The following is a 53,870-nucleotide window of genomic DNA, read 5'->3' on the forward strand; positions in this document are numbered from 1 at the left end:
TACCCATCCCGAACACGACCGTTAAGCCTTCCAGCGCCGATGGTACTTGGACCGAAGGGTCCCGGGAGAGTAGGACGCCGCCAAGCGAACAACCGAAAAAAACGATGATGGATTATCCATCATCGTTTTTTTATATTATTAAGAAAATAACTCTACCAAAACAACATGTGTCCACTCATGAAGGACAACCATCTCTCTATGATTACTTTGAAAGCGCGCTCAAATGCACCCTTGAAAAAGGAAAGTTTCATGCCTTGACAGCCTATATACCCTTTGCTAAGATGGCAATAATATATTTTTGCAAAATTCATGAAAATGACGTCCAGAAGGACTCGGATAGAATATGAAGTCCGCAGGTAGACGACAAAAGGAGGAATAACCCGAGTGTGGGAAGATAAATTCAGTAAAGAGGGCTTTACATTTGACGATGTATTGTTGGTTCCCAGAAAGTCGGCTGTCCTGCCGAAGGAAGTGGATGTATCCACGAAACTGAGCGATACGGTGACTTTGAACATTCCACTGATTAGTGCAGGTATGGATACCGTTACCGAAGCACCATTGGCGATTGCCATTGCCAGAGAAGGCGGAATTGGCATTATTCATAAGAATATGAGTGTGGATCAGCAAGCAGAAGAAGTAGACCGTGTGAAACGTTCCGAGAGCGGCGTAATTACAAATCCTTTTTCACTGAAGGCCCACCATCTGGTTTCGGATGCGGAGTCGGTGATGTCCAAATTCCGTATTTCCGGGGTTCCCATTGTTGATGAGGAGAATAAGCTGATCGGAATCCTGACTAACCGGGATTTGCGTTTTGTTCATGACTACTCTATCCCGATCAGTGATGTCATGACCAGTGAGAATCTGGTCACGGCTCCGGTAGGAACTACATTGAATGATGCGGAATCGATCCTGCAGAAACATAAAATTGAGAAACTTCCTCTCGTGGATGATCACAATGTTCTCAAAGGTTTGATCACGATCAAGGATATCGAGAAGGCGATCCAGTTCCCTAATGCAGCCAAAGATCCACAAGGTCGTCTGCTGGTTGGGGCAGCCATCGGTATTTCCAAAGACACGTTTGATCGAGCTGAAGCACTCGTTAAAGCGGGAGTAGATGTCATTACCGTTGACTCCGCCCACGGTCATCACATTAATATTATTGAAGCTGTAAGCAAGCTGCGCAAGCTATATCCGGATCTGACCATTATTGCAGGTAACGTGGCAACAGGTGAAGCTACACGTGATCTGATTGAAGCTGGTGCGTCGGTCGTTAAAGTCGGCATTGGACCTGGCTCGATTTGTACAACCCGTGTAATCGCAGGTATCGGTGTGCCTCAGGTAACTGCAGTTTATGATTGTGCCAGCGTTGCACGTGAATATAATGTACCCATCATCGCTGATGGCGGTATCAAGTACTCTGGCGAGATTACTAAAGCTATAGCTGCAGGAGCCAGTGCGGTTATGCTGGGAAGTATGTTTGCTGGTACGGAGGAAAGCCCAGGGGAATCCGAAATCTATCAAGGACGCCGGTTTAAGGCATACCGTGGTATGGGATCCATGTCAGCCATGAAGCAGGGCAGTAAAGATCGTTATTTCCAGGATGATGATAAAAAGCTGGTTCCTGAAGGTATCGAAGGCCGTGTAGCCTATAAAGGACCGCTTGCCGATACCATTCATCAATTGATTGGTGGTTTGCGTTCAGGTATGGGGTACTGCGGGGCTGAGAATTTGGATCAGCTTCGGAATGATACCCAGTTTATCCGCATCACGGGTGCAGGACTGCGGGAGAGCCATCCGCATGATATTCAGATTACCAAGGAAGCACCTAACTATTCATTATAAGAGACCATACGGTTATTGTTTAATAGAATATGAACACAAAAGGACAAGCTGGATGAAATCTATCCGGCTTGTCTTTTTTTGTGATAGAATAGAACGAGCAAACGAGTTAGAGAGGAGTATTTCAGTTGAACGAGATGAAAGACAAGCCTAAACGTAAAAATAAACGTCCTATTGTACAAAGAACACTAGCATCGGTGATGCTGATGAATATATTATGTTTTTCTGCCCTGCCTGCGGCAGCGGCGCTGGCAGAACCAGCAGCAGCAACAACTTCATCGGAAACAGAAAAGCCTGCGGCCGAAACGCCGAAACCGGACAAGCTGGACAAGGTGCCAGGTGTGGAGTCCTTAGGTCTCCAGGTGAGATCCGCCGTTTTGATGGAGCCGACAACTGGCCAGGTTTTGCTGTCTATGAACTCTGATAATGCGCTGCCGCCGGCAAGCATGACCAAGATGATGACAGAATACATCGTGCAGCATGAAATTAAACAAGGTAATCTGACTTGGGATACCGTGGTTACGGTGCAGGAAAATGCCTCCAAGAATCAGGGGTCCCGGATATTTCTGGCGCAAGGTGATCAGCATACTGTAGAGGAGCTTTATATCGCCATGGCAGTGGGTTCAGCCAATGATGCGGCTGTGGCACTGGCAGAGTATATCGCCGGCTCTGAGCAGGAATTTGTGAAAATGATGAATGACTACGCTAAAAAAATGGGGATGGAAACCGCACATTTTGTTAATGCTACTGGTTTGAGTATAGCGGATATGCCTGAAAAATTCCGTCCGGAAGGAACCGATGAAACCGTCATGTCAGCGATGGATACGGCCAAGCTGGTGAAATTCATCGTACAGGAGCATCCGGATTTCTCCAAATATACAACGATTCAATCTTATAAATTCCGCGAACGTGACCGCGATCCCATTATCAACTTGAACTGGATGCTGGAGGCCAATAAAGACGTGCCTAATTTCCGTTCTTTTGCCTATGAAGGATTGGACGGGATGAAGACCGGATTTACGGAAGAAGCGCTTAACACATTCGCCGGTACAGCCGAGCGTGACGGGATGAGGCTTATCAGTGTAGTCATGGGCGCAGAAACCAAAGCTTCACGTTTCACGGAAACACGTAAAGTGCTGGATTATGGATTTAACAATTTTGAAACCAAACAGGTGGTTGATACCGGTTCAACTGTGGAAGGTTTTGAGACGGCTCCGGTTACCAAGGGCAAGGAAAAATCGGTGAAGCTTGCAACCAATAAACCGGTTTCGTTTATGGTTCCTAAAGGCTCTGAAGGAAAAAGCTTTACGGTAGAAGCCAAACTGGATCAAGCATCCATTACCGCACCCGTGAAAAAAGGAACCAAAGTCGGTACGGTAACTTACAGTTATCACATTGATGGTGTAAAGAATGTTCAAAAAGCAACAGTAGACCTGATTACCGCCGAAGAAACGGAAAAAGCGGGCTGGTTTAAGCTGTTTATGCGTGCGATTCAGCAGTTTTTTGCCGATTTGTTTGATTCCATTAAGAATCTTTTCTAAACCTTGATAAATCCCGAGTAAATGGGTTGTATATTTGCTGCACGTGGAGTAAAATTTGAAGTTAGATCATACGTAAATTTCTTACGAATTAACATATTTTCGGGAGGCAAAGGGACATGGAAACAGGAACATCTAGAGTTAAAAGAGGTATGGCAGAAATGCAAAAAGGCGGCGTCATCATGGACGTTATGAACGCAGAACAAGCTAAAATCGCCGAAGCATCTGGAGCAACGGCTGTTATGGCGCTGGAACGCGTACCTTCCGACATCCGGGCAGCTGGGGGAGTAGCCCGCATGGCAGATCCAACGATCGTTGAGGAAGTCATGAAGGTGGTTTCCATTCCGGTTATGGCGAAAGCTCGTATCGGTCATTACGTTGAAGCCAAAGTGCTGGAGTCACTGGGTGTGGATTATCTGGATGAGAGTGAAGTGCTTACACCGGCTGATGAAGTATTCCATATCGACAAGTGGGATTTCACGGTACCGTTCGTATGCGGTGCTAAAGATCTGGGTGAAGCGCTCCGTCGTATTGGAGAAGGGGCTTCCATGCTTCGTACCAAAGGTGAGCCGGGAACAGGCAATATCGTAGAAGCAGTACGTCATATGCGTCTGATTAACAGCCAGATCCGTAAAGTGCAAAGCCTTTCCAAAGATGAGCTGTACGCAGAAGCTAAAAACCTGGGCGTTTCTTACGACCTGCTGAAAGGTGTTCAGGAGAACGGCAAGCTTCCTGTCGTTAACTTTGCTGCAGGCGGTATCGCAACTCCTGCAGATGCAGCGCTGATGATGCATCTGGGTGCGGATGGCGTATTCGTGGGTTCCGGTATTTTTAAATCGGACAACCCGGAGAAGTTTGCACGCGCGATCGTGGAAGCGACAACGCACTATGATGATTATAAATTGATTGCCGAAGTGTCTAAGAACCTGGGCACACCGATGAAGGGCATCGAAATCTCCAAGCTGAGTCCATCCGAGCGCATGTCGGATCGCGGCTGGTAAGAGAGAAGGACATCTCTTATGAAAATCGGAGTATTGGCACTTCAGGGCGCTGTGGCCGAGCATATCCGCAGCATCAACCAGACCGGAGCAGAAGGTGTACCGATCAAGAAGGTGGAACAGCTCTCGGATATTGATGGCCTCATTATTCCCGGTGGTGAAAGCACAACCATCGGCAAGCTGATGAGAAAGTACAATTTCCTGGAGCCGATCCGCTCCTTTTCAGAGCAGGGCAAACCGGTTTTCGGCACATGTGCAGGTCTCATTGTACTTGCTAAACAGATTGCAGGTGGAGAAGAGTCTCATCTGGGATTGATGGACATTCAGGTTGCTCGTAATGCGTTTGGCAGACAGCGTGAGAGCTTCGAAACAGATTTGCCTGTCAAAGGTATTGAGGAGACGGTTCGGGCCGTATTTATCCGCGCTCCATTAATTCTTACGGTCGGTGAAGAGGTAGAGGTCCTCTCAACCTATAAAGACGAGATTGTCACAGCCCGTCAAGGACATCTGTTAGCGGCTTCCTACCATCCGGAATTGACGGATGATTATCGGCTGCATCAGTATTTTGCCGACATGATCAAGGAAGCTAAGGCAGCTGTACAATTATAAATGGTGGTAAACAGAAACATGCTTGACTCTTTTAAGGGTCAAGTTTGTTTTTTTAATGATTATTCAATAAAATAAGTAGAATGACGTTGTGAGGATGTTTTACTTAGGAGGGTTACCTGTGTTAGACGTAAAAATATTACGCAGTGATTTTGCACGTGTAGAAGAAGCCTTGAAGCAGCGGGGGAAGTCACTTGATTTGATCGCTGAGTTCCCGCAGCTGGATACACGCCGCAGAGAGCTGCTGCAAGAAAGCGAAACCTTGAAAAACCGCCGCAATACCGTGTCGGGCGAAGTGGCGAAATTAAAGAAAAACCGCGAGAACGCAGACGATTTAATTCTGGAAATGCGTGAAGTGTCCGATCGGATCAAGAGTCTGGATGAGGAAGTACGAGTGGTAGAGTCGCAAATCTCTGATTTGACGCTTGCCATCCCGAACATTCCTCATGAAAGTGTGCCGGTAGGCGCTTCGGAAGAGGATAATGTCGAGCTTCGCCGCTGGTCGGAACCTAAAGACTTTGATTTTGAACCGAAGGCACATTGGGATATTGCCCAGGGACTTGGTATTCTGGATTTTGAAGCCGGAGCAAAAGTAACGGGATCCCGTTTTACCTTCTACAAAGGCCTGGGAGCAAGACTGGAACGGGCTCTGATCAATTTTATGATGGATCTGCACAGTGATCACGGTTACGAAGAGATGCTGCCCCCTTATATTGTCAACCGGGACAGTCTCTATGGTACTGGACAGCTCCCTAAGTTTGAAGAGGACCTCTTTAAAATTAGCGATTCGGAGTATTATTTGATTCCAACCGCCGAAGTTCCTGTGACCAATTACCATCGGGACGAGATTTTAAATGGTGATCAACTGCCGAAACGATATGTTGCATACAGCTCTTGTTTCCGTTCTGAGGCAGGTGCAGCGGGTCGTGATACCCGAGGTCTCATTCGTCAGCATCAGTTTAATAAGGTCGAAATGGTCAAGGTAGTTCACCCTGATGCTTCCTTCGAAGAACTGGAAAGCATGACCGCAGATGCCGAACGGGTGCTGCAGCTGCTGAATTTACCATACCGTGTGATGACTTTGTGCACAGGAGATATGGGCTTTGGTTCGATGAAAACTTACGATCTGGAGGTCTGGCTGCCGGAAAGCGGAATGTATCGTGAAATTTCTTCCTGCTCCAACATTGGCGATTTTCAGGCACGCCGTGCCAACATTCGCTACCGTCCGGAAGCAAAGGCCAAGCCGGAATTCGTGCACACGCTCAATGGATCAGGACTTGCAGTAGGCAGAACTGTTGCAGCGATTCTGGAGAACTATCAGCAGGAAGATGGTACGGTGATTGTTCCAGAGGTATTGAGACCTTATATGAGGGATGTCAGCGTCATTGACAAGAAGTAGTTGCTTTATTGTTTGTTATTATGGTACAATAATTATTGCACGTGATTAATTATTGTGCTTTTGGAGAGGTACCGAAGCGGTCATAACGGGGCGGTCTTGAAAACCGTTAGGGGGCAACTCCACATGGGTTCGAATCCCATCCTCTCCGCCATACATAACCAATGCGAACGCTCCCTGACGGGGAGCGTTTTTTTGTATATTTTGCAAAGTATAAAAGCTGCAGAGACTCCGCACTTTATAGACAAGGGGAGGTGTAGAAAATGAATTCAGAGCTGAATGTCAATCAGAATGATCTGGTGAATGCCTGGCAGGAGCGTCTTCCAACCATTCTAAAGCCTGGAGACCATGCAGAGGTGGCAGCGGATATGGCGAATCCTCAAGCCCTGCGCATCCATATTGCATCGGCAGGAAGACAGGAGTATTCGTTTGATTTCGAATGCCGCTATGTCGATTCCCGTGAGGTGGAAGTCAAGCTGGTCGATGTAGAGCGCGCAGGTGCCGTAATTGATGAGCGGAACGAGAACGTCCAGGGGATGGCCGGTGACTACACCCGTCATATCCATGAATGCGCTCAAGCGCTTCAGCAGATTACGCACCAGTAGTCTTGATTTGATAAGGGAGGAATATACGCATGAGCAAGCCCAAATCCGTTCCGGTACCGGAAGCGCAAGCGCCCCAAAGAAGACGTAAGAACAACGGAGCCGGTGGCAATCAGGAGCCGATGACAGGTTCGCACCGTGCCAAAATCGCGAAGCAGTCCGGCAACTTTAACCCAGAAGGCTCCTAGCTGGTTTCTTCAATTATTTCCAGGTTTTTATGAGAGCTTCCGCATTGGCGGGAGCTTTTTTCATTGAAACGAAGCGGAATCATTGTACATAGATCAATTTTTTTTCATAAAATTTGCATAAAGATGAAACTTATTAAGGAGCTGTCTCGTATATAACATGAAGTGAGCCTGACCCGGGCACGCTGCTGTTAACCTTCTTGGAAATGTTTCTGTGAAAGGAAAGGTATGGAAATATTTTTTGCGAAAATGGTATTAAGTGTTTCTCAATTTCACGAAATGGTTTATGATGAGAAGGTCGGTTATTTTTGGGTACATTGATTTTCGATTTTGAGGGGAGAGAAAACATAATGAACAAAAAGTTCGGAACGATTATGCTGTCAATTATGTTAGTGCTGACAGTAGTGCTTTCAGGATGTGCTGCGAAGAAGGAAGAGCCAAAAACAGCGATGACGAATGCTGCACAGAAAGCGATGACGATGGAGTCATACGAGATGAAGAGCAGCTTTGTCATTGAAGATCTGCAAGTGAGCATGGCTGGTGATGATCCATCCGTAAACCAAGCCGTGACGATGATGAAGAACGCGGAACTTACGCTGACAGGTATTCACCAGGCTGAACCACAGCAAACGGAAATGCAGATGGGGATTAACCTGAAGGGCGACATGGCGATGTCCTTTAACATCGACATGGTGATGACTGCTGAAAAACTATACGTAAAAGTGCCTAATATCGCATTTTTCCCTTTTCCTGAGAACGTTGTAGGCAAGTACGTAGAACTGGATCTGAAAGAACTGGCTGCTGAAGCTGGTGAAGAATTCAATCCAGAAATGATGGACGCTGAGAAAAGCCAGAAGTTTGCTACTGAAGTTTTGAACGCTCTGATGAGCGAGTACGATCAAGAGAAGTACTTCAAGCAGATCGAAACAAAGGATGCTAACCTTCCAGAAGGTGTAGACGCTAAGCAGGTCGTACAGTTCTATATAACCAATGAGAACGTAAAGGACGCGCTGGACATCCTGGTAAATAAAGCCGCTCCTAAGATTGTAGATATTGCAGCCAAGGAAGAGTATCGTGAAATGCTCGGCCTGACGCAAGAAGATATCGACATGGCGAAAGAAGAAGTAAACAATGTGGATCAGGGTGAGTTCAAGGAAGCTATGGCTGACCTTGAGAAATATCTGAAGATCAACACATTTAACATCAATACCGCTGTAAACAAAGATGATTTCCCTGTCTATCAAGATGCTGTGATGAATATGGAATTCACAGATCCGGATACAGACGAAGTCGTTAAGCTTGCTGTAAAAGGAAGCACACAGTACAGCAAAATCAATGAGGAACAATCCTTCAAGATTGGAATTCCTGCAGGTGACGATGTGATTACCATGGAAGAGTTTGAAGAGTCCATGAATCAAATGAGCGCGTATTAATTTTCAATATTACCGACACTTTTCCAAAAAGACCCGGCCGTATAGAAACGGCCGGGTCTTTTTTATCGCAATATGAGTAAACAGTCGAGACAAACGTACAGATACCGTTAAGCCTTACCCCGAAGTCGCCGGAAGAACTGGGTGAGCATAGAAGCGCACTCGTGCTGGAGCACGCCGGAAACAACCTCGGTACGATGGTTGAAGCGGGGTTCCTGCAGCAGATTCATTAGAGTGCCTGCACAGCCGGCCTTGGGGTCTGTCGTGCCATATATGACTTGGGGGACCCTGGACTGTACAATGGCTCCTGCACACATCGGACAAGGTTCCAGCGTGACGTAGAGACGGCAATCCAGGAGCCGCCAAGCCTGAAGGTATTGGCTGGCCTCCCGGATCGCAACCATCTCGGCATGAGCGGTACCATCGAAGGTGGTTTCACGCAGATTATATCCGCGTCCGATGATGTGATCACCGCGTACGATGACGGCACCAATCGGAACTTCACCTAAAGCTTCAGCCTTGGCAGCTTCCAGCATGGCTTCACGCATCCAATACTCATGATTCTCTTTATCCACAATGGTGGAAAGATCGATATTTGAAATCAACATGATTCTCCTTTCAACGACCTAAAAACACATATTATCCTGCGAACATTCATTCGGTTGTTAACACCTTGTGGACATGATTGTGCACAACTTAAAAGTTATGCACATATTTATACACATAATCCACAGGTTTCTTGTGTGTTTGTTAGCAATCTGTGGACAATGAATCTCACATCTATCATCTTTATAGACTCTCTTTATTCTAGTGAAAGCTGAAGCCATTAGCAATATAGCGAACATATTGTAATATTCTTAATTGGAAAAGCAGACGGATTAAACGTCTTTCCAAACAGGCACACAAAAGTTATCATAAAATATGACAAGATATGCTATATTTATGCTTATTCATATTGTGTGTGACTAGAGAGAAGGTGCTGATACCTTTGTCCATTAAAACAAAGCTATCCTTAATTATTTCGCTTTCCGTTTTGTTTATTCTGCTGCTGAATATCGCGCTGAATTTTTATACAACCCAGGAAAATCTGCGAAAAGACAGTGAAGCCAAGATGGTTATAGCAGCTTCACAAATTGCGATCACAGTAGAGCAGACAGAGTACAGCACAAGATATGTTGATGGAATATTCAGCGATCTGCTGCGGACTGCGGCGATAAATACTGCAGATCGGCTGGACTCCGATATTGATAACATCACGAACGATGAACTGATCCAGCTTGCGTCGGAGGTTGGGGTGAATCATATCTCCCTGCTAGTTCAAACCAATGATGATATTGTCGTTGCACGATCATCAGACCCTAAGGAGATCGGACTATCAACCAAGTACTGGGGCTATTGGTATACCGCGTTTCAAGAGCTTTTTGAACATAAGGAGGTTCGTTCTGTTGAGCAAGGGCAGCAGGCCAAATATTTTTGGTCAGGACCCTTTGAGTTCTCTACATCCAGTCCGGAATTCATCGACAAGTGGGGCTACTATTACGATGGTGAGCGCAATTATATGATTGATCCTTTCATCCGGAGTACAGACATTAAGGATTTTGGCAAAATTGCAAGTCCGGAAACCGTGGTGGAACGAACGATATTGGCCAATCCGCGTATTTTGGAGGTCACTGGCATCCATCCTGAAACATTCGGCGGGCCATTTATGGAAGATGACGGCTCTGACCGGGTCCATTATAAGCTGGATAACCGTCCCATCAAATTTGGGAGTTATCAGTTTGGGAGCCCAGAGAAGGACAAATCCGCTGTTGAGGAAGCGGTAAGCACGGGTGAAAGCGTCGTATTTGTGAGTACGGTGAAAGATAAAAAGGTAATGAAGAGCTTTATTCCGATTCAAATTGAGGACAATCCAACTTATGTGATAAGCGTGGTTATGGATTACGAGGCCATTTCTTCGATTTTAAGAGAGCAAATAACAAGTCTGGTCGCGATCTCGCTCGTGCTGCTTGAGATTGTGATTTTTGGCAGTTATGTCGTTGCTGGCTATTTCACCAGACCGATTCAAGCGGTTTTGCGGACAGTGAATGAAGTGGCGGACGGTAACTTTGATCGGCGTCTGGAGGTTACAAGCCGGGATGAACTGGGCCAGCTGTCGGGAAGAATTAATACGATGACCCGCAACCTGGGACATTATACGAACCAGCTGAGACAGATGATCGATGAAAACCAGTCCGTTAAAGAATATTTGGAATCCGTCATTAATCAGACAGCGGATGCGATTCATACAACAGATACCGAAGGCAGAATTATTAGTGTCAATCGGGCATTTGAACGACTGTACGGCTGGGAGGCTCCTGAGGCCGTAGGACGTCAGCTTGCTATGGTGCCGGAAAAGCTCCAAGAGGAAGAGAGAGGACGTCTGCAGCGTCTTTTAGAGGGTAACACGCTGGCGCCTGTAGAAACGACGAGAATCCGTAAGGATGGCAGCCGGATAGAGGTGAGTATCAGTACTTCACCGATCCGCGATGAGGCAGGACACATAACGTCCCTGGTCAGTGTGTCGCGTGATATCACAGAGCGCAACCGCATGGAGGAATTGCTGCGGCGCTCCGAGAAGCTGACGACAGTCGGACAGCTTGCAGCAGGGGTTGCCCATGAGATCAGAAATCCGTTAACAACGTTACGAGGCTTCTTACAGCTGCAAAAACAGACACAGCGGGCAGAGCCGAATCATATCGAACTGATGCTGTCCGAGCTTGACAGGATTAACCTGATCGTCAGCGAATTTTTGATATTGGCTAAACCCCAGGCTGTACATTATCAAAAGAAGGATTTGCGTTATATAATGAAAGATGTGCTGTCACTGCTCGACACCCAGGCACATTTGTATGGCGTCGAATTTGACCTTACTCACATGGATGGCCCGGCCTATGTTCATTGTGAAGAAAATCAACTGAAGCAGGTATTTATCAATGTACTTAAAAATGCAGTGGAGTCCATGCCTGAAGGCGGGAGTGTCCAGATCCATATTGCGATGCAAGCTGGAGATCAAATTGCAGTGAATATCACGGATTTTGGTGTTGGCATACCGGAGAAGCTTCTTCCACATATCGGCGAGCCCTTTATTACGAATAAAGATGCGGGTACCGGGCTTGGTCTTATGGTGAGTCAGCGTATTATCCAATCTCATCAGGGAACGATTGAAATTGAGAGTGAAGAAGGCAAGGGAACTACGGTAACTATTCTTCTTCCTGCTGCGGAGGAAAAGGATTTATCTTAGATAAGAAACCAAGCTGAAGATGGAGAGGATACAGTTTTGAGAATCAATAAATTTATAAGTGAAACCGGTTTTTGTTCCCGCCGAGAGGCGGACAAGCTGGTTGAGAGCGGGCAGGTTACGATCAATGGGGAGAAGGCTGTGCTCGGCAGTCAGGCTGAAGAGGGTGATGATGTCCGAGTGAACGGACGAAGACTTCATGAGAGGAAACAGCAGCATGTATACATCGCCTTGAACAAACCGGTTGGCGTGACGAGCACGACGGAGAGACATATCAAGGAGAATATCGTTGATTTTGTGGGACATTCCGAGCGAATTTTTCCGATTGGCCGGCTGGATAAAGATTCTGAGGGCCTGATTCTGCTGACTAGTGATGGTGATATTGTTAACAAAATTTTACGGTCAGAGGGAAGGCATGAGAAAGAGTACGTAGTTACCGTCAATCGGCCGATTACGGAGTCTTTCATAAGGGGAATGTCCAGCGGAGTGAAAATTCTCGGCGAGATGACGCTTCCCTGTACGGTCACACGGATGTCAGAGCGAACGTTTCGCATCATTCTCACAGAGGGAAAAAATCGGCAAATCCGGCGTATGTGCAGTGCATTCGGTTATGAGGTAAGGAAGCTGCAGCGGATCCGGATTATGAATATCCGGCTGGGGAGTCAAAGGACAGGAACCTGGCGGGATTTATCCTCGGAGGAGAAGGCGGAGCTTGGGCGACTGCTGGATTACAAGCTGACCTAATAGGGGATTCACCGATCTCAAAGCAGGTATCATGGACATTACACAAAAAAGGCGGTGTCAGGGAAAGTATCCTGGCACCGCCTTGTCTTTTGCAATCTGTACAATAAGATGTGCTACTTCTCATCCTTCGTATTGGTTGCATTAATAAAAGCGTTATTGTCCTGGTATTTACGAATGATGGATACTTCAACCCGGCGGTTCTTTGCTCGGCCTGCGGTTGTTGCGTTCGTGGCAATAGGATGATATTCTCCATAGCCAATCGGCATAAACCGTTTCGGATCCAGGGACTCGTTCAGCAGAAGAATCTTCATAAACTGCAGTGCACGATCAGAACTGAGATCCCAGTTGGATGGATACTTGACACTGTTCATCGGTACATTGTCCGTATGGCCTGATACGATAATATCGTAAGCCGGTACCTGCTGCAGCATTTGGGAGATGGCCTTGGCCAGCTTTCGTGCATCATCCTTGACTGTGGCTTCACCGGAGGCAAAGAGAGCATTATCCCGAATCGTAATCATCAGCTGGGAATGATTCAGCTTCGTACTGAGCTCCGTCGAAAGGCCGTTGTCTTTAATATATTTATCCAGCTTTTTCTTCAGGTTTTCCAGCTCTTGCTGTTCCTGTTTCATTAGAGCATCCCGAGCCGTCTTGTCATCTTTCTTGGGAACAGAGACGGGAGCGGCACTAATGGCTTTGTTTACCCCTTCGTCAGCGGGTTGCTTGCTGGGCTGAGTGTTGCTGTAGTCCAGTACGCTGACACCACCGCTGAGCACGGTATTGAATGCCTCACTCATCTCTTGAAACTTCTTGGCATCTGTGGCGCTCATCGCATAAAGGACCAAGAACAGGGCGAGCAGGAGCGTTAAAAGATCAGCATAAGGCAGCAGCCAGGATTCGTCGGCATGCTCTTCATGGGGCTCGTGCCTAGTCTTTTTGCTCAACGGCCCCCGCCTCCCTTTCACTCATATTCAGGCGCTCTGTCGGTGTAAGGAATACAGACAGCTTCTGACTGATTGCAATCGTCGATACACCGGATTGGATAGAGAGCAGGCCCTCCACCATCATCAGGCGGATCTCCACCTCGCGTTTGGATAAACGCTTCAGTTTATTGGCAAGCGGGTGACAAATCACGTACCCGGTAAATATACCGAGCAGGGTCGCAACAAAAGCAGCAGCAATAGCATGGGAAAGTGCATTCATATCACTCATATCGGAGAGCGCAGCGATCAAGCCGATAACTGCACCCAACACCCCGAGGGAAGGAGCGTACATCCCGGCCTGTGAGAAGATCAAGGCCCCCGACCGGTGACGTTCCTCTGTAGCGTTAATATCCTCCATCAGAACATCACTGACAAATTCCTGGTCGTTACCATCAATAATCATACGCATGCCATTACGCAAAAAGGCATCATCGATCTCTTCGACTTTCGCTTCGAGCGCAAGCAGACCCTCACGCCGGGTGATGGATGCCCATTCCATAAACATGGCAATCAAATCGGTTTTATCCATCAAATTTTGCTTGATGAACGTCATTTTGATAAGCTTGGGAACTTTCTTGAGCTCGGCCATCGGAAAGCCGATGAAAATGGTTGCAGCGGTACCCCCAAGAATGATAAGGTAGGCTGCCGGGTTAATTAAAGCAGTAATGGACGCTCCTTTAATGACCATGCCGACCAATACTGACACTAGACCTAGAATCAATCCTATAATTGTTGCGATTTCCATAGCACACCTCATCCATGAGAAAATAAGTAACGAATCCATTCGTTTTACGGCTACACGTGGACGAAAGCCGCCAAGTATAACGCACTACCCTATTTATCGTCAGATTGGCCTTTTTTTTTTAGCTGTAATTTCCGGTATAATAGAAACAGGGGAAACGAGAGTAGAAGGACAGGGCCAAAAAAGGAGTGAAATGGTATGGGTGTCAAGCACGGAAGGGATTATGGTGAAATTTTGACTGACTTTACGGAAGCGGTCGGACGAATTCCAGACAGCTATGTGTTTTTTGAAATGGATGCCGAGGATTGGCAGAACTTAGGCGAGAAGGAGAAGAATGAGGTGCATGAGGCCCTGGCTGAGGATTTGTTTTATGCGCTCGGCACAGAGCCGCTAATTGCGGTGGGCAGCGGAGTTGTCATTCATGATCAGAAGCAGCATCGGATCAATGTGCTGATTGGAGATGAGGAACTGGCTTTCGTAGCTTTGATATAATAGGATGAACGGATAGGCTTATGGGGGAGGAAGATAGACATGCTGTATACACAGCAGGAAGTTGAAGTCCATCTGGAAAAGCTGGAAGGATGGGAGCTGGAACAGGGGCGGTGGATTATCCGCAAATATACATTTCCTGCCTTCATGAAAGGCATTGCGTTTGTAGATGAGGTGGCGGCGATTTCGGAAGCTTTCGGACACCATCCATACATTACGATCGATTTTAAAACGGTGACCCTCCGCTTAACCTCCTGGGATGAAGGCGGAATTACAGCCGTCGATATTAAAGAAGCGCAGCAGTTTAACGAGGTTTATGAAAAAGGCCGCGATTATGACAGTGGAGAGCCGTCCTAAGCACGTACACAATCAAGAATTCACAACAGAATAACCATGAAAAAACACGCTTGGATCTGTCCTCAGACCAAGCGTGTTTCGTCATGCGTTAAATATATTATTTCTTCTCGGCCAAAAACATGGCGACATTAGCAATTTCTTCAGGGGAAAGCTGGTCTTTGAATGCCGGCATTCCGCCGCTACGACCCTTTGTAATTACGCTAAAAATACCATCTACATCCATATGTCCACCTACCTGATTAAGGGCCGGACCTGCTCCGCCTTGAAGCTGATCACCGTGACAGCTGATGCAGCTGGCTTTCAAAGTAGCCTCCGCAGCGGCCGCATCCATCGTAACTTCAGGCATCGTCGGCTTCGCGTCTTCAGCTACTTCTTCTTTTCCTGGAAGCGTAAACAGCAGCACGAGGGCGAGCGTGCAGGCAAAGAAGAAAATGCCGCTCATGATCCATTTTTGCATCGTCATATCGTCCTTTCCTATGTATGTTGCATTAGCTACTATTATAAACGATCATTACAGGACAGGATAGGAGTTGTGACAAAAAAAGCAACGATCCCGCCGTTTCTCTACCCAAATTACACAAATTTGTGACAAATTAGATGATGGTTCCATCATCGGTATGCCGTACATACTAAGTGAGCGTTGGCGTATACACCATACAATAGAACATCTCGGGTCCAGACGGAGTTAACTTCTCATAGCAATCGGAAATACAGAAACCTACCTTGCGATACGTGCGGATTGCCCGTTCATTCCAGCTCAGCACCTCAAGATCAATTGTTTGATCCGGATACCGTCTCAGCGCTTCTTCCATAATCGCTGTCATAAATCGCTTACCCATTCCATGTCCACACCAATCAGGACGCATCCCGAGCCCGAGCCGAATAACATTCTCCATTGGAAACAGCTGAGCAAATCCCCACAGGCGGTCTCGTTCATCCACAATGGAAATATACTGCTGTTCCCGAATATGTGTGTCTCCGAACTCAACACCAAGCTGGACCATCTGTTCCCAGGGAAGCCAGCCATAAATATTATAGGGTTCCGGATAGCGCCAGCTGCAAATATCTGCAGCGTGTTCAAATTTCATGTCTGCGGCACGAAGCCGGGGCAGAGAGTAGGACATTGACATTGTATACACCTCATCATGTCCAGGTCGGATCAACCTATAATTTTGTGATCCAGGCTGTGGTAAATGGCAGCCATTTAGAATCGTCGATTATTCTAACAGAAGGAGTAAGAGATCGCAAATGGCAGCGGCCACGAACACAGCAATACGTTTTTTTTTATTGTTACATGATGTTTTTTGGAAATATACGTTTCAATTTATGAAGACAGGGTATAAAAACAGTAAGACGCAGATCGGACAAGAAGATGTGAAATTTTTCAATTTTCTTTTGAAAAAGAGCAAACTTTTTGACCGGTTTATGCGTTTATAGAAATAGAGACAAAACAAAAGCCCCGAAGAGATGGTGGGCATCTCATCGAGGCGACGGAATTGAAAACTGGTTAAGTTATGATTTAGTTGTAATCTACGGCGACGGCCTTGTACTTGCTGGCACTCATAACGCGTTTGGCTCCGACATATCGCTTAGCGAAATAGCTGGAGTTCAGAGCAGTAATGGTGACTCCTTTGGATGATGAGGAATGGGCAAACTTGCCGCCGCCTACATAAATCCCAACATGGGATACACCCCGGCCTGATGTGTTGAAGAACACGAGATCTCCGGCCTTCAGGTTGCTCTTGGAAACCGCGGTGCCTACTTTATATTGAGCAGAGGACACACGTGGAAGGCTGACGCCGAGCTTCTTGAACACATACCCTGTAAAACCTGAACAATCAAAACCCTTCGTAGACGTACCGCCCATTTTATAGCTGACGCCAATCACAGGTTTAATGGCACTGTCGAGTTTGGAATCCGCGAAAGCGCTTCCTGCACTGATGCTCAAAGCGAGTGTAAGACCGAGAGATATTGCTGTTAACTTCTTTTTCAATGGAAAAGCTCCTTCCAAGCCTGCGAGGTTAGCTTAAGGGTTCGGTTGAAGGTTTGCCTATGGCCCCTCTGTTGCGAGGCCAATTCACCCAAGACGGATCCCCCGTTTTCCGGACACCCGGAAATTCGGCTCTTACAAATAATATGATGATGAAAATATAAGACCAACGACATGCAGTAAGCGTTTAATTATGACATGCAGATGACAAATTTGTTACTATCACTTTCGTCATTTTAGCAGAGTATTAACTTTTTGGCAAACAAAGGAATGGATTTTTCGTAAAAAAATTCCCGTATCCTGTAAAGGATCGGGAATTTTTTTACTTTACAAGGGTTAAATCCTTGTTAATGCTGCCGGGAACCGGCTTTCCATACCTGATATTGAGACGTAATTCCCCAAAGCTGGAACAGACTTTGCACGAAATAGGAAGCCTGGTGAAGGATCAATCCGGCTAGTCCGGCCCACCATAGTGACAGTCCGCTCAGAAGCAGAAGCATCAGTGCACCAGAACCGCCGATGAGAAGAGACAAGGACATCGCTTTGCCAAAATGACGGAGGCACAACAGAACAGCTTGTAAAATACCATTTCCCGAAGTGCGGCTAAACTGCATATAAAGCAGGATGAGGCGAATCAGCCAAGCATAGAACACCCATGCCGCCAGCCATAGGGCAGGCTCAAGAAGCGCTGCCGGATCACGAACGGCCAACATCAAAGGCTGAAGCATCTTAGGCAGCAGCCATCCTGCTGGAGCTAGGAGCAGTATGAGCTCAAGGAGGTAAAACAGGGTTACCGGCTTCCAGAACCGGCGCATGCCCTGAAACCAGAACAATCCTCGCTCGCCTTCCGCTTCCCTGTGAAGATTATAATAAATGCCTGCCCGGATCAATGGAGTCAGCATCATCCGGAGGACCAGCAAGCCCAGCAGCACCCAGACATAATGATTCAGTATTCCGCCCCCTTCAAGTGCCATCTCGCCTTCAAAAAAGTAGAGGAGCCTGCTGAGCTCACTGGGAGCAGGATCAGGAAATCGCATCAGCAAGGGAATGACGACGGATTTTACCAGGCGGTAGAGGCAGTAGCCCCATAGAAGCCGGTAGATAAACAGCAGGATGATGACATAGAACTGATCTTTTAAACTGGCCCATCCTTGACCTGCAAATGTTCTCATGTTCTTCCCCCTACCATGACAGGGTGCCGAACAGCGTCTCCACCAGCTTGGTGATGCTTAAATTCCAGCGTGTGACGACCTTCGGATCCATACCCGCCTTCAAATAGTTGTTTATATGCTTGTTCTCCAGAACCAAAGTGTACTCAGGGTCGGTCATGGCCCAGATCAGTGGAGAACCGGAAGTGATCTTGAATGTGGTCTTTTCGCTGCTGCCGTCCCACACCTTCTCTACCTTGGCCCCATCTTCAAAAGCAAAGGTAACAGGGATATCTGTCACGGGTCCTCCCTGGTTGACTAAAGTGACGGTAGAAGTATAGGAAGGCTTTTCTTCGGTGCCCGTATTTTTGACCTCAATATGCTGCACGGCGACGTCAGCCATATCATCTCCATACACATAGTGATCAAAATAGTCCTGCCAGGACTGCCCCGTCACCTGCTCCACTACAGATTGAAAATCCGATGTTGCAGGGTGTTTAAAACGGTATGCTTTCGCGTACGTGAGCATGATTTTGTGCATCACGGATTCTCCCACCTGGCGCTCAATGTCCTGCAGCAGAAGCTTGCCGCGGGTATACACGTTCCGAGCGTACTGCTCATGCGAGCCGTATTTCCAGGATTCCTGTGCCAGTGGAGCCGGCTTGGTGATCGAGGCCGCCTGCGCAGCTGTATTCGAGGTCAGTCCATACTCCAGCTCCATCACTTTCTCCTCGGCATATGAGGTAAAGGCTTCGTCCAGCCAAGCTTCCTCAAATTCGTTATTCGCGATCATGCCGTAGAAATATTGATGGCCAATTTCGTGAATGACCGTTCGCTCCAGCTCGTATCCGGGAGAGTCGCTGCTGGCGCCAAAAGCCGTGACCAGTGTCGGGTATTCCATACCCCCTGCACCGTTACCCGCTTCCGGCGGTACGACAATGGACAGGGTGGAGTATGGGTAAGACCCGAACCATTTGCTGTATGCTTTCAGCGATGCCTTGGCAGCATCGAAATAACGGTCTTTCAAATGCTGATGCAGGGGATCGAGATACAGCTTGATGCGAACCCCCGGCACTCCGGGCGCAGAGAAAGCTTCTTCAGCGGCAATGAAATCCGGCGAAGCGGCCCAGGCAAAATCATGCACATCATCGGCATAAAAGTGGTAAATTTTCTCCCCGTTTGATTTCGCAGCCGCTTTGGTCGGGAATCCGGTTGCCGCTACAATATAATCTTCGGGCACCCGAATTCGTACACTGTAGATGCCAAAATCCGAATAGAACTCCGAGTTCCCGTGGTATTGATGCAGGTTCCAGCCCTCTTCCTTCTGCCCGCGGGTTCCTGCCGGTTCGTATACACTCACTTTAGGAAACCACTGGCCGGCCATGACGAAATCCCCTGCTGTCCCCATGCGTGCGAATATTTTGGGCATATCCACTTCAAACTCCATGATCAGTGTGATGCTTTCGCCGCCTTTGACCGGGCGGGGCAGACGGAGCTTCACCAGGGTCTGGTCATGGATATTGCCGTCATCGGGCTGAACGTACTGCAGCCGGTGAATTAGTGAAAGTCCTTCGGTCGTCTTGATTCCCGTGATGGTCATGGCGCCGAATCCATCTTCCGGCATGATATCCGAGCGGAGCTTTCCGCCGGATTCCTTCATAAAGGTCGTATTCTTGGAGGCGAATGCATTCGGGTATAAATGAAAATAAAGCTCAGTGACTGCTTTTTTTCCCGGATGAGTCCAAGTGAGGGTCTGCTTTCCTTTCAGCTTGTTCTCCTCCGGCTCCAATCGCACATCCATATGATATTCAACAAGTCTTGTGCTCAGCGCGGGAGCAGGCATATCATGCTGGGCTTTGGGCGGTGACAGCGGCGCCTTCGCTGCAGCGGGGGGCTTGCCCGATTCTGGGCCAAAGACAGGCCCGGAGGCATGCTGATTCTGCAGCAGTATCATGGATCCTGCCAAGGTAAGCAGGGCAAGAAGAGATGAAAGATAAATTTTGGCACGTGTTGGGACCATATTGAATAACCTCCCGTTGACAAGCATCTACAGCATGTATATGTTTGCAATCGGGTGATTATTAGTTAAAATAAAATTACGGGCTGGGCTTTGATCCAAACGCCCAAAATCAGTGTTTTCCGCTGTTATATACAGGAGGTTTTCATACATGGACAATCAGGAACCGCAGGGCAAGAAACAAATTGCTCTGAATATCATAAACAGCAAGAGCAAGCATAAAGGGTTTGGAGCCGGCTCCATCGACTTGAACAGCGTATCGCCAGTGGTGATTGACCGCGGGGAGGCCAAGATTGAAATCGGGGCTATGCATGCCAAGAGCAAGGTGGAGCGGGGCATCAAATTTTCCGCAAACCGTGAGGACGTGCCGAATGGCCGTCAGGTGTGGATCGTATGGGTCGCAGTGGACCGTACCGCAGAGGGTCAGCATTATGGCGGCATGACCGCCTGTGAGATGCTCATTGATGAAGAGAACAAACGCGGATGGAAGATCCTTGCCGATCATGTGAACAAGCTCGATGCAGCCCTGAAACGCAAAATTATAGTGGACGGACTGGGAGCTGCAGAGAAGACAGCGCTGAAAGAGCTGCTGATCGCCAAGAATGAAGAATGGTGGAATGACTCGCCGGAAGAGATCAAGCAGGCATTGGAAGTATAAAAATTAACAAGGGGCCGCCCATAAGATCCAGGATCTTGTGGGCGGCCCCTTTATGCTGTGTATTAAGGACGGTTTCGCTGATCTTCACGTTGGTGTTGAAGCAAATCCCGGATTTCTGTAAGTAATAACTCCTCATTGGTAGGCTCCGGTACAGCAGGTGCTGCGGCTTCCTTCTCTTCTTCTTTGCGTTTCAGCAGACTGAGTCCTTTAATGAACATGAAAATAGAAAACGCCACGATCACAAAATCCAGCACCGTCTGCAAAAACGCTCCATACTTTAATTCCACGCCATTAAAAGTATACTGCAGTGCCGAAAGATCGAGTCCTCCGAGCAGCAGCCCCAGTACGGGCATCAGCAGGTCATTTACAAGAGATGTGACGATCTTGCCGAAAGCTGCTCCGATAATTACACCAATCGCAAGCTCCAGGATGTTTCCTTTAAGCGCAAATGCTTTGAAATCTTTGATCCATTGTTTCAACGTTCATGCCTCCAGCCTTTTTCTTGGTATTCCTTGATGCTTCTTTCCCCATAAAATGGTCAGTCCCAGCAGTGTAACGAGGATCGTTGCCCCCATGTCGGACAGAATAGCAATCCATAGGGTCAGCCAGCCGGGAATGGTGAGCAGCAGCGCGATTCCTTTCAGTGATAAGGAGATGGCAATATTCCAGCGAATAACCGTATTCACTCTTTTTCCAATAGAGATCGCAGCCGGCAGCCGGCCCAAATGATCCTGCATAAGGACCACATCAGCGGTTTCAATGGCACTGTCTGTCCCTTTGCCCATGGCGATGCCAAGATCAGCGGCTGCGAGTGCAGGAGCATCGTTAATGCCGTCACCGACCATCGCGGTTCGGCCTGAACGAGACAGAGAGCGGATATGCTCTACCTTCTGTTCGGGCAATAGAGATGCGTAATAGCTGCGGACGCCGGACTGTTCCGCAATGGCGGCAGCGGATTGGGCGTGATCGCCTGTCAGCATCACGGTGTTCACGATCCCTTCCCGGTGCAGAGCTGTTACAACATCCCCTGCTTCCTGACGAATCTCATCCGCCAAACCGAACAGGCCGAGGACCCGATCACGGCTTGCTGCGGCGATCAACGTATATCCCTGACGTTTCAGTCGGTCAATGTCGGCCGCCACCGTTTTCTGTTCCGACGGAGAAAGCTGGACATGACGCAATACGGCATCACTTCCCACCCAGTACTCTCTTCCGTTCAGTTCAGCCGTGATCCCTTCTCCGGGCAGTACGGCAGGCTGATGAGGATCCATATACTGAAGATCGGGGCGTTTAACGGCTAAATATCTCATCACCGCGGAAGCTAACGGATGAAGAGAGGATTGTTCCATCGAGCCAGCTACGGCATAAAACTGCGGATCGTAGACAATCTCTGTGATGACAGCCGGCTCTCCCCGGGTCAGGGTTCCTGTTTTGTCAAAAGCGATACTCTCCAAGCGTCCCAGCTGCTCCATGTGTATCCCGCCTTTCACAAGGATACCGAGCCGGGCAGCCCGGGTCATGCCGCTGACGAGCGCGATGGGCGAAGAGAGTACAAGGGAGCAGGGACAGCCCACGATGAGAATAGATAACCCCTGATACAGCCATGTCGTCCATGATTGCCCGAAGAGCAGAGGTGGCAGTATGGCGGCAGCCAGGGCGATCAGCATGATTCCCGGCGTGTAATATTTGGCAAACTTGTCGATGAACAGTTCTGTCGGCGTCTTGCTGTCTTGTGCCTCCTGCACCAGATGCATGATTTTGGCCAGGGAGGAATCCTGATACGCTTTTGAAATTTCGATATCCAGCAGACCATCGGTGCTGATGCTGCCGCCGAACACCTCCGCTCCGGTTTCTTTGGACGACGGGACAGACTCGCCGGTGATGGCTGCTTCATTGATGGCACCGGCACCTTTCACGATGATGCCGTCTGAAGGGATTTTCTCACCTGGGCGTACACGTACAATGTCTCCGGGAGACAGGCTGTCTATCGGGACACGTACCGTGACGCCATCACGAAGGAGTTCAGCTTCTTTCGGAGCTGCATCAAGCAGCGCAGAAAGCGACTGGCGCGCCCGGTTCATGCCGTAGCCTTCCAGCATTTCGTTGACTCCGAACAGAATGGCAACCAGCGCAGCCTCCCGCCACTCTCCGATCGCGATGGCACCGATCAAAGCGACCGTCATCAAGGTGTCCATATTAAACTTGAACCGGCCCAGGTTCCGCAGTCCGCGGATAAACGTTGTATGTCCGCTCAGCACCATAACTGCCGCGTAGGCCGACACTAGCACGGCACCGGGCACCTTGTCCTCCAGGAAAAAGGCAGCCAAATACAGCAGTGCGGAGATGGACAGCAGCCATTTCATCAGCCTGCCTTCTCCATGACCGTGTTCATGGCCATGAGCATGGGATGATCCTGTACCAGAGCTGTACGGATCGTTTTCTGCGTCCGATTGCGGGCCCAATTGCATCACGAGGCGGGCACCGTCGCTTTTCAGAATACGTTCCACAGAGCCAAGGTCAATCTCGCCTGAAACCCGCAGCCTGCTGCTGTTGTAGCTTAACTGTGCGCCTTGGCCATGCTGCAGCTTCTGAATATCCTCCTGCATTTCACGGGTACAGTTGGGGCAGGAGAGGCCCTGCACACGGTATTCTGTGAAGCCTGTTTCTTTGGCATATCCTGACGTGTCTGATGAGGATTCATGATGACTATTGTGATGATTGTCGTGATGGTGATGTCTGCTCACAGGATCACCTTCTCCCTATGATGCTCCATCGTCATATGAAGCAGGGTCCGGATATGATCATCCTTAAGAGAATAATATACATTCTTGCCTTCTTTCCGGGAAGAGGCAATGTTTTTCTGTTTCAGGGTCCGTAAATGATGGGAGGCCGTTGCTGTAGAGCTGCCCAGCACCTCCGCCACATCACAGACACACAGCTCCCCGCCGAGGTCCAGCATATAAGCAACCTTGACCCGTGTCGGGTCCGCCAGAGCCTTGAATATGTCGCTCATGCCCACAATATCGTCTTCTAAAATCTGTTCCTTTAAACGGGAAACCGCCTCCGATGAAGGACAGAACGCGTCGCACACCTCTGCGGAGCTGCCAGCTCCCGCAGGTCCAAGCTTCATATCTGCTGCCGTCATGGTTTCAACCTCCTTGATGTGTTCCTGCGATATGATGATCTGAAACTTCTCACCATTATATTCAAACAAAGCTTTGAATGTTAATTCCAATATACTCCCATTTTGCACAACATTCAAATCATGATTTGAATGTTGTGCAGGGGATTACATGGGAATAGGGAAGTCAGCAGCCTTTTTATCGTGGATGGACACGTAAGGATGGCGCGGTATATAAAACCGCCACGGTTTATCGGCATATTCTTCGGCGTAGGGGATGTTAATCCGCGACGCTTGAACGATGGACAGCCGGGTGAGATCGTCTCCATGTTCGAGAAACAACGGACTATCCTGCCGCTTCAGCTCACATCCGTTCAGACTTTTGTCAATGCGAAGTGCGAGGCATAATTTACCCGGCCCATTGCTCATATTAATCGGTTTACCCCCTGGAAGCTTGCCCCGGTACCGGATCATCAGCTCCGCGTCATGAGAGGTGAGCGGCTCCACGGCACGAATAAGTACAGCCTGAGGGTCATCAGCGGCTCCCGTGACGACATTAACGCAGTGATACATGCCATAGATTAGATACACATACGCTTTTCCGCCGGAATGGAACATCGTTTCTGTTCTGTTCGTACGTCTCCCGCCGTATGCATGAGAACCTTTATCCTCAAGTCCCCCATAGCTTTCCGTCTCCACAATTCTGCAGCGGATCTCTCCGTCTTCCGTTCGGCGCACCAGGGTCTGTCCCAGCAGCCGGGGGGCTGCTTCCAGAGCAGTTAGGGCATAAAGCCAGTCTGGCAGCGGTTGAGCATCACGGTGACGCGTGCCAAGTTGATCATCATTCATAAGCTACACCTTCCTTCTATATAGTATAAACAAAATAATTAGCAGGGCACATTAGTCTCCGGCAGTTTGAAAAAATCCTTTCATTCCCTAAAAAGCGCATATATACTAATACCTAAAATAGTTCCAGACTCACACTTTTATCACGATACGATCTCAAAGAAACAGGACCGCCTGTCTTAGGGCGACCCATTCCTGTAATCTGTGTGGTCTGACAAGGAGGAAAACGATGATTTGTTCCATTTGCGGACATGAGAATGTCAGCGGCAAGTTTTGTGAGAAATGCGGAAACCGTCTGGTGGCGGAACCGGAGAAAGACACGACGCCGGAGGCTGAAGAAGCAGCAGCCAGCGCAGAACGTGTAGAAAGTGTAGAAAGTCCGGAACATACAGCTGCTGGTACTGCAGACAATGCACGACATGATCAGGAGGCGTCTGCTGGGCAGACCTATTATTCCCCCCCTGCATCAGTGAACACAAAGACCGTACATACATCAGCATCAGAGCCAGGAACAGGACCTTCACAAACGAATGCATATCTGGAGAGCGCCAAAAAGAATTCGAAAATGTATTTTCAGTATTTCGTGAATGTGTTGAAAAACCCGCTTGCTGCGGCTCAGCGCACCGGAAGTGAGCAGCTCATAAACGGCATCATTACGATGGTCATCTTTGCACTGCTGATTCCTTTAATGACTTATTTATCGCTTGGGGAAGCTCGCGATTATTTGGATCGTTATGGTAGTCCCTTTGTAGATGTCGTTCTTAAACCATGGCTGTGGCTGATGCTTCTGCTGGGCCTGACGGCTGTTTATACGACCGGGGCAGTAAAGCTTGCGACCAATACAAAAGTGGACATCAAGGAAATCTTCGCCCGGTTCGGTACGCTGCTGGTTCCGTTTATTGCTATCGTGATTGTCGGCTTTCTGCTGGCTTTCATGGAAATCGGTTTGGGCGGCAATTTGCTGGCCATCGGAGTTATAGGAGCATTCTTTACGATCCCTGTCCTAATTGCCGTAGACTATAAAAGAGTTCCTGGTGCAAAGCTGGATACACTGTATGCCATCCTGCTCATCTATGCTGCGCTGTTGGTTACGGTGATGATTATTGGCAGATCGCTTCTTTCCATGATGAACTTACCATTCGGACTTTAAGAATCTTCTTTGGGCCTCCTGCCATGCAGGAGGCCCTGAAATATTTATAACGTACATCGACGACCGCTGAGAAGGGGAAGAGAATATATGAGATATTGCAGAGAATGCGGCACAGGCTTGTCGGATCAGGCGAAATTTTGCAGAGAATGCGGGACAGGCACGGACACACAAGCCGGAATCGAAGCACTGGAAGCACGAAATGTGCAAGCATCAGAAGGAGAACAAGAAGCACAGTATGCCCGTGCTGAGGTAGCTTCAGCCTCGCCCGCGCCGGCCAAGGGGCTGAGCCGGAAGCAGAAATGGTTTGCCGGGCTGGCCGTGCTGCTCGTGGTGCTTCTGTTTGGCACTTATAAAGCAGGTGAATATTACGCTTCACCGGAGCGACTGGTTACCCGGTTCGAGAAAGCGCTGGCTTCAGAAGATGCTGCACAAACCGCCGATCTTCTGACCTCGAAAGACCCGAAGCTGGTACTGGATGAGAAGAGCATCACCGCGTTGATGGCATACCTGAAGCAGCATCCGGAAGAGCAAGATTTCCTGCTCAGCGGGCTGAAGGAACAGGCTGAGGCGGCCAAGAACAAGGAGATGTCAGTAGAGCCGCTGGACGGAATCCTCAATCTGGAGAAAGACGGGAAGATGCTGATGTTTGATACCTATCGCCTTGATTTAGAACCTGTCTATTTCAAGCTGCAGACGAATTTTGCAGATACCGTACTGACCGTGAATGGAAAGCAGGCAGCGGTGTCCGACAACGCCAATTTTGAGGTCGAGGCCGGACCTTATGTTCCCGGAGTATACACGGTTGGAGCCCAGCTGAAAAATGACTATATCAACTTGAACGAGACGGTCGAAACGGAAGTATGGGAGCCGGACAGAACCAGAACTGTAGACCTGGAGCTGGACGGAGAGATGGTGGTCTGGGATACCGGATTTCGGGAAGAGCTGGAGCTGGAAGGCCGTATTTATATTAACGGCAAGAAAATCGATGTCAATCCGTTTGAAACCGACCGATTCGGTCCTGTTCCACTAGACGGTTCCGTGAAATTAACACTCGAAGGCGATTTTCCATGGGGAACCATGAAAAGCGGCGAACAAGCGATTGATGAAGATTACCTGGTGTTTGATTTCACCCGCCAGCAGGAATTTCAAGAGATGATGATTACTCGGCTGAGCCAGCATGCCAAAGAGAATATGGAGGCTTTTGTCACCGGGGATATGACGAAATACAGCGGTGTCACTAAAGACTATACAGATGCCATGCTGGAGGTGATTGCTCAGTTTGTGAACAGTGACTATGCGTATACGTCGAAATATTCAGGCACGATTTTTGATATCGGCTCGTTCAGGCTTGTTTTCGAAGAAGGGGAGTGGCGGGCAGCCGTCGTGCTGCAGCCGATGCTGGAAGCCGCAAGCTATCCGGAAGGAGAGACGCCCCAGCTTGAAGTTCAGGATAATTACAGCCGAACCATTCTTGTATACAGCGAGAAGCTGAATAAGTGGCTGATCGCCTCCGATTCCACGGCCTGGGGCTTTGAAACCGACCAGTTGGAGGAGGTTCGGGAACCTTCGCCGATTCTGTACAAGTCACAGTGGAAATCAAATTCAGAAGTATTGCAAGACACGGACGCTGAGGATACAGCCGTGACACTGACAACCTTACAGTCTTTTATGAAAGAATATACGGAGTCTTACGTCGAGGCTGTAAATTCCGGCAAGTTCGACAAGGTAAAGACGCTTCTGGATCCTTCCGGTCCGGCATACCAGGAAACCTCGGATTATATCCAGTATCTGAACAAGAAAGGGATCACGGAGAAGGTGCTCCAGGTTGAAGTTCGCGGTTTCCGGCAGAAAACCAGCAATACTTATGAAGTTACGACCTCCGAGGTGTATGACATTAAGCAGCAGGACGGATCGACCCAAACGAAAGCATTTGAGTCGGCATATCTGCTGACCGCGAAGAATGGAGAGCTGCAGGTCTATCAGCTTGAAGAGACAAAGGAAATACAACAGTAATGTATAGAACAGGAGAGGACCTTTACTCCACCCACCACCGCTTGAAGTCAGACCACCAGGAGTGTTCTTCTTGTTTATGCGTATCTTTGGTCTCAGCAGATTCTGCTGCAGGATGCTCCTCATCTCCGCCATGCTGACAGTACTCAGCAGGCTCGGTGCCTTTCAGGAAGACTTCCAGCGATTTATCCGGGCAGTCTGCGCCGGCGAGCTTGCCGGTTGCGGGATCGATATAGACGCTGACAACGCCTTCGGGAATCGGAAAAATTTTGGGCGGAACGTTTGCGAGAGCCTTCTCTGTATACTCGGCAAAAATAGGTGCCGCATGCCGGGCTTCGGCCGTGGTGATCTCCCTGCCCTTGTCATAGCCAATCCATACGGCGGTTGACAGTTCAGGGGTATAGCCGACCAGCCAGGCATCGGTATCTGTGGTGCCTGTTTTGCCTGCAACCGGGCGCTTCATGAGCGCAGACACTCTGCGCCCCGTGCCGCCGTCTTCAAACACACTTTCCATCATGTGGGTCAGGACATATGCAGCGGCAGGATCCACAACCTGTTCGCCATGTTCTTCAGGAGCCGTGTAGAGACTTCTCCCGGCGGCGTCCGTAATCCGAAGAACTGCGGTAGCAGGAAGCCGCTTGCCGCTGCCTGCCAGGACGGAGAAGGCAGACGCCATTTCGAGCGGGCTGACCGGTGATGTACCCAGGGCCAGGGACGGCACCGTTTGAAGCGAGCTGGTAATGCCTATTTTGCGGGCCATATCTGCCACCTGCTCTGCACCGACCTGCAAAATGGTATTGACCGCATAGATATTGTCCGACGCTGCAATGGCCTGCCTCATATTGATCTCACCCAGGTACTTGTCTCCAAAGTTGCTGGGCTGGTAGGTTTTGCGGTTATCGTCATAATGAAACAGCGTGGGCTGACTGTTGAACATGGTAGCGCTCGTCATCTTCCCTGAAGCAATAGCAGTCAGATACATAATCGGCTTGAAGGCGGAACCCGGCTGCCGGGTTTTGGCCAGAGCATGATTGTATTGATTTTCACGGTAATTTTTTCCGCCTACCATCGCCTTGATATAGCCGGTCCTCGGGTCGATGGACACCAGCGCAGTCTCCAGCTCGGTATCGCCGCCCAGCTCTTTGGACACTGCTGCTTCAGCCGCTTCCTGGGAACGGGCCTCCAGTGTCGTATAAATGTTAAGCCCGCCCTGTTCCAGCTGCTGCTCCGTAATATGGAATTGGCTGGTCACGAGGTTTTTAACATAGTCCCGGAAAAAAGAAGCGCTCAACTTATTCTCCTGCCGGTCCTGCGGCAGCAGCGCCAGCTTCTCACCTGCAGCCTTGCTCGCTTCGGTTTCGGTAATGCTTCCTGTCTGGGTCATGGCATTTAAAACGATGTTTTGGCGGTTTACCGCATTTTCCATATGGTTATAGGGCGAGTAATACGTAGGACCCTTGGGAATTCCCGCGAGCATGGCGCTCTCCGCCAGATTTAAGTCTTTTGCCGGTTTGCCAAAATACATTCTGGACGCGGATTCTATCCCATAGGCGCCATGGCCGTAATAGATTTCATTCAGGTACATTTCCAAAATTTCATCTTTGGTATATTTCATCTCCAGCTGGGCGGTATAGCGGGCTTCTTTCAGCTTGCGGGTCAGCGTTTTTTCATGAGACAGATACAGATTCCGCGCCAGCTGCTGGGTCAGCGTGCTCGCCCCCTGCCTGCTGTTCATATGCTCCAGATTGACGAGTACCGCTCTGCCCATCCCTTTTACGTCAAAGCCGGGATGGTCGTAGAATTTGCGATCTTCTACAGCCAGCGTCGCCTGAATGAGGAGAGGAGAGATTTGATCCAGCGTAACCCGCTCTGAAGAACGTCCCGTGGCAGAGAACGTGGCGATGACCTCACCCTGGCTGTCCAGCAGACGGGAAGCCCGCTCAGTTTTTGCGACAGGCAGGGGCGTAATATAGAGATATCCGAGTACAGCTCCGCCGGCAACGACCCAGAGTACAAGCAGGATCAGGAGAAAGGATATTAGTCTGGATGCCAGGGATTTACGGCGTTTATGGGATGAGATGTTGTGTCCTTTCATTTCTGAGCGCACCTCTTTGCGGGATAAGATCATGATTCATCATATATTCATTATGGGGCTGTATCTGGAAGGATATTCATGAAATGGACTACACTTTTGGAGGCGGTGTGAGGGCAGCTCTATAATTTGGTTGCAATTTGGGCTTGATTTAATATAATACTCTTTGTTTGGTACAATAGAAAAAGATGTGAAACACGCGGCATCTGCCTCAATAAAGTTTTACGGCTTGGATCTGGACGGCTGAACATTATTCTAGCGGAAAGAAGGTAGAGACGATGGAATTATGGTATACAGAGAAACAAACGCCGACCTTCGGCATCACAGCGAAAATACGGGAAACGTTTGTACATGAGAAGACGGAGTTTCAACAGCTCGATATGATCGATACGGAGGAATTTGGACGCATGCTCGTCCTGGACGGTATGGTCATGACGACGATTAAGGACGAGTTTGTCTATCATGAGATGGTCGCTCACCCCGCTCTGAATACACATCCGAATCCGAAAAAAGTGCTCGTTGTAGGCGGCGGAGACGGTGGTGTCATTCGTGAAGTGATCAAGCATCCAGGCGTGGAAAAAGCCGTGCTCGTTGAAATTGATGGCAAGGTTATCGAATATTCCAAGCAGTATCTGCCTGAGATTGCCGGCAAGCTCGACGATCCGAAGGTCGAAGTGCTGGTCAACGACGGGTATATGCATATTATTGAACATAAAAATGAATACGATGTGATCATGGTCGATTCCACGGAACCTGTGGGACCTGCAGCGCCATTGTTTGAGCGCGGTTTCTATCAAGGCATCTATGAAGCGCTGAAGGAAGACGGTATTTTCGTGGCACAGACCGATAACCCTTGGTTCAAAGCGGATCTGATCCAGCAGGTGAACAAGGATGTGAAGGAGATTTTCCCGATCGTACGTGTATATGGTGCGAACATTCCAACCTACCCAAGCGGCCTCTGGACATTTACGATGGGCAGCAAAAAGCATGATCCGCTGGAAGTGGACGAGTCTGCGATTGATGAGATGGATACCAAATATTACTCGCCGCGCCTGCACAAGGCCGCTTTTGTACTGCCTAAATTCGTAGAAGATCTGGTGAAATAAGGAGGAGCATGACACCAATGAAACTGGAACAAGGATACTCCGGCAATGTGTTTATTTTGAGCTCTGACCAATATGAAGACTCCAAAGCGGTCATCTACGGCATGCCGATGGATTTCACCGTCAGCTACCGTCCCGGTTCCCGCTTCGGCCCAGCCCGGATCCGTCAGGCCTCTGTTGGTTTGGAAGAATACAGCCCTTATCTGGACAAAAGCATTGAAGATATCACCTACTTCGACGCCGGTGATCTGATGCTGCCTTTCGGTAATGCCGGACGCAGCCTGGATGTGATCGGCGATTATGTGGGCAAGCTCCTGGAAGACGACAAGTTTCCGATCGGTCTGGGCGGCGAGCATCTCGTGACATGGCCAATCATCCAGAAGATGTATGCCAAATATCCGGATCTGATCCTGATTCATATTGATGCACATGCTGATCTGCGGGAGCATTATGAGGGCGAGCCTTTGTCCCACTCCACGCCGGTCCGCAAAGCCGCTGAACTGATGGGCGGACGCAATATTTATCAGTTTGGTATCCGCTCCGGTTCCCGTGAGGAATTCCAGTTCGGACACAAGAACATCAATTTCCATCCGTTTGAAGTGGCTCAGCCGCTGAAGGAAGCACTGCCGTCCATGGGCAGCCGTCCGGTCTATGTGACGATTGACATTGACGTGCTGGATCCTTCCGCAGCACCGGGTACTGGTACTGCGGAAGCAGGCGGTATTACTTCGAAGGAATTGCTGGAGGCAGTGCATCTCATCGCGAATGCCGATGTTAACGTGGTCGGCTGCGATCTGGTGGAAGTCGCGCCGATCTATGATCCCAGCGAGCAGACGCAGATCGTGGCAGCGAAGCTGATCCGCGAGATGCTGCTCGGGTTTGTGCCATCCCCCTCCTAAATCCTCCCGCCGGGGAGGACCCCAGGGCGGCGCTGCCCCCTGGACCCCCGAAATTGGCGGTTAAGGTACGGTACGTGTAAGGAAGCAGGGTGGGTGCGAGCGCGCGGTCCTGCTTCGGCCATCCCCTTGCGGGGCTGCCTCGGGGCCTTCACTGCGATGCTGCCTGCGGGCGGCCGTTTGCCCGCCCCGGCGGCTTAAGATCACTCCATGCGGACCTCCCTCTGTTAGGGGCGATCCGCATGGAACTTAACCAAAGAAGCATCCCCTGTCTCAGCCTGCGGCTGGCGGGGGATGCTTCTTTGGTTTGGACCGAATTTAAAAGCGCAGCACTTGCGCTGACCCCTGCAGTATCCGATATAATGGGGACATCCTACTAAAAAATAAAGGAGGCGCATCATGAAATTTCGTGTATCCGCCGTTCAATACCATCTGCACACGATTGCATCCTTTGAAGATTTTGCCCGCCAGAGCGAGCATTATATAAAAACAGCCGAGGAATTTGAAGCGGACTTTGTCTTGTTTCCCGAATTTTTCACCACACAGCTGATGTCGATCGGAGATGATCAGGGTGAAGCACTGACCATTAATGATCTGCCTGACTTTACAGAGCGCTACCGTCAGCTGTTTCAGGATTTTGCAAAGCGCTACGGGATTCATATTATCGGGGGAACCCATGTTATCCGCAGAGAAGGCAAGCTGTACAATGTGGCCCACTTGTTTTACCCGGACGGACGAATTGCGGAGCAGGCTAAAATACATATTACTCCTTCGGAAATTACCGGATGGAATATGGGCGCTGGGGAAGATCTCCAGGTGTTCGAGACCGACTTCGGCACGATTGCCATGCTGACCTGTTATGACATCGAATTCCCGGAAATTGTCCGGATGGCGAAAGCGAAGGGAGCTGACGTTATCTTCTGTCCGTCCTGTACAGATGACCGACACGGCTTCCACCGGGTGCGCTACACCAGCCATGCCCGGGCCATTGAGAACCAGGTCTATGTCGTTCTGACCGGCACCGTTGGATCCCTGCCGACCGTAGATCTCATGCGGGCCAACTTCGGCCAGGCTGCGATCATTACACCGAATGATATTCCATTTCCTCCGCAGGGCCTGCTTGCGGAAGGTGAAATCAACAATGATATGATCGTCACAGCTGATCTCGATCTGGATCTGCTGTATCAGGTCCGGGAGAAAGGCTCGGTCACGACCTGGCGTGACCGCCGGATCGATCTGTATCCCGACTGGAAGTAATCGGGTACTGGCAGGGTACGCCCATCTCACACATTAGGAGGTACGTTTAGGCGATGACATTTCATCAACCCTTTTATGTATTTGACGGACATACACCAGTTCCGGCCATAATTCGGAATTATACTCCGGAAGATTTTGAGGAACTGATGGTCATTCAATCCGAGACCTTTCCGCCGCCTTATCCGCCGGAGCAGTGGTGGAATGAGGAGCAGCTGCATAATCATGTCACCATTTTTCCGGAGGGGGCGCTTTGTGTAGAGGTGGACGGTGTCCTGGCAGGCTCCATTACATCCTTAATTGTAGATTATGATCCCAAGGTGCCGGCCCATTCCTGGGCAGAGACCACAAACGACGGGTATATCGGCACCCATCAACCAAATGGAAACACACTGTATATTGCTGACATATGCGTAAGGCCGCGCTTCCGCCGTCTCGGTCTGGGAAAATGGCTGATTCAGGCGCTTTATCATGTAACGGTGGAGCAGGATCTTGAACGTCTGCTTGGCGGCGGGCGTATGCCCGGATACCATGAGCATGCCCCTGGCATGACCGCAGAGGAATATCTGGATCAGGTGGTGACAGGAACCCTCAAGGACCCGGTCATCACCTTCCTTCTGCGCTGTGGACGCACCCCGCTCGGCGTAGCTGCCAACTACCTGCAGGACGAAGAGTCCTGCAATTATGCGGCTTTGATGGAGTGGAGAAACCCTTTCAAAAACTAAGGAGGCTTAACCTTGGAATATATCCGTATTCAATCGATTGAAGACCCGCTCTTCCGCAGCATGCACAACTTAATGAAAGAAGTATTCCCCCCCGAAGAAGTGCTGGAGTTCAGCTTGTGGAAGGAACCGCTTGAAGACCCAGGCATTCGGGTATTCGTCGCTGTGCATGAGCATGAAGTCGTGGGTACGACGGAATATCGCTACTATGAGGACTGGAATGTCGCCATGACCGATTTCACGATCATTGGTCGCGAGGGATTGGGAATCGGCCGCTTTTTGGCACAAAACCGCTTAAAAGATTTGCAGGCACTGGCATCAGAAAATGGAGGACAAGAGCTGTTTGGCATGTTTGCCGAAATTTACGATCCGTATCGTGTGCAGGATTATGAATTCGGCGGCGTAAAGCCGATGGATCCTTTTGTACGGAGGGAAGTGCTGTCCCATCTGGGCTACAAGCGGACAGACCTTCCATATGTTCATCCGTCCTGGAACAATGATGGTGAAGCGGTAAGCGGTCTTGATTTCTGCTTTATGCCGACACAGGATACAGTGGACAAGCTTCCATCAGAGCTGATCATCAACTTCCTGAAGCGGTATTATGCGGTGCTGCCGAACAAGCCGAAGGCCTGGAATGATATGATTGCCGGGTTAGAGCAGAAAGAGACTGTAGCGCTGCTGCCCCTATAATCTCATTTGAATTGATGCCCTATACTGGATATAGTAATACAATAGGTAAGGAAAAGAGGATCGCACGATGCCAGACCGCAAACAGACCACGATTATCCTTCACAGTATGCATGGAGGAGAAAATACGGTGCATGAGCTTCCGGCAGAGGTATTTGCCAAAGGGGAAGCCCTTTATGTTCGTTATGAAGAACCGAGGATGGGGCCTCATCAAGGCAGTACGAGAGCTACGGTTAAACTGAGCATGGACGAGGTCAAGATTCTCCGTCACGGCGAGGTACAGTCAGAGCAAGCATTCCGGCTCGGCCAAAATATGCCCGGCTTTTACCGTTCCCCATTCACCTCATTTCAATTATCTACACATACCCAGCGAATGCATGTGGACCTCCATGGCATGTCCGGCAGCGCTTCGTGGGAGTATGATTTATATGTGTTTGAGGATTGTACAGGACACTTTTCCATCAGTTTGACTATTCAGGAGGCACAAGAAACATGACATTGAATCCACTAGATCATATTCATCAGCTCGTGGCAGAGGCTGTTGCCGAAGCTGCGGTATCTGCAGGACTGATATCCCGCGAGGAAATGCCTGACATTGCGCTGGAAGTGCCAAAGGACAAGTCTCATGGCGACCTGGCAACCAATGCGGCTATGCAGCTGACCCGGATTGCGAAGAAGAACCCTCGCCAGATTGCGGAGGCTATTCTTGAACATCTGGACACCGGCAAAGCTTCTATTGAGAAGGCTGAGATCGCCGGACCCGGATTTATTAACTTTACGCTGAACAAAAACTACCTTTATCCGGTCATCGCCCTGGTTCAGGAAGAAGGCGACAACTATGGCCGTGTTCCTGTCGGAGAGGGCCGGAGAATCCAGATGGAATTCGTCAGTGCAAATCCGACCGGCAGCCTACACCTGGGTCATGCCCGGGGCGCAGCAGTAGGAGATGCACTCTGTAACGTGCTGGATTTTGCAGGTTATGAAGTGACCCGTGAGTATTACATTAACGATGCTGGCAATCAGGTGATGAACCTGTGCAAATCCATTGAAGCCCGGTATCTCCAGGAGCTGGGCCAGCCCGCCGAGATGCCGGAGGATGGCTATCATGGTGAGGATATCAAGGGATTCGCGAAGGAACTGGTTGCGGAAAAAGGCGACACGCTGCTGTCTCTCACACCTGGCGAACGGACTGCATTTTTCCGGGAATACGGCTTGGAGAAAGAGCTTGGCAAGATCAAGCGTGATTTGGCGCGGTTCCGTGTGCATTTTGACGAGTGGTTCAGTGAAACCTCTCTTTATGAAGACGGACTGGTGATCAAGTCGCTGGAAGAGCTCAAGGAAAAAGGCGAGGCGTACGAGCACGAAGGCGCTACCTGGCTGCGGACGACCGATTACGGAGATGACAAGGACCGGGTACTGGTCAAGAATGACGGAACCTACACTTATTTGACGCCGGATATCGCGTACCACCGCAATAAGTATGAGCGCGGCTATGACGAGATGATTAATATCTGGGGTGCTGACCATCATGGTTATGTTCCGCGGATGAAAGCCGCCATGGAAGCGCTCGGGAATGATCCGGCCAAATTGAGAGTGCTTATTGCTCAAATGGTCAGCTTGTTCCAGAACGGTGAAAAGGTCAAAATGTCCAAGCGGACCGGCAAAGCCGTCACGATGGAGGATCTGATGGACGAAGTCGGCGTGGATGCCATCCGGTACTTCTTTACGATGCGCAGCATGGACTCTCATCTGGATTTTGACATGGATCTCGCGGTTTCGACATCCAATGAAAATCCGGTCTTCTATGTACAATATGCTCATGCCCGGATTTGCAGCGTCTTCCGCCAGGCGGAAGAGCAGAACATTCAACTGCAGCCGCTGTTAGAAGTAGATCTCTCCCGCCTAAGCACAGAACATGAATTTGATCTTCTTCGCAAGATTGGCGAATTGCCTCAGGAGGTATCAGTTGCTGCCGAGCATTATGCACCGCACCGTCTCATTCGTTATGTGTATGAGCTGGCTTCATTGTTCCACAGCTACTACAAGGCGGAACGTGTGATTACAGAAGATACGGAGCAGACACAAGCTCGCTTTGCCCTGCTGGGTGCTGTAAGAACCGTTATTGCCAACGTACTGCGCCTGATGGGTGTATCTGCACCGGAACGGATGTAAGAAAAATCAGTCTTCTCAACACCATAACAGCCGTCTCATCCAATTGAGACGGCTGTTTTTTATCCGGATGATTTCATGCCTTCCCGAAGAAATTTCAGTGTATTGATTTCACCGTCCGTCAGCGAGGCCGTTCTGCGCAGGCGGATCGGGACGGATGTTTTTTGCAGCAGTGTTTTAATGACAGCTGGCTTTAGACCGGGCTTTTGCGCGAGCAGCAGAGCAATGGTGCCGCTCACATGAGAGGTGGCCATGGAGGTGCCGCTCATTTCGTGGTACTTGCCATGCAGCCAGGCAGAAACAATCTTGTCTCCGGGGGCGTAAACATCCACGTATTGTCCCCGATTGCTGAATGGAGCGATTTTACGTTTGCGGTCTGTCGCGCCTACAGATATCGTCTGGGAGTAGCGGGCAGGGTAATCGACAGAACGGCGCTTTCCATCATTGCCTGAGGAGGCGACAATGACCACACCGGACTGATAAGCTTTGCTGACGATATCTAACAGTGCACGGCTTCGGGTCTGCATACCGAAACTCATATTGATGATCTCCATACCGCTCCGCACGCACCAATCGATACCGGCAACAATATCCGACACGTACGCGGAACCGTTCGCATCAAAAGCTTTCACAGGGAACACGGCGGATCTCGGCGCAACGCCGATCATACCCCGGGTGCTGTTCGCAGCGGCAATGGTGCCGGAGATATGGGTGCCGTGTCCGTTGTCGTCAAAAGGAGGCAATCCCCGGTGCACCAGATTGATTCCCCGATGAAGGGACTGCTGCAGATCCGGGTGACTGAAATCGACACCCGTGTCGATGACACCGATCTTGACCCGGTGTCCGGTAGAGATCGACCAAGCCTGCGGAGCCTTGATTTCCTTAACTCCCCAGGGTATACCCGGACCTGATCCCATATTTCCCGGTACGGCGCTGATGCGGACTACCTCATCTTCTTCGACCGTCATATCATGCTTGAACTCCGCCTCCAGCAGCTGCGTGAAGCGGGCCGGGGCGATCATAGAGCTGCTCAGTGAGACATAATCCACCATGTCAGCGGTGACGGAGGCTGACTGCGTAACCATGTTCAACGCCTGTACGCAGTTCTGGAAAAGCCCGGGGTCATGAAACGTCAGGATTCGCCGTTCTTCTCCCTGCAGTCTCCGGACAGGATGGACGTCCATAAGCAGAGATTGCATGACTCGGGTGTAGTTCATGCTTGGCACCCCCCCTTTCGGATGAACCATTGCTGAAGTATTGTATGAACAGCAGGGGGGGCCCGAATGGGAGATTGCCCTTTTTCCGGGAAATAGGCCTGATTGTCGTGTCAAAGGCAGGGCGGCTACATAAGATAGGTGTAGAGAACATGATGTTCTCTCACAAATCCAGCAAGGAGTTCATCCTTGGGGCGGATACAGTCGGAAGGCGAGGAGATCATCTTCGCCTTTTTCCATGTCTGGATTTACGGTTTTAAAAACTTGATTTTTAACAGCAAATAGGTTTTACTTAGTTTTGATAATGGATATGTTGAATATCAAGACGGTGCAAATTGAAGATTGCATGAGAGGAAGTGAACGTTAGTGAGTAATACCATTCATTTAAAAATCGATCCTGAGAAGATCCAGGAAATCCCGATGGTTGACCTGGCTTTTATGGTTCTGAAAGCGGCCAATACACCTTACTATTACCGTGATCTGATGAACGAGGTGGCCAAGCTCCGCGGCTTCACAGAGGAAGAAATTAACGAAACGATTGCCCAATTATATACAGAGATTAACATTGACGGTCGTTTTGCGTGCGTGGGTACGAATCTATGGGGCCTTAAACGGTGGTATCCGCTGGAGCGTTCTGATGATCCGGTAGCGAATGCGAAGCGTCCACGCATCATCAATGATGAAGATGACGATGATGATGATTTCACGGAAGAAGAAGATACTTACACCGGTGATGATGCAGACGAGGATTATGATAACGCCGAAGAAGACGAGGATCATGATGACGAGCTGTACGACGATGATGACGACAGTGACGAAGAAGTCGATGAAGAGGTCGAGATCGACGACGAGGATATGGACGATGACGACGCCGAGGACGAGGAGTCTGAGGACGACGATGACGCTGAGGATGACGACGACCTCTAGGATTTCCTGAGGATTACGAACAATTTGATGCAGCTCGTAATTTGAATGATTTATGCCCCTTCCGTCTCTTGACAAGGAGAGCAGCCACAGAGTAAACTATTGCTTGGGCTTATGATTGAGGTTTAAATAAGTGAGATATGAAAGTGCCCCGTACTGCGGGTCACTTTTTTTGTTTTTTAAGAGATTTTATACTATACGAACCGGTCGGCTCGCTTTGATATTCAAAAGCGGGCACCGTTTATTTTTATGTCCTTTTGATGATGAATCACGGGGATTAGGGTTACTATAAACATCATATGTCGCCTGATTTTTTCGAAATTATTTAGGAGGGTTTTTACTGTGACAAAGTATATTTTCGTAACAGGCGGGGTTGTTTCTTCCTTGGGTAAAGGAATTACGGCGGCCTCGCTCGGCAGACTGCTGAAGAATAGAGGGCTGAAGGTCACGATTCAGAAATTCGATCCTTATATTAACATAGACCCGGGTACGATGAGCCCTTACCAGCATGGTGAGGTATTTGTTACGGATGACGGCGCAGAGACGGACCTTGACCTCGGTCACTATGAGCGCTTTATCGACATCAACCTGTCGAAGAACAGCAACGTCACAACCGGTAAAGTATATTCCTCCGTTATTAGTAAGGAACGGCGCGGAGAATATTTGGGCGGCACCGTTCAGGTTATTCCTCATATTACGAATGAAATCAAGGAGCGCGTATTCCGCGCCGGGCGTGAAGCGGGATCCGACGTTGTTATCACGGAAATCGGCGGCACTGTAGGCGATATCGAAAGCCTTCCGTTTCTTGAGGCCATCCGTCAGATCAAGAGCGAGGTAGGCCGTGATAACGTGATGTACATTCATGTTACGCTGATCCCTTACATTAAAGCAGCCGGTGAAGTTAAAACCAAGCCGACACAGCATAGTGTTAAAGAGCTTCGCAGCATCGGTATCCAGCCGAATGTCATAGTGTGCCGTACCGAATATGAGCTTTCTACAGAGATGAAAGCGAAGATCGCCCTGTTTTGTGATATTGATCCGAACGCAGTTGTGGAATGCCGGGATGCTTCTACCTTGTATGAGGTGCCGCTGAACCTTCGTGAGGAAGGCCTGGACGACATTGTGGTCAATCATCTGAAACTGGATACGCCTGAGCCAGATATGACGGAATGGGAAGCGTTGGTAGATCGGGTATCCAAGCTGGAGAAGACCGTTGAAATTGCCATTGTCGGCAAATATGTCGCACTGCATGATGCTTACCTCAGTGTCGTTGAATCCCTGTCTCATGCTGGTTTTGACGCCAATGCAGAGGTGAAACTCCGTTGGGTCAATGCGGAAGAAATTACGAACGAGAACGTTGAAGAGATGCTGGGCGGCATCGGCGGCATTCTGGTTCCGGGCGGCTTCGGCGATCGGGGGATCGAAGGTAAGATTACAGCGATTCGATATGCCCGTGAGAAGAATGTCCCGTTCTTTGGTATTTGCCTTGGCATGCAGGTGTCGGTCATTGAGTATGCTCGTTCCATGGCAGGCCTGGATGGTGCGAACAGCTCCGAGATTAATCCGTCAACGGATTATCCGGTGATCGACCTTCTTCCGGAGCAAAAGGATATCGAGGATCTTGGCGGCACGATGCGCCTGGGACTGTACCCTTGCAAGCTGGTTCCGGGATCTTTGGCGGAAGCCTGCTATAACGATGAACTGGTATACGAGCGTCACCGTCACCGGTATGAATTTAACAATCAATACCGGGAAACGATGGAAAAAGCCGGGTTCCGCTTCTCCGGTACATCTCCGGACGGAAGATTGGTTGAAATTGTTGAATTGCCGGAGCATCCATGGTTCCTGGCCGTTCAGTTCCATCCCGAGTTTACATCCCGTCCTAACCGTCCGCAGCCGTTGTTCCGCGAGTTTGTTAAAGCTTCTTTGAAGCATCAAGCCTAAACATCCAGCCTCCCTGTACAGGGAGGCTTTTTTGTGTCTAACCATGTCACCGCTGCGCTAACGTTTGCACTAAGGCCTTGATAAAAAAACCATGAAAAGATTCGATTTTTCAGGTATTTTTTGGTTATTATGCAGGAATTACGAACCGGTGGGCGAATACAGTTAAAGGCTAATACTTGGAAATGAAATGGAATGTTGATGTACACTTGATTGAGGATGGGAAGGGTGTTTCATGAATAAGCATAAGGTTCTAATCGTAGATGATCAGAACGGAATTCGCATACTGTTAATGGAAGTGTTCAGCAGCGAGGGATATGAAACCTTTCAGGCGGCGAACGGCCGAATTGCTCTCGACATTGTAAGAAACCATGTGCCGGATTTAGTCCTGCTGGACATGAAGATTCCCGGGATGGATGGACTTGAAATCCTGAAGCACATCAAGCAGATGAATCCGGATATTAAAGTGATCATGATGACGGCGTACGGAGAGCTGGATATGATTAAAGAGGCTACCGATTTAGGTGCATTGATGCATTTTACGAAGCCATTTGACATCGACGAAATGAGACTGGCTGTCAACATGCAGCTCCAGAGCAAAGCGATATAGCATCTTAGACTTCAATTCTGCCCAAGCGGAATTGTTTTTTTTATCGGCAGCCTGTGCAGGGCGATTTTCAGAATTTGAATATTTAGTATTTATCCTTCCTTGTGGTATAATACTAATCGTATGAGAACGTCGGCTATATACTAGATATACCACAATAGGAGGATGAACCATGCCATTAGTATCGATGAAAGACATGCTTAACAAAGCCCTGCAGGATAAATATGCGGTGGGTCAGTACAACATTAACAACCTGGAATGGACTCATGCAATTCTTGAAGCAGCAGAAGAAGAAAAGTCCCCGGTTATTCTTGGCGTATCTGAAGGGGCAGCACGCTATATGGGCGGTTTCAACACCGTCGTTAAGATGGTTCAAGGCCTTATCGAAGATCTGAAAATTACAGTTCCGGTTGCCATTCATCTTGATCATGGCTCCAGTGTAGAGAAGTGCAAGGCTGCAATTGATGCCGGCTTTACTTCGGTCATGATCGATGATTCCCATAGCCCGATCGAAACCAATATCGCTACAACCAAAGAAGTTGTGGAATATGCGCATGCCAAAGGCGTTTCTGTAGAAGCGGAAGTCGGTATGGTTGGCGGACAGGAAGATGACGTGATCGGTGACGTGATGTACGCGAAGCTGGACGACTGCGTACGTATCGTAAACGAAACAGGCATCGACACCCTGGCTCCTGCGCTGGGATCTGTTCACGGTCCTTACAAAGGTGAGCCAAATCTCGGCTTCAAAGAGATGGAAGAAATCCGCAATGCGGTTAGCCTTCCACTGGTTCTTCATGGTGGTACAGGCATCCCGACCAATGACATTAAGAAAGCTATCTCCCTGGGAACTTCCAAAATCAATGTGAACACAGAGAACCAGATCTCATTCACAAAGACAGTGCGTGAAGTGCTGAATGATAAGCAGGAAGCTTATGATCCGCGTGTGTTCCTGAAACCAGGCCGTGAAGCGATCAAGCAAACGGTTATCGGTAAAATGCGCGAATTTGGATCCAGCAACCAGGCTTAATGCATTTTTTTAGCCAGACAGCGGCGGCTCTTGAGAGCCGCCCGCTTTCATAGCATCTTTATGGAATACACACCGCTTGCCGGTGTTTTTCCATTTTATTAAGAAGTGGTTAAATATCAGACCCATTCTGCAGCAAGTGATTTAGGGGGACCCTTAAGCATATGGAAAAATTGATGATCAGCGGTGGACGCCCGCTGCAGGGCACTGTAACCATCAGTGGTGCCAAAAACAGCGCGATTGCCTTGATTCCTGCCGCCATCCTGGCGGAAAGTGAAGTGATATTGGATAACCTGCCTCTTCTAAGCGATGTAGCTGTGTATGCCGAAATATTGGAGTCCTTAGGCGGACAAGTCTCCTGGGACGGCCATCAAATGAAGATAAACCCTTCTGAAATTAAATCCATACCTATGCCGAACGGCTCTGTCAAGAAGCTTAGAGCTTCTTATTATATGATGGGTGCCATGCTGGGACGTTTTAAGGAAGCAGTGATCGGCCTGCCGGGCGGCTGTAATTTCGAGCCTCGTCCGATTGACCAGCACATTAAAGGTTTCGAAGCGCTGGGCGCAACAGTCACGAATGAACATGGTGCCATCCATCTGCATGCCAAGGAGCTGCGGGGCGCCAAAATCTATCTGGATGTCAGCAGCGTCGGAGCTACGATTAATATTATGCTGGCGGCTGCCAAAGCCAAAGGCTCAACCATTATCGAAAATGCGGCAAAAGAGCCTGAAATTATAGATGTTGCAACACTTTTGAACTCCATGGGCGCCATCATTAAGGGTGCTGGTACGGAGACCATACGGATTGAGGGTGTGACCTCCATGCGAGGCTGCAGACACTCCATTATTCCCGACCGAATTCAGGCGGGGACGTATATGATCGCTGCCGCGGCTACACGCGGTGATGTTGTGATTGACAATGTGATACCCAAACACTTGGAAGCACTGACTGCGAAGATGATTGAGATGGGCGTAGGCATTGAAGAGCGTGACGAGAGCATTCGGGTCATCGGTAAAGACCGGTATGAGCATGTTGATGTTAAAGCGCTTGTCTATCCCGGATTTCCGACAGATCTTCAATCTCCTATGACCAGTCTGCTGACACAAGCAGATGGCGTGAGTGTACTTAGTGATTTTATATACAGCAGCCGGTTCAAGCATGTGCCGGAATTGGTTCGGATGGGCGCAAAAATCCGGGTTGAGGGACGCTCTGCTATTGTGGAGGGTTCCAAGCTGAATGCAGCGAAGGTAAAAGCAGCAGATCTTCGGGCAGGAGCGGCCTTGGTAATTGCGGGATTGACGGTGCAGGAAGGCGTAACCGAAGTAACGGGTGTCGAGTTCATTGACCGCGGCTATGACCATTTGGTCACCAATCTGCGGATGCTCGGTGCCGATGTATGGCGTGAAACGGAGTAAGGAATGAGCCCAGGCCCATTTTAAAGAGAAACCTGCATATCTCTCTTTGAAATGGGTAATCCTTATCTAGTGATGCCATCATAGAACATCATAGAACGAATAGAATGATAGTTAAATACGGCACCCGATCTTAAGAGAATCAAAATGGAATAGGTGGTAATGGAATGGATCTACAGATTTCCGATTTGGAAGGAATGAAGCTAACCGATCTTTACAAGCTCGCGAAGAAATATCAAATTCCGTACTATGGAACACTGAAGAAAAAGGAATTGATCTTTGCTATTCTCCGGGCACAGGCTGAACAAAGCGGCCTGATGTTCATGGAAGGTGTGCTCGAGGTACTTCCGGAAGGCTATGGCTTTTTAAGGCCAATCAATTATCTTCCAAGCACAGAAGATATTTATATCTCCGCATCCCAAATTCGAAAATTTGATTTGAGAACAGGAGATCTGGTATCTGGTAAATGCCGGACACCGAAAGAAAATGAACGTTATTTCGGACTGCTCCAGGTGAATGCGGTGAACGGAGAGAACCCTTCGATCGCGTCAGAACGACTGCATTTTCCTGCGCTAACTCCTCTTTACCCGCAAGATAAGCTGGTTTTAGAAACGTCCCCTACTCATTTGTCTACCCGGATTATGGATCTGCTTGCTCCTGTAGGACTTGGACAGCGCGGATTGATCGTCGCTCCGCCGAAAGCAGGGAAAACACTCCTCCTGAAAGAATTAGCCAACAGTATTTCAACTAACCATCCCGACATTGAACTGTTTGTACTCCTGATTGATGAACGGCCTGAAGAAGTGACAGATATGCAGCGCTCGGTTAAGGGTGAAGTGGTTGCTTCCACGTTCGATGAACTTCCAGAGAATCATATCAAGGTGGCTGAGCTTGTTCTGCAGAGGGCCCTGCGGCTGGTAGAGCATAAAAAAGATGTAGTTATCCTGCTGGACAGCATCACACGTCTCGCGCGTGCCTATAATCTGGTCGTTCCGCCTTCAGGACGTACGCTCAGCGGCGGTATCGATCCTGCAGCATTCCACCGTCCCAAGCGGTTTTTTGGCTCGGCACGGAATGTGGAAGAAGGCGGCAGCCTGACGATTCTGGCTACAGCTCTGGTGGATACCGGATCACGGATGGACGATATCATTTATGAGGAATTCAAGGGAACCGGCAACATGGAGCTTCATCTGGACCGTAAGTTTGCAGAGCGCCGCATTTTCCCGGCCATCGATATAAGGCGTTCGGGTACCCGCCGTGAAGAGGTGCTTCTCAGCAAGGAAGAGCTCGATACGATCTGGGCAATTCGCAAGACCATGAATGACTCGGCTGATTTTGTAGAAGGGTTCCTCAAAAAAATGCGCGACAGCAAGACCAATGCGGAATTCCTGGCCTCATTTGACGTTAGTGCGGCAGGCAGCCAATCCAGCGGAAGCTCTGCATCAGGCACGAGCGCACCAAGGCGCTCATCCCGTCCTTCTGCAGCCTCAGCGTCTCAAAGCTGATCTGTCGTACGCGCAGAATTTACTTATAGAATAGGAGACCGACATGTATTTGGTTTACGCAGATGAACAGGGTAATGTCTATGACCATGACGAACTGTTCGGACTTGCCCGCAGCGGCGATATGTATGTTGAAATATTGGAAGATGAATTGATTCCACTGCCGGAGGGGGCAACGCTTGTCGGGCTTCCTAACACCCGTGCGATCGGAATGGACAGCAATACAGGAGAGATGAAGGCACTTCCTTCAGGACAGACGGCTGTTGGAGCACTGCTGCCGCAGGGTTATACCCGCCTTTGTATACCGGGCTATGTGAAGAGTGACAAGGAGTATAAGCTTCCGCTGTTCGGATACTCTGCGGTAGTGTGGAAAGATGGAGCTTTTTACACAGCAGCCCGTTTAAGTGATGATCCGGAGAAGTGGAATCCACTGAATTGTGATGTGTCCGAACTGGAACTGGGTGTCAAAAAATTGACGGAGAAGTATCCCGAAAATCGGCTGTATCAGCATCTCTCTAACTGTGCATTGGGATACGAATGCCTGACGGCTTCCAACACGTTTCTCAACCGTTGGGAAGGCGCAGTGCCGGTGTCTTATTCCTGCAATGCAGGATGTTTTGGCTGTATCTCGGAACAGCCGGATGACAGCGGTTTTGTTGCTCCCCAGACCCGTATGGATTTCCGTCCCCGCAGTGATGAATTGGTTCAAATTATGCTGGAGCATCTTAAAACACCTGAATCCATTATCAGTTTCGGTCAGGGCTGTGAAGGTGAACCCTCCACCCAGGCCAAAATCATTATTGAGGCGATGCGAGAGGTCCGGTCCATCACAGAGCAGGGTTACATTAATATCAATACGAATGCCGGCTTGACAGATCACATTCGTGGTATTGTAGATGCCGGACTGGATTTAATGCGTGTTAGTACCATCAGCGCATTGGATGATCATTACAACGCATACTACAAACCGCGGGGCTATAATCTGGCGAATGTGGAGAAGTCTTTGAAGTATGCCACAGATCAAGGCGTATATACGTCCATTAACTACCTCATATTTCCGGGTGTAACAGACCGGGAAGAAGAGGTGGAAGCCATGGTTGAGTTTGCACGCCGTACCGGTCTGCGTCTCATTCAGCTGCGCAACCTGAACATTGATCCGGAAAGTTACCTGGGACTGATTCCTCCGGCACGCGGTGAAGTGCTTGGCATGAAGCAGACGATTGAGATTTTTCAAGAGGAGCTGCCGGATGTCGTTATCGGTTCCTTCACACACGTGCCGCCAGAAGGCTTGCGCCGTCCCAAGCGAAGAATTACCACAACGTAAATGAATAACCTGAGCAGCTGGAGGAGAGGACTTACAGATACAGGGTGCAGGGTCATCCTTGTGACCACCTGACAATCTGCTGCAACCTTATGGGCTTCACACTAGGCTATTGCGTAATTGTAAGACACGTGCTATACTTCGTTTATATGTCCATTTTACTCTGGGTCCGCATGAGGCTCAGGGCGGAAAGAAGGTGAAAGTCTAATGAAACAAGATATTCAACCGAAATATCATGTTACCACGGTAACTTGCGCTTGCGGTAATACGTTCGAAACAGGTTCTGTTAAGCCTGACCTTCGCGTAGAGATCTGCTCCAACTGTCATCCATTCTTCACAGGTAAGCAGAAGTTCCTGGATGCGGGTGGCCGTGTCGATAGATTTAAGAAGAAATACGGTATTTAATGATCAGCGGTTGTTCCCCGGAAAGATATTTCCGTCAGGGACAGCCGCTTTTATTTTATCTCAATCCTGAAACAGGCGTTCAAAGCATGCCTGCTTTTTTGTGTTTTAGAATAATATCTGATTTTTGAACAAACATATCGAAAAAATAGATGTATATTTTCTAAAAGTAAATTTATTCTAAAAATGACAATAGAAGAAGACTCCAAGTGTCTTAAACGAACGGTACTCATTCCTTAGAAAGGAGGCTTCACTCGAAAATCTTATATTTTAGTGTAAGCGCTATTTTAGTTAAAGGAGGAAAAAATTATGTGTTTATTACGATTGGATTTTCGTAAAAGCATTGCTTTATTGTTGATTGTCTCCCTAATCCTGAGTGTGCTCCCGGCATCTTCTGCAGAGGCAGCCAGCCCTCGTCAGGCTGAGAAGCTAAGCCGCGGGGTGGTAGCCGTCAAGGTATCCGGAGGCGTATTTGTCAGCTGGAGGCTGCTGGGAACAGAGGACTTGTCCGTTTCTTTCAATTTGTACCGAAATGGAACGAAGGTCAATAGTAATCCGATTACAGGCAGCACGAACTATTTGGACCCTTCCGGCGTTCAATCCTCTGTCTACACAGTACGTGCCATCGTGAACGGTTCAGAACAGGCGGCGTCTCCTTCCGCTGGTGTCTGGGGTAATCAATATTTGGATGTGCCGATACAGCGTCCGGCAGGCGGTACGACACCTGATGGAGTTAGTTACACTTATAGTGCTAACGATGCCAGCGTGGGTGATGTCGACGGAGATGGTAATTACGAGATTATTCTAAAATGGGATCCGTCCAATTCCAAAGATAACTCACAAAGCGGGTACACCGGTAATGTTTATGTGGATGCTTACAGGCTTGATGGAACACGGCTCTGGCGCATTGACTTAGGACGCAACATCCGGGCAGGAGCGCATTATACCCAATTCCTCGTCTATGATTTTGACGGTGACGGGAAAGCAGAGGTAGTAATGAAAACCGCTGACGGCACTAAAGATGGTACAGGTGTCGTTATCGGCAGCGCCTCGGCAGATCACCGGAACAGCAGCGGTTATATACTGACCGGGCCGGAATATTTGACCGTATTTTCAGGTCAGACAGGAAAAGCGCTGTCCACCATTGATTATGTACCGGCAAGAGGAACGGTTTCCAGCTGGGGTGACAATTATGGTAACCGGGTCGATCGTTTTCTGGCTGGAGTTGCTTATGTAGACGGGGTGCGTCCAAGCATTATTATGGCTCGCGGTTACTATACCCGAACGGTCGTAGTCGCCTTTGACTGGCGGAACGGAAGCCTCACCAGAAGGTGGACATTTGACAGTAACAGTTCTACGAATACAGGGACGGCCGGGCAGGGCAATCACAGCCTGAGTGTAGCGGATGTAGATGACGATGGAAAAGACGAGATTGTATACGGTGCTCTTACGATTGATGATAATGGCTCTAAGCTGTATAACACGAGTCTGGGTCACGGTGATGCGCTCCATGTCAGTGATCTCAATCCAGGACGTGCCGGCCTGGAAGTCTTCAAAGTAATGGAAGAGACCAGCTCGCCTTACGGTGCTGCTGTCTGGGATGCGAAGACAGGATCGATCTTGTGGGGAGTGCATACAGGCCAGGATACAGGTCGTGGTATGGCTGCCGATATTGATCCCACCTATCCCGGCGCAGAGGTTTGGGCCTCAGGCAGCGTCGGCCTTTATTCCATTACAGGAACCAAGATCAGCAGCAGCACCCCTTCTGTGAATTTCGGGATATGGTGGGACGGCGATCTGTCGCGTGAACTGTTAGACGGCATTAAGATCGATAAATGGAACCATACCACAAAACAGTCTGCGAGAATTTTGACAGGCTCAGGCGTCGAGTCCAATAATAGTACGAAGGCCAATCCTTCGCTGCAGGCGGACCTGCTGGGCGATTGGCGCGAGGAAGTCATTTGGAAAAAATCAGACAACACGGGACTGCGAATATATACAACGGTTGACCTGACCAGCACGAAAATTCATACCCTAATGCATGATCCGGTCTATCGGCTGTCAGTCGCTTGGCAGAATGTGGCCTATAATCAACCGCCGCATACGGGCTACTTTTTAGGTAACGGTATGGGGTCATCCCCAAAACCAAATATTTATACCACTCCTTAATTTCAGTGTAAGAACAAAAGATTTGCAATTATTGCCGTCAGTTGCATTTTGGACAACCATACGATATACTTAATTTCGCCGTGCTAGACGGGGAGGTAGCGGTGCCCTGTAACTCGCAATCCGCTGTAGCGAGGTTGAATTCCTGTTAGAGGTATTGCCGATGTGAGGCTGGTCCCTGCGTTCGACGTTGACGGCTGGGTCCTCCGCAATGAGCACCTGTGAACCTGGTCAGGTCCGGAAGGAAGCAGCCATAAGCAGGTCCGCTTTTGTGCCGGAGGGCAGCCTAGCCCGAGTTGCTGCTCAGGATTGCCGCTCGGATCGCAATTATCAATAACAGGTGCACGGTATACATACCATGACACCAAGCATTTCTGTCGATGAGACAGGAGTGCTTTTTTTTATACCCTTTGTCCTGCATTTTCGGGATCAAACGTTTTGCCGGGGTAGGGAAATTAGGTTAGAATGTAGTATAATGAATAAAGGGTATGCAGGGATACAGCGGCCTGCACACCGTAGAAAGCTGAAGTTGAAAGAGGGTTAAGCGTCAGTGGAACATATTGCGTTATACCGAGCCTGGAGACCTCAGTCCTTTCAGGATATGGTGGGACAGCAGCATATTATCCAGACCCTGCAAAATGCGATCCGCGAACAGCGGGTCTCCCATGCCTATTTGTTCAGCGGCCCGCGGGGAACAGGGAAAACCAGTGCCGCCAAAATTCTGGCGAAAGCCGTGAATTGTGAGAACGGACCGTCACAGGAACCATGCAATCAATGTGAGGCCTGCCGGCGGATTACATCGGGTGCGGTGATGGACGTTCAGGAGATTGATGCGGCATCCAACCGTGGTGTCGAAGAAATCAGGGATTTGCGGGAGAAGGTAAAATACGCTCCTACCGAGGTCCGGCGAAAAGTTTATATTATTGATGAAGTACACATGCTTACGACGGAAGCGTTTAACGCCCTGCTCAAAACATTGGAGGAACCGCCGGAGCATGTCATGTTTATACTGGCTACTACAGAGCCTCATAAGCTTCCGGCCACGATTATTTCACGCTGTCAGCGTTTTGATTTCAGGCGTGTGTCCCTGGAGGAACAGCGGGACCGTCTTGCCCGGATTTGTGAGGAAGAGGGGATTACCGCAGATGCAGAAGCGCTGCAATATATCGCCCGCCTGTCGGACGGTGGAATGCGTGATGCGCTGAGTATTTTGGATCAGATCGCTTCTTTTACCGGCGGCAATGTTTCCTATCAGCAGGTCATGGAGATGACCGGAGGAATGGCTTCCGAGCAGTTCGGACGTCTGGCAGGTGCGATCAGGCAGGGAGATGCAGGAGCGGTGCTGCAGATCGTAGAGCAGATGATGCAGGAAGGGAAAAGTGCAGATAAATGCATGGAGAACCTGCTGTATTATTTCCGGGATCTGCTGATGATCAAAATGGTCCCTCAAGCGGATAAGCTGACAGACCGCATCTTGAATCCCTCGGATTTCAAGGGCATGGCAGATGATTTTTCCAAGGAAGAGCTATTCTCCATGATTGATACATTAAATCATTACCAGAGTGACATGAAGTATGCCTCACAGCCTCAAACCTTGTTTGAAGTGGCTCTGCTGAAGCTATGCAGCAGCTCTGAAGTTGGGCAGAAGACGGGTACAGCCAGCGCAGCGGATTCTGCTGAAGTCGGCCGTTTGAAGGAGCAGCTGGCAGCTATCGAGAAGAAACTCGAGAAAATTATGCAAAATGGTCTTCCAGGCGGCTCGGGCGACGGCCGTGAAGGAGCGAAGCCTGCTGTCCGGGCACCTGCTCCGAGAGCATCATCGGCGGCCAAAAAGCCGCAGCATATGGAACAGTATGTAGCGTCCCGAACGAGTGAAGGCTTTACCGTTGTTCAGCGGCAGTGGTCTCAAATTCTCCAGAACGTGAAGGATGAGAAGGTGACCGTACATGCATGGTTTATGGATGGCGAACCGGTTTCGGTCTGGGAGGACAATATTCTTGTCGCTTTCAAAAACAACATTCACCGCGAAACGACGGAGAAACCTGCGAATAAGCAGGTCATCGAAGGGGTTTTTGGATCTTTGCTGGGCAAGCCGTACCGGCTGGTCACGATGATGCTCCGGGACTGGAACGATGCTGTTGAAGGTACGGGGAATCCCCAGGCGGAGGAGCTCAAGCTGGAGCATGAAGAAGCAGAGTCCAAAGAAACGCCTTGGATTGATGAGGCGATCCAGTTGTTTGGTGAAGACCTTGTCGTCATAAAAGATTAATCTGTCATAAAAAATAGCACAAGGGTGCATTCCATTAAAGGAGATGAAGAAGATGAATAACATGAACCAAATGATGAAGCAAGTGAAAAAAATGCAGGAACAGATGATGAAAGCCCAGGAGGAACTGGCTGGAAAAACGGTAGAAGGTACTTCAGGCGGCGGTGTCGTTACTGTAACGGTATCGGGCCACAAGCAAATTCAATCCATCAACATCAAACCTGAAGCCGTAGACCCGGATGACGTTGAAATGCTGCAGGATCTCATTCTTACTGCGGTAAATGATGCACTTGCCAAAGCGGAAGAGCTGGCTAACAGCGATATGGGTAAATTTACAGGCGGAATGAAAATCCCAGGCTTGTTTTAATTCATAGGCGAAAAGGAGTCGTTGCGACTTTGTATTATCCCGAACCGATCGCCAAGTTGATTGATGCGTTTACCAGATTGCCGGGTGTGGGGCCGAAGACGGCCGCCCGCCTGGCTTTTCATGTGCTGAATATGAAAGAAGATGATGTGATTGATTTCGCCAAAGCGCTCGTCAGCGTAAAGCGAAATCTGCATTACTGCTCGATTTGCTGCAATATTACGGATACGGATCCTTGCCGAATCTGCCAGGACAAGAGCCGGGATGCGTCTGTCATCTGTGTGGTTCAAGATTCAAGAGACCTGGTGGCGATGGAGCGGACGAAGGAATTTGACGGGTATTACCACGTTCTTCATGGAGCGATCTCTCCTATGGAGGGAATTGGACCTGATGAAATCCGGTTGAAGGAACTGCTCACCCGACTGAGTGACGAAAGAGTCCAAGAGCTCATCCTTGCGACGAACCCGAACATTGAAGGTGAAGCTACGGCGATGTATATATCGAGGCTGGTGCGTCCTTTTGAGATGAAGGTTACCCGTATAGCTGCTGGACTGCCGGTAGGCGGAGATCTGGAATATGCGGATGAAGTGACGTTGTCCAAGGCGCTCGAAGGCAGAAGAGAGCTGTAACAGTAACATCTTATATGTGGATGAATGAAGGAGCCCAAGGGCTCCTTTTTATTTTTACGGATATGGAGGTTTGGAGTTCTAAGTTTGTCCTCTTCCCGATATGTATGGTACAGGCAGTTGATCTGTGAAAGTAGACGGGAGGAGCAAACATATGTGGTGGAATAAAATAACCAAAGGTGCTGAGCGCACCGTTTCCGCAGAGGAAGAGAACAAAATGTGGGAGGCTTACCTGGATGTTCGCAGCTCTCAGATGGAATGGGAGAGGGCGCATCTTCTGTTTCAAGAAGCTTCAGGGCAGGACCAGATCGATTACGCGATCTACATGCTGGAGGCAGCTGAACGTAAATACCAAATGAATCTGAAGCAGGCCAAGCAGATGAATTTGAATGGAGCCGAGATGTACAAACGAGAGGTCAAACGGGAGCATGCATAAAACTGACCGAAGGGATGTAGAACAATGAAATGGTTCGTGACGTGTATATTTCTGATATCTCTGCTCATGCTGCTCATCACTGTATTTAAGAAGAAGCTCGGAATCAGCTGGCTGACATGGTTTGGCTCACATCTGGCACTATCTGCGATGGCCATTTATATTATCAACTTTTCTGGCCTGATCTCAGAAGTTTATATTCCTTTAAATCCAATGACCGTAGGAACGGTAATGATGCTGGGCCTGCCCGGTATAGCCGTGTTGATTGGGTTAAAATTAACTTTAATATAAGGTTGACGACAAGGAAAAGATTATGGTACATTAATCTTCGCCCGTTTGGTGGGTTGCTGCTTCAATACAGGTTAAGAAAAAATGATTTAAAAGTTTTTCGAAAAAGTTCTTGACCTAAAGCAAGCTAGTGTGATATATTATTAAAGTCGCCGCTGAGAGATTGGCGGTCACGAAAAATGAGAATTTGATCTTTGAAAACTGAACAACGAGTGAGTTAAACCGATCTTGCTTTTAGCAAGATCAAACATGAGATAGCAATATCTCGTCAGTTTTGAAATGAGCTTTTAAACTCATCGGTCGGATATTTTCTCGGAGTCATTCGGGA

The 53,870-nt window shown here is 49.2% G+C and carries 51 protein-coding genes, 1 tRNA gene, 1 rRNA gene, 1 other RNA gene and 1 riboswitch; of the genes, 40 read left to right on the plus strand and 14 right to left on the minus strand.

Annotated elements, in window-relative coordinates:
* The 10 genes from rrf to HII30_RS19190 form a co-directional block, all read left to right on the plus strand.
* Positions 1 to 86: ribosomal RNA gene (gene rrf / locus HII30_RS19145) — 5S ribosomal RNA — on the plus strand; the annotation flags it as partial.
* A 298-nt stretch (positions 87 to 384) separates the two neighbouring features.
* Positions 385 to 1,842: an IMP dehydrogenase gene (guaB, locus tag HII30_RS19150; protein ID WP_169506655.1), complete on the plus strand. Its 1,458-nt coding sequence runs from the start codon at positions 385 to 387 to the stop codon at positions 1,840 to 1,842.
* A 134-nt stretch (positions 1,843 to 1,976) separates the two neighbouring features.
* Entirely contained in the window at positions 1,977 to 3,380 is a 1,404-nt protein-coding gene (locus HII30_RS19155; RefSeq protein WP_169506699.1) for a D-alanyl-D-alanine carboxypeptidase family protein, read from the plus strand.
* 116 nt (positions 3,381 to 3,496) lie between these two features.
* The gene (gene pdxS / locus HII30_RS19160) at positions 3,497 to 4,378 is read left to right on the plus strand and encodes a pyridoxal 5'-phosphate synthase lyase subunit PdxS (RefSeq protein WP_169506656.1); all 882 of its coding nucleotides are present in this window, start codon (positions 3,497 to 3,499) and stop codon (positions 4,376 to 4,378) included.
* An 18-nt stretch (positions 4,379 to 4,396) separates the two neighbouring features.
* Positions 4,397 to 4,984 carry a pyridoxal 5'-phosphate synthase glutaminase subunit PdxT gene (gene pdxT, locus HII30_RS19165; protein WP_169506657.1) on the plus strand — a complete coding sequence of 196 codons (588 nt, stop codon included), beginning with the start codon at positions 4,397 to 4,399 and terminating at the stop codon, positions 4,982 to 4,984.
* A 118-nt stretch (positions 4,985 to 5,102) separates the two neighbouring features.
* Positions 5,103 to 6,380 (plus strand): serine--tRNA ligase, encoded by a 1,278-nt coding sequence (gene serS, locus HII30_RS19170; RefSeq protein WP_169506658.1) that lies wholly within the window; start codon positions 5,103 to 5,105, stop codon positions 6,378 to 6,380.
* A 62-nt stretch (positions 6,381 to 6,442) separates the two neighbouring features.
* A tRNA-Ser gene (locus HII30_RS19175) sits at positions 6,443 to 6,531 on the plus strand.
* Positions 6,532 to 6,640: 109 nt separating this feature from the next.
* A complete protein-coding gene (locus HII30_RS19180) occupies positions 6,641 to 6,982 on the plus strand; it encodes a hypothetical protein (protein ID WP_169506659.1) in 342 nt (113 codons plus the stop codon).
* 29 nt (positions 6,983 to 7,011) lie between these two features.
* Positions 7,012 to 7,167: a small acid-soluble spore protein P gene (locus tag HII30_RS19185; RefSeq protein ID WP_169506660.1), complete on the plus strand. Its 156-nt coding sequence runs from the start codon at positions 7,012 to 7,014 to the stop codon at positions 7,165 to 7,167.
* Positions 7,168 to 7,514: 347 nt separating this feature from the next.
* A complete protein-coding gene (locus tag HII30_RS19190; protein ID WP_169506661.1) occupies positions 7,515 to 8,597 on the plus strand; it encodes a hypothetical protein in 1,083 nt (360 codons plus the stop codon).
* Between the two features lie 107 nt (positions 8,598 to 8,704).
* Here the strand turns inward: HII30_RS19190 and tadA are convergent, their stop codons facing one another.
* On the minus strand, positions 8,705 to 9,202 hold the full coding sequence (gene tadA / locus HII30_RS19195; RefSeq protein ID WP_169506662.1) for a tRNA adenosine(34) deaminase TadA: 498 nt from the start codon (positions 9,200 to 9,202) through the stop codon (positions 8,705 to 8,707).
* 380 nt (positions 9,203 to 9,582) lie between these two features.
* Here tadA and HII30_RS19200 point away from each other — a divergent pair, with 380 nt between their 5' ends.
* Entirely contained in the window at positions 9,583 to 11,874 is a 2,292-nt protein-coding gene (locus HII30_RS19200; RefSeq protein WP_169506663.1) for a PAS domain S-box protein, read from the plus strand.
* A 36-nt stretch (positions 11,875 to 11,910) separates the two neighbouring features.
* A complete protein-coding gene (gene rluF / locus HII30_RS19205) occupies positions 11,911 to 12,615 on the plus strand; it encodes a 23S rRNA pseudouridine(2604) synthase RluF (protein WP_169506664.1) in 705 nt (234 codons plus the stop codon).
* Between the two features lie 113 nt (positions 12,616 to 12,728).
* Here rluF and motB read toward each other — a convergent pair whose 3' ends face one another.
* Positions 12,729 to 13,559, minus strand: coding sequence for a flagellar motor protein MotB (gene motB / locus HII30_RS19210; RefSeq protein WP_169506665.1), 831 nt, complete (start codon positions 13,557 to 13,559; stop codon positions 12,729 to 12,731).
* On the minus strand, positions 13,543 to 14,343 hold the full coding sequence (motA, locus tag HII30_RS19215; protein ID WP_169506666.1) for a flagellar motor stator protein MotA: 801 nt from the start codon (positions 14,341 to 14,343) through the stop codon (positions 13,543 to 13,545). The genes motB and motA overlap by 17 nt, the downstream gene beginning before the upstream one ends.
* 195 nt (positions 14,344 to 14,538) lie before the next feature.
* On the opposite strand from motA, the gene HII30_RS19220 reads away from it, so the two are divergent.
* Positions 14,539 to 14,832 carry a hypothetical protein gene (locus HII30_RS19220; RefSeq protein ID WP_169506667.1) on the plus strand — a complete coding sequence of 98 codons (294 nt, stop codon included), beginning with the start codon at positions 14,539 to 14,541 and terminating at the stop codon, positions 14,830 to 14,832.
* A 39-nt stretch (positions 14,833 to 14,871) separates the two neighbouring features.
* The gene (locus tag HII30_RS19225) at positions 14,872 to 15,186 is read left to right on the plus strand and encodes a 4a-hydroxytetrahydrobiopterin dehydratase (RefSeq protein ID WP_169506668.1); all 315 of its coding nucleotides are present in this window, start codon (positions 14,872 to 14,874) and stop codon (positions 15,184 to 15,186) included.
* A 97-nt stretch (positions 15,187 to 15,283) separates the two neighbouring features.
* Here the strand turns inward: HII30_RS19225 and HII30_RS19230 are convergent, their stop codons facing one another.
* From HII30_RS19230 to HII30_RS19250, 5 genes are all read right to left on the minus strand, one after another.
* Entirely contained in the window at positions 15,284 to 15,643 is a 360-nt protein-coding gene (locus tag HII30_RS19230) for a c-type cytochrome (protein ID WP_169506700.1), read from the minus strand.
* A 172-nt stretch (positions 15,644 to 15,815) separates the two neighbouring features.
* Positions 15,816 to 16,310 (minus strand): GNAT family N-acetyltransferase, encoded by a 495-nt coding sequence (locus tag HII30_RS19235; RefSeq protein WP_246246734.1) that lies wholly within the window; start codon positions 16,308 to 16,310, stop codon positions 15,816 to 15,818.
* Positions 16,311 to 16,705: 395 nt separating this feature from the next.
* Positions 16,706 to 17,179 (minus strand): C40 family peptidase, encoded by a 474-nt coding sequence (locus HII30_RS19240; RefSeq protein ID WP_169506669.1) that lies wholly within the window; start codon positions 17,177 to 17,179, stop codon positions 16,706 to 16,708.
* A gap of 3 nt (positions 17,180 to 17,182) precedes the next feature.
* Positions 17,183 to 17,320, minus strand: a riboswitch (cyclic di-AMP (ydaO/yuaA leader).
* Between the two features lie 203 nt (positions 17,321 to 17,523).
* Entirely contained in the window at positions 17,524 to 18,348 is an 825-nt protein-coding gene (locus HII30_RS19245) for a hypothetical protein (RefSeq protein WP_169506670.1), read from the minus strand.
* 10 nt (positions 18,349 to 18,358) lie between these two features.
* Positions 18,359 to 20,344: a M1 family metallopeptidase gene (locus tag HII30_RS19250; RefSeq protein ID WP_169506671.1), complete on the minus strand. Its 1,986-nt coding sequence runs from the start codon at positions 20,342 to 20,344 to the stop codon at positions 18,359 to 18,361.
* Between the two features lie 148 nt (positions 20,345 to 20,492).
* Between HII30_RS19250 and HII30_RS19255 the strand changes: the two genes are divergently transcribed.
* Entirely contained in the window at positions 20,493 to 20,999 is a 507-nt protein-coding gene (locus tag HII30_RS19255) for a YwhD family protein (protein WP_169506672.1), read from the plus strand.
* A 62-nt stretch (positions 21,000 to 21,061) separates the two neighbouring features.
* Here the strand turns inward: HII30_RS19255 and mscL are convergent, their stop codons facing one another.
* The 4 genes from mscL to HII30_RS19275 all read right to left on the minus strand — a co-directional run bounded on the left by mscL (position 21,062) and on the right by HII30_RS19275 (position 24,969).
* The gene (gene mscL, locus HII30_RS19260; protein ID WP_211184691.1) at positions 21,062 to 21,478 is read right to left on the minus strand and encodes a large-conductance mechanosensitive channel protein MscL; all 417 of its coding nucleotides are present in this window, start codon (positions 21,476 to 21,478) and stop codon (positions 21,062 to 21,064) included.
* Positions 21,479 to 21,481: 3 nt separating this feature from the next.
* The gene (locus HII30_RS19265) at positions 21,482 to 23,605 is read right to left on the minus strand and encodes a heavy metal translocating P-type ATPase (protein ID WP_169506703.1); all 2,124 of its coding nucleotides are present in this window, start codon (positions 23,603 to 23,605) and stop codon (positions 21,482 to 21,484) included.
* Between the two features lie 134 nt (positions 23,606 to 23,739).
* Entirely contained in the window at positions 23,740 to 24,144 is a 405-nt protein-coding gene (locus HII30_RS19270) for an ArsR/SmtB family transcription factor (RefSeq protein ID WP_246246731.1), read from the minus strand.
* Positions 24,145 to 24,288: 144 nt separating this feature from the next.
* On the minus strand, positions 24,289 to 24,969 hold the full coding sequence (locus tag HII30_RS19275; protein WP_169506673.1) for a DNA-3-methyladenine glycosylase: 681 nt from the start codon (positions 24,967 to 24,969) through the stop codon (positions 24,289 to 24,291).
* A gap of 226 nt (positions 24,970 to 25,195) precedes the next feature.
* Here HII30_RS19275 and HII30_RS19280 point away from each other — a divergent pair, with 226 nt between their 5' ends.
* Together HII30_RS19280 and HII30_RS19285 are read left to right on the plus strand one after the other, a co-directional pair.
* The gene (locus HII30_RS19280) at positions 25,196 to 26,116 is read left to right on the plus strand and encodes a zinc ribbon domain-containing protein (protein ID WP_169506674.1); all 921 of its coding nucleotides are present in this window, start codon (positions 25,196 to 25,198) and stop codon (positions 26,114 to 26,116) included.
* Positions 26,117 to 26,203: 87 nt separating this feature from the next.
* Positions 26,204 to 28,129, plus strand: a complete 1,926-nt coding sequence (locus HII30_RS19285) for a zinc ribbon domain-containing protein (RefSeq protein WP_169506675.1) — start codon at positions 26,204 to 26,206, stop codon at positions 28,127 to 28,129.
* Positions 28,130 to 28,151: 22 nt separating this feature from the next.
* On the opposite strand, the gene HII30_RS19290 is transcribed toward HII30_RS19285, so the two are convergent.
* Positions 28,152 to 30,221: a transglycosylase domain-containing protein gene (locus HII30_RS19290; protein WP_169506676.1), complete on the minus strand. Its 2,070-nt coding sequence runs from the start codon at positions 30,219 to 30,221 to the stop codon at positions 28,152 to 28,154.
* A gap of 275 nt (positions 30,222 to 30,496) precedes the next feature.
* Between HII30_RS19290 and speE the strand changes: the two genes are divergently transcribed.
* From speE to argS, 8 genes are all read left to right on the plus strand, one after another.
* The gene (speE, locus tag HII30_RS19295) at positions 30,497 to 31,324 is read left to right on the plus strand and encodes a polyamine aminopropyltransferase (protein ID WP_169506677.1); all 828 of its coding nucleotides are present in this window, start codon (positions 30,497 to 30,499) and stop codon (positions 31,322 to 31,324) included.
* Positions 31,325 to 31,341: 17 nt separating this feature from the next.
* Positions 31,342 to 32,220: an agmatinase gene (gene speB, locus HII30_RS19300; RefSeq protein ID WP_169506678.1), complete on the plus strand. Its 879-nt coding sequence runs from the start codon at positions 31,342 to 31,344 to the stop codon at positions 32,218 to 32,220.
* A 239-nt stretch (positions 32,221 to 32,459) separates the two neighbouring features.
* Positions 32,460 to 32,597 (plus strand): hypothetical protein, encoded by a 138-nt coding sequence (locus HII30_RS19305; RefSeq protein ID WP_169506679.1) that lies wholly within the window; start codon positions 32,460 to 32,462, stop codon positions 32,595 to 32,597.
* A 19-nt stretch (positions 32,598 to 32,616) separates the two neighbouring features.
* Complete coding sequence (locus HII30_RS19310) at positions 32,617 to 33,474, plus strand: carbon-nitrogen hydrolase family protein (protein ID WP_169506680.1); 858 nt, start codon at positions 32,617 to 32,619, stop codon at positions 33,472 to 33,474.
* Between the two features lie 53 nt (positions 33,475 to 33,527).
* The gene (locus tag HII30_RS19315; protein ID WP_169506681.1) at positions 33,528 to 34,196 is read left to right on the plus strand and encodes a GNAT family N-acetyltransferase; all 669 of its coding nucleotides are present in this window, start codon (positions 33,528 to 33,530) and stop codon (positions 34,194 to 34,196) included.
* 12 nt (positions 34,197 to 34,208) lie between these two features.
* Positions 34,209 to 34,883, plus strand: coding sequence for a GNAT family N-acetyltransferase (locus HII30_RS19320; protein WP_169506682.1), 675 nt, complete (start codon positions 34,209 to 34,211; stop codon positions 34,881 to 34,883).
* A gap of 67 nt (positions 34,884 to 34,950) precedes the next feature.
* Positions 34,951 to 35,376 carry a YwiB family protein gene (locus tag HII30_RS19325; protein ID WP_169506683.1) on the plus strand — a complete coding sequence of 142 codons (426 nt, stop codon included), beginning with the start codon at positions 34,951 to 34,953 and terminating at the stop codon, positions 35,374 to 35,376.
* Positions 35,373 to 37,052 carry an arginine--tRNA ligase gene (gene argS / locus HII30_RS19330; protein WP_169506684.1) on the plus strand — a complete coding sequence of 560 codons (1,680 nt, stop codon included), beginning with the start codon at positions 35,373 to 35,375 and terminating at the stop codon, positions 37,050 to 37,052. The genes HII30_RS19325 and argS overlap by 4 nt, the downstream gene beginning before the upstream one ends.
* Before the next feature lie 59 nt (positions 37,053 to 37,111).
* Here argS and HII30_RS19335 read toward each other — a convergent pair whose 3' ends face one another.
* Positions 37,112 to 38,266, minus strand: a complete 1,155-nt coding sequence (locus tag HII30_RS19335; RefSeq protein WP_169506685.1) for a S8 family peptidase — start codon at positions 38,264 to 38,266, stop codon at positions 37,112 to 37,114.
* A 363-nt stretch (positions 38,267 to 38,629) separates the two neighbouring features.
* Here HII30_RS19335 and rpoE point away from each other — a divergent pair, with 363 nt between their 5' ends.
* The 15 genes from rpoE to HII30_RS19410 all read left to right on the plus strand — a co-directional run bounded on the left by rpoE (position 38,630) and on the right by HII30_RS19410 (position 53,545).
* On the plus strand, positions 38,630 to 39,190 hold the full coding sequence (rpoE, locus tag HII30_RS19340; protein ID WP_169506686.1) for a DNA-directed RNA polymerase subunit delta: 561 nt from the start codon (positions 38,630 to 38,632) through the stop codon (positions 39,188 to 39,190).
* A 339-nt stretch (positions 39,191 to 39,529) separates the two neighbouring features.
* Positions 39,530 to 41,131, plus strand: a complete 1,602-nt coding sequence (gene pyrG, locus HII30_RS19345; protein ID WP_169506687.1) for a CTP synthase — start codon at positions 39,530 to 39,532, stop codon at positions 41,129 to 41,131.
* Between the two features lie 232 nt (positions 41,132 to 41,363).
* The gene (locus tag HII30_RS19350) at positions 41,364 to 41,738 is read left to right on the plus strand and encodes a response regulator (protein ID WP_169506688.1); all 375 of its coding nucleotides are present in this window, start codon (positions 41,364 to 41,366) and stop codon (positions 41,736 to 41,738) included.
* Positions 41,739 to 41,907: 169 nt separating this feature from the next.
* On the plus strand, positions 41,908 to 42,762 hold the full coding sequence (gene fba / locus HII30_RS19355; protein ID WP_169506689.1) for a class II fructose-1,6-bisphosphate aldolase: 855 nt from the start codon (positions 41,908 to 41,910) through the stop codon (positions 42,760 to 42,762).
* A gap of 161 nt (positions 42,763 to 42,923) precedes the next feature.
* Positions 42,924 to 44,177 (plus strand): UDP-N-acetylglucosamine 1-carboxyvinyltransferase, encoded by a 1,254-nt coding sequence (locus HII30_RS19360; protein ID WP_169506690.1) that lies wholly within the window; start codon positions 42,924 to 42,926, stop codon positions 44,175 to 44,177.
* Positions 44,178 to 44,341: 164 nt separating this feature from the next.
* Positions 44,342 to 45,679: a transcription termination factor Rho gene (gene rho / locus HII30_RS19365; RefSeq protein ID WP_169506691.1), complete on the plus strand. Its 1,338-nt coding sequence runs from the start codon at positions 44,342 to 44,344 to the stop codon at positions 45,677 to 45,679.
* A 43-nt stretch (positions 45,680 to 45,722) separates the two neighbouring features.
* The gene (locus HII30_RS19370) at positions 45,723 to 47,000 is read left to right on the plus strand and encodes a radical SAM family protein (protein ID WP_169506692.1); all 1,278 of its coding nucleotides are present in this window, start codon (positions 45,723 to 45,725) and stop codon (positions 46,998 to 47,000) included.
* A 204-nt stretch (positions 47,001 to 47,204) separates the two neighbouring features.
* Positions 47,205 to 47,402: a 50S ribosomal protein L31 gene (rpmE, locus tag HII30_RS19375; protein ID WP_006207505.1), complete on the plus strand. Its 198-nt coding sequence runs from the start codon at positions 47,205 to 47,207 to the stop codon at positions 47,400 to 47,402.
* Positions 47,403 to 47,708: 306 nt separating this feature from the next.
* Positions 47,709 to 49,568: a rhamnogalacturonan lyase gene (locus HII30_RS19380; RefSeq protein ID WP_169506693.1), complete on the plus strand. Its 1,860-nt coding sequence runs from the start codon at positions 47,709 to 47,711 to the stop codon at positions 49,566 to 49,568.
* Between the two features lie 78 nt (positions 49,569 to 49,646).
* An RNA gene (ffs, locus tag HII30_RS19385) (signal recognition particle sRNA large type) lies at positions 49,647 to 49,913 on the plus strand.
* Positions 49,914 to 50,115: 202 nt separating this feature from the next.
* Positions 50,116 to 51,834, plus strand: a complete 1,719-nt coding sequence (gene dnaX / locus HII30_RS19390; protein WP_169506694.1) for a DNA polymerase III subunit gamma/tau — start codon at positions 50,116 to 50,118, stop codon at positions 51,832 to 51,834.
* A 52-nt stretch (positions 51,835 to 51,886) separates the two neighbouring features.
* Entirely contained in the window at positions 51,887 to 52,198 is a 312-nt protein-coding gene (locus tag HII30_RS19395) for a YbaB/EbfC family nucleoid-associated protein (protein ID WP_169506695.1), read from the plus strand.
* A gap of 29 nt (positions 52,199 to 52,227) precedes the next feature.
* Positions 52,228 to 52,824, plus strand: a complete 597-nt coding sequence (recR, locus tag HII30_RS19400; protein WP_169506696.1) for a recombination mediator RecR — start codon at positions 52,228 to 52,230, stop codon at positions 52,822 to 52,824.
* Positions 52,825 to 52,975: 151 nt separating this feature from the next.
* On the plus strand, positions 52,976 to 53,257 hold the full coding sequence (locus HII30_RS19405; protein ID WP_169506697.1) for a DUF2508 family protein: 282 nt from the start codon (positions 52,976 to 52,978) through the stop codon (positions 53,255 to 53,257).
* A gap of 24 nt (positions 53,258 to 53,281) precedes the next feature.
* Positions 53,282 to 53,545, plus strand: coding sequence for a pro-sigmaK processing inhibitor BofA family protein (locus HII30_RS19410; RefSeq protein ID WP_169506698.1), 264 nt, complete (start codon positions 53,282 to 53,284; stop codon positions 53,543 to 53,545).
* Positions 53,546 to 53,870: the final 325 nt, after the last annotated feature.

Source organism: Paenibacillus lemnae (assembly GCF_012933385.1).
Lineage (GTDB): Bacteria > Bacillota > Bacilli > Paenibacillales > Paenibacillaceae > Paenibacillus_AQ > Paenibacillus_AQ lemnae.

Coding starts and splice junctions, on each gene's coding strand:
- HII30_RS19155 (WP_169506699.1), top strand. CDS start 1,977: ATGAAAGACAAGCCTAAACGTAAAAATAAACGTCCTATTGTACAAAGA.
- pdxS (WP_169506656.1), top strand. CDS start 3,497: ATGGAAACAGGAACATCTAGAGTTAAAAGAGGTATGGCAGAAATGCAA.
- pdxT (WP_169506657.1), top strand. CDS start 4,397: ATGAAAATCGGAGTATTGGCACTTCAGGGCGCTGTGGCCGAGCATATC.
- HII30_RS19180 (WP_169506659.1), top strand. CDS start 6,641: ATGAATTCAGAGCTGAATGTCAATCAGAATGATCTGGTGAATGCCTGG.
- HII30_RS19185 (WP_169506660.1), top strand. CDS start 7,012: ATGAGCAAGCCCAAATCCGTTCCGGTACCGGAAGCGCAAGCGCCCCAA.
- HII30_RS19190 (WP_169506661.1), top strand. CDS start 7,515: ATGAACAAAAAGTTCGGAACGATTATGCTGTCAATTATGTTAGTGCTG.
- tadA (WP_169506662.1), bottom strand. CDS start 9,202: ATGTTGATTTCAAATATCGATCTTTCCACCATTGTGGATAAAGAGAAT.
- motA (WP_169506666.1), bottom strand. CDS start 14,343: ATGGAAATCGCAACAATTATAGGATTGATTCTAGGTCTAGTGTCAGTA.
- HII30_RS19220 (WP_169506667.1), top strand. CDS start 14,539: ATGGGTGTCAAGCACGGAAGGGATTATGGTGAAATTTTGACTGACTTT.
- HII30_RS19225 (WP_169506668.1), top strand. CDS start 14,872: ATGCTGTATACACAGCAGGAAGTTGAAGTCCATCTGGAAAAGCTGGAA.
- HII30_RS19230 (WP_169506700.1), bottom strand. CDS start 15,643: ATGCAAAAATGGATCATGAGCGGCATTTTCTTCTTTGCCTGCACGCTC.
- HII30_RS19235 (WP_246246734.1), bottom strand. CDS start 16,310: ATGTCCTACTCTCTGCCCCGGCTTCGTGCCGCAGACATGAAATTTGAA.
- HII30_RS19245 (WP_169506670.1), bottom strand. CDS start 18,348: ATGAGAACATTTGCAGGTCAAGGATGGGCCAGTTTAAAAGATCAGTTC.
- HII30_RS19250 (WP_169506671.1), bottom strand. CDS start 20,344: ATGGTCCCAACACGTGCCAAAATTTATCTTTCATCTCTTCTTGCCCTG.
- HII30_RS19255 (WP_169506672.1), top strand. CDS start 20,493: ATGGACAATCAGGAACCGCAGGGCAAGAAACAAATTGCTCTGAATATC.
- HII30_RS19265 (WP_169506703.1), bottom strand. CDS start 23,605: ATGCAGGAGGATATTCAGAAGCTGCAGCATGGCCAAGGCGCACAGTTA.
- HII30_RS19270 (WP_246246731.1), bottom strand. CDS start 24,144: ATGACGGCAGCAGATATGAAGCTTGGACCTGCGGGAGCTGGCAGCTCC.
- HII30_RS19275 (WP_169506673.1), bottom strand. CDS start 24,969: ATGAATGATGATCAACTTGGCACGCGTCACCGTGATGCTCAACCGCTG.
- HII30_RS19280 (WP_169506674.1), top strand. CDS start 25,196: ATGATTTGTTCCATTTGCGGACATGAGAATGTCAGCGGCAAGTTTTGT.
- HII30_RS19285 (WP_169506675.1), top strand. CDS start 26,204: ATGAGATATTGCAGAGAATGCGGCACAGGCTTGTCGGATCAGGCGAAA.
- HII30_RS19290 (WP_169506676.1), bottom strand. CDS start 30,221: ATGAAAGGACACAACATCTCATCCCATAAACGCCGTAAATCCCTGGCA.
- speE (WP_169506677.1), top strand. CDS start 30,497: ATGGAATTATGGTATACAGAGAAACAAACGCCGACCTTCGGCATCACA.
- speB (WP_169506678.1), top strand. CDS start 31,342: ATGAAACTGGAACAAGGATACTCCGGCAATGTGTTTATTTTGAGCTCT.
- HII30_RS19305 (WP_169506679.1), top strand. CDS start 32,460: ATGGAACTTAACCAAAGAAGCATCCCCTGTCTCAGCCTGCGGCTGGCG.
- HII30_RS19310 (WP_169506680.1), top strand. CDS start 32,617: ATGAAATTTCGTGTATCCGCCGTTCAATACCATCTGCACACGATTGCA.
- HII30_RS19315 (WP_169506681.1), top strand. CDS start 33,528: ATGACATTTCATCAACCCTTTTATGTATTTGACGGACATACACCAGTT.
- HII30_RS19325 (WP_169506683.1), top strand. CDS start 34,951: ATGCCAGACCGCAAACAGACCACGATTATCCTTCACAGTATGCATGGA.
- argS (WP_169506684.1), top strand. CDS start 35,373: ATGACATTGAATCCACTAGATCATATTCATCAGCTCGTGGCAGAGGCT.
- HII30_RS19335 (WP_169506685.1), bottom strand. CDS start 38,266: ATGAACTACACCCGAGTCATGCAATCTCTGCTTATGGACGTCCATCCT.
- HII30_RS19350 (WP_169506688.1), top strand. CDS start 41,364: ATGAATAAGCATAAGGTTCTAATCGTAGATGATCAGAACGGAATTCGC.
- fba (WP_169506689.1), top strand. CDS start 41,908: ATGCCATTAGTATCGATGAAAGACATGCTTAACAAAGCCCTGCAGGAT.
- HII30_RS19360 (WP_169506690.1), top strand. CDS start 42,924: ATGGAAAAATTGATGATCAGCGGTGGACGCCCGCTGCAGGGCACTGTA.
- rho (WP_169506691.1), top strand. CDS start 44,342: ATGGATCTACAGATTTCCGATTTGGAAGGAATGAAGCTAACCGATCTT.
- HII30_RS19370 (WP_169506692.1), top strand. CDS start 45,723: ATGTATTTGGTTTACGCAGATGAACAGGGTAATGTCTATGACCATGAC.
- rpmE (WP_006207505.1), top strand. CDS start 47,205: ATGAAACAAGATATTCAACCGAAATATCATGTTACCACGGTAACTTGC.
- HII30_RS19380 (WP_169506693.1), top strand. CDS start 47,709: ATGTGTTTATTACGATTGGATTTTCGTAAAAGCATTGCTTTATTGTTG.
- HII30_RS19395 (WP_169506695.1), top strand. CDS start 51,887: ATGAATAACATGAACCAAATGATGAAGCAAGTGAAAAAAATGCAGGAA.
- HII30_RS19405 (WP_169506697.1), top strand. CDS start 52,976: ATGTGGTGGAATAAAATAACCAAAGGTGCTGAGCGCACCGTTTCCGCA.
- HII30_RS19410 (WP_169506698.1), top strand. CDS start 53,282: ATGAAATGGTTCGTGACGTGTATATTTCTGATATCTCTGCTCATGCTG.